Origin of the sequence: Rathayibacter sp. AY2B9 (assembly GCF_002931595.1) — a bacterium.
Taxonomy (GTDB): Bacteria; Actinomycetota; Actinomycetes; order Actinomycetales; family Microbacteriaceae; genus Rathayibacter.
The window spans coordinates 6,037-53,329 of the sequence record NZ_PSUB01000019.1 but is presented as its reverse complement, the minus strand read 5'-3'; the positions used below and the strand labels follow the sequence as shown (position 1 = coordinate 53,329).

Here is a 47,293-nt window from a genome sequence, read left to right as displayed (position 1 = left end):
GACCGGGCGCCACCGCCCCGGCCGCCGCGCCCGCCGCCCGCCCGGCGGCCCCGGCCCGGCCCGCCTCCGTGCCGGCCGCCGCCGCGCTCCCCGTCATCGCGAAGCCGCCGATCCGCAAGCTCGCGAAGGACCTCGACGTCGACCTCCTCGAGGTGCAGGCCACCGGCCTCGCCGGCGAGGTCACCCGCGACGACGTCATCCGCCACGCCTCCCAGGCCAGCGTCTTCCGCAACATCCAGACCCCCGCCTGGGGCGACGACCGCGAGGAGCGCATCCCCGTGCGCGGCGTCCGCAAGGCGATCGCCGCCGCGATGTCGACGAGCGCGTTCACCGCGCCCCACGTCAGCGTCTTCGTCGACGTCGACGCGACCCGCACCATGGAGTTCGTCAAGCGCCTCAAGAACTCGCCCGACTTCGCCGGCGTCAAGGTCTCGCCGCTGCTCATCATGGCCAAGGCCATCATCTGGGCCGTCCGCCGCAACCCCACCGTCAACTCCGCCTGGACCGACACCGAGATCGTCGTCCGCCACTACGTCAACCTCGGCATCGCCGCGGCCACCCCGCGCGGACTGCTCGTCCCCAACGTCAAGGACGCCCAGTCGATGAGCCTCCTCGAACTGGCCCAGGCCCTCGAGAAGCTCACCCTCGACGCCCGCGACGGCAAGACCACCGCCGCCGACATGCAGAACGGCACCATCACCATCACCAACATCGGCGTGTTCGGGATGGACACGGGCACCCCGATCCTGAACCCCGGCGAAGTCGCGATCATCGCCCTCGGCACGATCAAGCAGAAGCCCTGGGTCGTCGACGGCGAGGTCCGCCCCCGCTTCGTCACCACGGTCGGCGGCTCCTTCGACCACCGCGTCGTCGACGGCGACGTCGTCAGCCGCTTCGTCGCCGACGTCGCCAGCGTGCTGGAGGAACCGGCGCTGCTGCTCGACTGAGCGGATTCCTCCTTCGTCGTCATCCTCTCCGCGGTCGGCTTTCCGAGGTGGGGGCGTGTCGTGGAGCGGGGGAGCGTACCGCTACGGCGAATCGCTGGAACGCGATTCGGCGGTGAGCTCGGCGGTGCTCGATTGAGCGGATTCCTCCTTCGTCGTCATGCGCTCCGCGGTCGGCTGTACGAGGTGGGGGCGTTTCGTGGAGCGGGGAGAGCGGGGGAACGGCAGCGGTCAGCGGGGGGAGACGGCGAAGGAGTGCAGGGCGAGGGCGTCGCTCAGGCGGGCGGCGACGCGGGCGCCGCGGACGCTGGTGCCCTGGGGGTCCAGCGGCGGGCTGACGACGGCGGCGCCGAGGCGGCCGGGAGCGGAGAGGACGAGGGCGCCCGAGACGCTCGACTTGGCGGGGACGCCGACCGCGCGCATCCAGCGGCCCGAGCCGTCGTAGACGCCGCACGTCGCCATGACCGCGATCACGTCGCGCGCGACCGAGGCCGGCACGACCCGCTCGCCGGTCCCCGGGTGCACGCCGCCGAACGCGAGCGTCGCGCCCATCGCGGCCAGGTCGCGGACGTCGACCAGCACGGCGCACGCCCGGGCGTACGCGGAGACGGCGTCGTCGGCGCTGCGGTGCAGGGTGCCCTCCGCGCGCATCAGGTGCGCGAGGGCGTGATTCCGGTCGCCGAGGAGGTGCTCGTCGGCGGCGACGCTCTCGTCGACGGAGAGCGGGCGGCCGGCGAAGGCGGAGAGGCCGCGGAGGATCCGCTCGCTCCGGCCGTCGGCGTCGCCGCCGTCGACCAGGGCGGCGGTCAGCAGCGCTCCCGCGTTGACCATCGGGTTCGGCGGGCGCCCGGTGCCGCTCTCGAGCTTGAGGGCGTCGAAGGCCTCGCCGGTGGGCTCGATGCCGACGCGGTCGAGCGCGTCACCGCCGGTGTCGAGGAGCGCGAGCGCGAACAGGAACGGCTTGACGGCCGACTGGATGCTGAACCGCGCCTCCGCGTCGGCGCTCGCGCGGACGGACCCGTCGGGCAGGACGAGCGCGATCGCGCAGAGTCCCGGGTCGGCGTCCGCGAGCGCGGGGACGCTGTCGTCGACCTCGCCCCCGTCGTCCGGCAGCACCTCCCGGCGCAGCGCCTCGAGGTCGAAGGCCAGGGGATCGGGGAGGGGGCTCATCCGTCCACTCTGTCAGGGCGGGGAGCCCGTCGCGTCCCGGGCCTCAGACGAGCCCGAACTCCGCGTCCAGCGCGTCCAGCTCCGAGGCGAACGACGCGCGCAGACTCTCCTTCTCGTCGGCGGGCAGCCAGGAGGCCTCCGCTCCGGTGAGCGCCATCGCGCGCAGCTGCGCGGCGGTCGCGCCGATCGGGCCGGCGGCGAGGCGGTACTCGTCGGCGAGCGTGGTCGGGAACATCCCGGGATCGTCGGAGCACGGCACGACCTGCAGTCCCGCGTCGAGCATCGCCCGGATGGACGCGCGCCGCCAGGGCCGCCAGGAGCGGCGCGAGGTCGTCGAGGCGACGGTGAACACGACGCCCTGCTCGCGGACGCGCTCGACGACGGCGGGGTCCTCGAGGACGAAGTAGCCGTGGTCGATCCGGTCGCAGCCCAGCAGATCGAGGCAGGTCGTCGTGTCGGCCGCGGTCGGGGCGTGCTCGGAGGAGTGGGCGGTCCGGCCCAGGCCGGCCTCCCCGGCGAGGCGGTAGGCGTCGGCGAAGCGCTCGGGCGGACCCGCCGTCTCGAGGTTGTCGAGCCCGATCCCCGCCACGTACTGGTGGGGGTGGCGGACGACCTCGCGGACCAGCTCGAGCGCCTCCTCCCCGCTGTGGCCCGCGGCCTGAGCCGGGACGGTTCGCGACGGGGCCCGCGGGACCGCGCGGCTCCGGGAAGCCGGACGCGGTCCCGCGGGTCGGACGCCGCTACGCCGTGAGCGCGACCGCCGTCCACGAGACGGGCGGGAGGGTCAGCGTCAGCACGCCGTCCTCGAGCGATGCCGGGGCCTCGCGCAGGCGCACGCGGTCCTGGTCGTCGCGGGTGTTCTTCGCGTAGGGGTCCTCGTCGAACAGGGCCACCGCCTCCGCGATGCTCGAGACTCCGAGGCCGCTGACGTCGACGGTGACCTCGATCGGCTCCGTCTGCGAGCGGTTCACCAGGAAGACGGCCGCGCGGCCCTTGTCGACGGTGGCGACGGAGTCGATGAGCGGAGCGTCGCCGTGGCGGGCGGTCGAGTAGGTCCCCGCGTCGATCCGGGGGCGCAGCACCGAGCCGGAGGCCAGACGCGCGGTGGTCGAGAACGGGAAGAACGTGGTCTGGCGCCACGCGGCTCCGCCCGGCTCGGTCATGATCGGCGCGATCACGTTGACGAGCTGCGCGAGGGAGGCGGAGGTGACCCGGTCGGAGTTCTTCAGCAGCGTGATCATCAGGTTGCCGAGGACGACGGCGTCGGCGACGGAGTAGACGTCCTCGAGCAGGCGCGGGGCGTAGGCCCACTCGCGGGTGCTCTGGTCGCCCTCGGCGTCGGCCTTCTCCTTGGCCTGCCACTCCTCGAGGTACCAGACGTTCCACTCGTCGAAGGAGAGCTTGATGTCCTTCGTCTTCTTGAGCTTGAACTTCACGTGGTCCACGGTCGCCGCGACGGTCGCGATGAAGTACTCCATGTCGAGGGAGGAGGCGAGGAAGGAGCCGAGGTCTCCGTCGTACTCCTGGTAGTAGGCGTGGCACGAGACGTACTCGACGTCGTCGTACGCGTGCTCGAGGACCACGCGCTCCCACTCGCCGAAGGTCGGCATCGACGAGCTCGACGAGCCGCAGACGACCAGCTCGAGCGAGGGGTCGGCGATCTTGAGGGCCTTGGCGGTGCGGGAGGCGAGCTTGCCGTAGTCGTCGGCGCTCATGTGGCCGACCTGCCAGGGGCCGTCCATCTCGTTCCCGAGGCACCACATGCGGATGTCGTAGGGCTCGGTCCCGCCGTTGGCGATGCGCTGGTCGGCGAGAGCGGTGCCGGCCGGTCCGTTGGCGTACTCGAGGACGTCGAGCGCTTCGAGGACGCCGCGGGTGCCGAGGTTGACGGCGTACATGATCTCGCTGCCGGTCAGCTCCGCCCACTTCGCGAAGTCGTCCAGCCCGACCTCGTTGGTCTCGAGCGAGTGCCAGGCCAGGTCGCGGCGGCGGGGGCGCTCGGAGCGCGGGCCGACGCCGTCCTCCCAGCGGTAGCCCGAGACGAAGTTGCCGCCGGGGTAGCGGATCGTCGTGGTGCCCAGCTCCTTGACCAGCTCGACCACGTCGAGGCGGAACCCGTCCTCGTTCGAGGCGGGGTGGCCGGGCTCGTAGATGCCGTCGTACACGCAGCGGCCGAGGTGCTCGACGAACGAGCCGAAGAGGCGCGGAGTGACGGGGGCGACGACCGCGGCGGGGTCGAGGCTGATGCGCGCGGTGGCGGCGGGGGCGTCGGTCATGAGGGCCTTTCGGGCTTCGGGCTCCCGCAGCGGCTCGGCGGCGAGTGGTCTTTCTAACGTTGTACACGATGGTCCGCCCCGGCTCGGCCGCTGTCAAGAGCGGCACCGGCCCCCTCCTGCCTCGCTGCTCGCCGCTGCCGACTGCGGCAGACCTCTTCGGGCGTCGCGTCTCCCCGCCGCCGCTCAGCGCACCTGTGCTCGACTGGGCGGGTGCCCTCCTCCGATGCCGTCACCGACGCCTGCTCCGAGCTCGCCGACCGCGCCGACGCCCTCGCGGCGTCGCATCCCCGCCCGCGGGCGTTCCTCGCGGCCGTCGCGAAGGACGTCGCCGGCATCCGCAGTGCCCCGCTCGGCGCCCTCGACCTGGCGCACGGCGGCCGCAACCGGGTCCGGGGGAAGGGCTTCCGCCGCCCCTACGACGACGGCACCCGCGGCCAGGCCCGCCACTTCGCCGGCGTCGCGGGCGCCACGCTGTACCTCGGCGGCCCGCTCGCGCACCTGTTCCTCCGGACCGTCGGCGGCGACGTCCGCGGCTCGGCCGACGACCGGCTGACGACGCGGGCCGTGGAGTGGAGTCGGCTCCTCCGCCGCGGCGAGCTGGCCGTCGCGGACGCGGGAGCGTGGATCCGCCGCGAGATCTGCGGCAGCGGGACCTGCGCCTAGGCCCCGGCCGACGCCCGGCCGACCGGCGGGTCCTCCGCGATCGGCCGGCCCGCGGTCGACTCCCGGGCGACCACGGTGAACGCCGCCTCGTGGAGCGTCCCGGGGCCGGTGCGGGTGCCCTCGATCCGGGCCTGCAGCACCTCGACCGCGGTGCGCGCGATCTCGTCGCGCCCCGAGTCCACGGTGGAGAGGCTGGGGGAGGAGTAGCCCGCCTCGTCGATGTCGTCGAAGCCGATCACCGCCACCTCCTCGGGGACGCGGACCCCCGCCTCCTGGAGCGCGCGGACCGCGCCGAGCGCGAGGGTGTCGTTGAGTGCGAACACGGCGTCGAAGTCGAGCCCGGAGGCGAGCACGCGGCGCATCGCCTCGGCGCCGCCGGAGCGCCGCCACGGGCCCGAGACGCCGATCATCCGCTCGTCGTAGGCGATGCCGGCCTCGGCGAGCGCGGCGCGGTAGCCCTCGAGGCGGAGCGACGCCGAGCTGACGGCGGCGTCGGGGTGGGTCCCGAGCGCCACGATCCGGCGCCTTCCGGAGGCGAGCAGGTGCGCGGTGGCCGCGTGCGCCGCCGCGGTGTTCTGCATGGTGACGTGGTCGACCAGCCCGGTGAAGATCCGCTCGCCGAGCAGCACCAGGGGGAAGCCGACCGCGAGCGCGTCCTCGTCGGCGAGGCCCAGCGGGCTGAAGAGCAGGCCGTCGGTGAGCTGCCGGCGCTCGCTCGCCAGGACGCTCCGCTCGCGCTCGGGGTCGCCGCCGGTCTGCTCGATCAGCACCGTCAGGCCGCGCTCGTCGGCGGCGCGCATCACGCTGTCGGCGAGCTCGGCGAAGTAGGGGAGGCTCAGCTCCGGCAGGGCGAGGCCGATCACGCCGGTGCGGCCGCGGCGCAGGCTCCGCGCGGAGAGGTTGGGGCGGTAGCCCAGTTGCGCGATGGCCGCCTGCACCCGGGAGCGGGTGGCCGGGCGCACGTGCGGATAATCGTTGATCACGTTCGAGACGGTCTTGATCGAGACGTCGGCGGCGCGGGCGACGTCGTGCAGCGTGACGGCCACGGTCCTCCCTCCGCTCGGCCCTCACGCTACCCCGGGGCTCCGCTCCGGCCTGTCGCGGATCGACGCCGGGGCGGCGTGCGGGCGGGGCGCGCCGCCGGAGCAGGACGCGCCCCGCGGCCGATCAGGTGTACCAGCTGGGCTCGGGGACGGTGTCGAGCAGGGCGAAGACGCCGACCTCGCGGCGCTTGTAGGGCAGCGGATCGTGCAGGGAGTGGGTGCGGAGGTTCCGCCAGTAGAGGTCGAGTCCGACCGAGCTCGCGGAGGCGCGGGCGCCGGTCAGCTCGAAGACGCGGGTCGCCGTCGCGAGGCCGTCCTCCACGATCCGCGCCTTGGCCGCGGCGATCCGCACGGCGATCTCGCCGCGGCGCCGAGGCGTCAGCTCCTCGCGCGGAGCGTGCAGCGCGGCCGAGAGCGCGGCCCCCGTCGCGTCGATCAGCGCCTCGTCGGCCCAGAGCCGGGACTGCAGGTCGCCGTATCCCTCGAGCACGTACCACTCGTCGCCGGCGCGCTCCTTGTCGTCGCCGCCGTACGGCCAGGCCCGGGTGCGCTCGCGGGTGTACTGCGCCGCGCGCTCGAGCGCTCCCTGCGCGATGCCGAGGTAGAACTCGGCGAAGACCTGCTGGATGACGGGCACGTTGAGGGTGTTGTAGACGAGCGGACGGTAGACCTTGTCGACGAAGCCGGCCGCCGCCGCCCACGGCACGCGGACGCCGCGGATCTCGACGGAGCCGGACTCGGTGAGCCGCTGGCCGAGGCTGTCCCAGTCGCGGCCGAAGACGATCCCCTCCTGAGCGGTGGGGACGATCGCGAAGAGGTGGGTGTCCGTCCCCTCGAGCACCCCCTCGAGCACGGTCAGGTCGCTGACCACGCCGCCGGTCGAGAACGACTTGCGGCCGGTGAAGACCAGCTCGTCGCCCTCCTCCCGCACGGTGAGGTCGGAGTCGCGCGGGTTCACCGCGCCTCCGTAGAGGAGGTCCCCCTCGGTCGCGAGCTGCTCGACCGCGATGATCTGCTCGGGGGTCCCCACGAGGCGGGCCGCCCAGGCCCAGAGGTAGTGGTAGCCGAGCAGCTGGCCGATCGAGCCGTCGCCGCGCGCGACGGTGCGGACGACGCGGAGGGCGGTGGTCCACTCCTGGGCACCGCCGCCGTGCTCGGCGGGCCCGAGCAGCGTGACGAGGCCGGCCGCCTTGAGCAGGGCGACCTCGGCGAAGGGGGCGGCGCCGGCGCGGTCGCGCTCGAGGGCGTCGGTCGCGAGCACGGCGGCGACCTCCTCGGCGCGGACGAGCCAGGCGTCAGGGGAGTCGGGCCGGGGTGCGGCCGACCAGTGCTCGGCGGCGGCGCCGATCGTCGTCGCGGCGTCGGCGCCGGCGGTCGTGGGTGCGGTGGTGGTCACGGTGTCCTCGTCTCGTCGGGGGGCGGTGTGCAGCGACTGTGCCAGGGGCTAGGTGTCCGGAGCGAGGCGCGTGTCGCCCCGTGTCCGCGTGTGTCCGCGGATGACCGGCGGGCGCCTCTGCACGATTTTGACAATCGTTATCAATAGCCGTTAGCGTGGGGGCACCCGCCCGGCCCCTGACCCAGATCGGCTCACCGTGAAGACCCGCCTCCTCGCCCTCACCGCCCTCCTCGGCGGCACCGCGCTCCTCCTGAGCGGCTGCTCCGGAGCGGGCAGCGCCTCCGACAGCTCCTCCGCCGCCGCCGCGGGCGGGCCCGTGAAGGTCGTCGCGTCGACGAACGTCTACGGCGACCTCGTCTCGAGCATCGGCGGCGACCTGGTCGAGGTGACCAGCATCATCGACAGCCCGGACAAGGACCCGCACGAGTACGAGGCCACCGCCCGCGACCAGCTCGCCGTGTCCGGCGCGACCCTCGTGATCGAGAACGGCGGCGGCTACGACCACTTCCTCGACACCATGATCAGCGCGGCCGGCACCGAGGCCCCCGTCATCACGGCCACCGTGATCGCCGGCCTGGAGGACGTCCACGACCACGCGGAGGAGGAGGAGGAGGAGTCGGAGGGCGGGCACGAGCACGCGGAGTTCAACGAGCACGTCTGGTACGACCTCTCGGTGATGAAGGAGGTCGCGGGGCGGATCGGCGACGAGCTCGCCGCGCTCGACCCCGACAACGCCTCCGCCTACTCCGCCAATCTCGCCACCCTCGACGAGGGGCTCGACGCCCTGATCGCCCGCGAGGGCGAGCTGAAGGGCACGCTCTCCGGCCGCTCCATCGCGATCACCGAGCCCGTCCCGCTGTACATGACCGATGCGCTCGGCCTGACCGACGCGACTCCCGAGGCCTTCAGCGAGGCGGTCGAGGAGGGCACCGACGTCCCCGCGACCACGCTCCAGGAGACGCTGGCGCTGTTCTCCGGCGAGGCCGTCGACGCGTTGATCTACAACGAGCAGACCGAGGGCGCGCAGACGGACGCGGTGCTCGACGCCGCGAAAGCCGCCGGGATCCCGGCCGTCCCCGTCACCGAGACGCTGCCCGAGGGCGACGACTACACCGGCTGGATGACCGCCAACCTCGACGCGATCGAGGGAGCCCTCTCCCAGTGAGCCACGACTCCCCGACCAGGCCCGTCTCCCCGGAGGCGGGCCCTTCGGCGTCCGTGCTGCGGCTGCGCGGCGCCGGCCTCCGCTTCGGCGACCGCGAGCTGTGGAGCGGCGTCGACCTCGACGTGCGCGCCGGCGAGTTCGTCGCGGTGCTCGGCGCGAACGGCTCCGGCAAGACGAGCCTCCTGCGCGCGGTGCTCGGCCAGCAGCAGCTGAGCGCGGGGGAGCTGCAGGTGCTCGGCGAGCCCGTGCACCGCGGCAACCGGCGCATCGGCTACATCCCGCAGCAGAAGCTCGCCGACGAGGGCACTCCGCTGCGCGCCCGCGATCTGCTCGGGCTCGGGATCGACGGCCACCGGTTCGGCCTGCCCCTGCCCTCCCGCTCCCGGCGCGCGGCCGTCGACGCGCTGCTCGAGGCCGTCGGCGCCACCGCCTTCGCCGACGCCCCCATCGGCAGCCTGTCCGGCGGCGAGCAGCAGCGCGTCCGCGTCGGCCAGGCGCTCGCGGGCGACCCGGCGCTCCTGCTCTGCGACGAGCCGCTGATCGCGCTCGACCTCGCCCACCAGCGAGCGGTCAGCGAGCTGATCGACCGGCACCGCCGCGAGCGGAACCTCGGCGTCCTCTTCGTCACGCACGACGTGAATCCGGTGCTCGGCATGGTGGACCGCGTGCTCTACCTCGCCGGCGGGCGGTTCCGGATCGGCACCCCCGACGAGGTCCTGCGCTCGGAGGTGCTCAGCGAGCTCTACGACGCACCCGTCGACGTGATCCGCGCCCGGGGCCGGGTCATCGTGGTCGGCGCCCCCGACCACTCGCACGTGCACGAGCAGGAGGAGGGGCAGTCGTGACGGACGTCTGGTCGCAGATCTTCGACTTCTCGGACTACGGAGCGCTGCTGTCGCTCCTGATGAACTCGGTGATCGCCGGCGCGGTCCTCGGAGTGGTCGGCGGGCTCATCGGCGTCTTCGTGATGTCGCGCGACATGGCCTTCGCGGTCCACGGCATCAGCGAGCTCTCGTTCGCGGGGGCGTCCGCGGGGCTGCTGCTGGGCGTCGGCGTCGTCGAGGGATCGATCGTCGGCTCGCTGATCGCGGCGGTCCTGATCGGCGTGCTCGGCTCGCGCGCCCGCGACCGCAACTCGATCATCGCGGTGCTGATGCCCTTCGGACTCGGCATCGGCATCCTCTGCCTGGCCCTCTACCCGGGCCGCAGCGCGAACAAGTTCGGCCTGCTCACCGGGCAGATCGTCGCGGTCGACGACCCGCAGCTCGGGTGGCTGATCGGCATCTCGGTGGTCGTCCTCGCCGGTCTCGCGCTGATCTGGCGCCCCCTCACCTTCGCGAGCGTCGACGCCGACGTGGCGGCCGCGCGCGGCATCCCCACCCGGGCGCTCTCGATCGCGTTCATGCTCCTGCTCGGCCTCGCGGTCGCCGTCTCGGTGCAGATCGTCGGCTCGCTGCTCGTGCTCGCGATCCTGGTGACGCCGGCGGCCGCGGCACTGCGCCTCTCCGCCTCGCCGGTGGTCGTGCCGCTGCTGAGCGTGCTCTTCGCCGTCGGCGCGCTGGTGGGCGGCATCCTGCTCGCGCTGGGCGGATCGATCCCGATCAGCCCCTACGTGACGACGATCTCGTTCGCGATCTACGCGGTCTGCCGGATCATCGGCCGCAAGGGCGTCCGGCGCTCCCGGCTGGCCGTCGGCGGGGGGCGGTAGCGTGGCCCGGGTCGTGCGGAGTGGAGGTGGTCCAGTGGTCAAGCGCAACACGTGGCAGCGCGAGGCGGTGCGCGAGGCCCTCGGGCGTCGCGAGGACTTCGTCAGCGCCCAGGGCCTGCACAGTGCGCTGCACGCCTCCGGCTCGCCGATCGGGCTCGCGACGGTCTACCGTGCGCTCTCGGACCTGGCCGTGGAGGGCGAGGCCGATTCGCTGCAGTCGCCCGAGGGCGAGAGCCTCTACCGCGCCTGCACGCCGGGGACGCACCACCACCATCTGATCTGCCGCCGCTGCGGGCTGACGGTCGAGATCGCGGCCGACGAGGTCGAGGAGTGGGCGCGCTCGGTCGCGTCGCAGAACGGATTCACGGACGCGCACCACGTCGTGGACGTCTTCGGGCTCTGCGCGGCCTGCACCGCGGGGCTCGCCGAGGCCTGAGGGTGGTCCGGCCGGGAGCCCGTCCGTGGGCGACCCTGGCCCGGCGTTCGGCTCAGGCCGGAAGGAACACGCCGATCGACCGGTCCTTCACCACGGAGCCGGCGGGCAGCACCCGCCCGCTCATCGCGAGGTAGACGCCCGGCGGCAGCAGCTGCACGGCGGCCACCGCGGTGCCGAGGTTGAACGCGGCATCGCTGTCGAGCATCCGTGCGGGCTGCATCGCGCCGGTGAGGACGACCACCCGATCGCGGACGACGCCGAGGGCCTCGGCCGTCGCGGTCATCGTGTCGGTGCCGTGGGTGAGGACGATCCGGTCCTCCTCGGCGGCGAGCACCCGCTCGCGGATGAGGGCCCGATCGGCGTCGTCGAGCTCGAGGCTGTCCTTGGCGAGGACCTCCTCGACGCGGAACTCGAGCGTGGTGAGCACCGGGGCGAGCAGGCGCGGCACCATCGGGGCGCCGATCTCGAGCTCGCCCGCGAGCGAGTACTCCTTGTCGACGGTGCCACCGGTGGTGAGGACGAGGATGCGGTCAGTCACGCGATCAGACTAGGCGCCGCCTCCGACACCGGCACGTTCGTGCGCAGTGGCCGCGCCACGTCGGCGGCGGCGGCCCGCATCGGGAACGATGGAGCGCATGACATCCTCCTCCCCCTCCCTCCTCCGCACCGGCGCCAAGGTGCTCCTCGGCTCCGCCCTCCTCTTCGCGGGGGTGAGCCACCTCACCCGCAAGCGGGAGGAGTTCCAGGCGCAGGTGCCCGAGTGGGTGCCGCTGGACAAGGACGCGGTCGTGCTCGCCTCGGGCGTGGTCGAGATCGGCCTGGGCGCCTCGCTGGTGCTCGCGCGCCGACGGGCGCCGCTGGTCGGAGCCGCGGCCGCCGCCTTCTTCACCGCGATCTTCCCGGGCAACGTCTCGCAGTGGGTGACGCGGACGAGCGCCTTCGGCCTCGACACCGACCGCAAGCGCGCCGTGCGCCTCGCGTTCCAGCCGCTGCTGGTGGCGTGGGCGCTCTGGTCGACCCGTCGTCCGCGGGGCTGATCCCACTCATCGGATCCCGCTCGCCGGGCGGCACGACGCCGGCCGTGAGCGCGTGCCGCCCGCCGCCCGCCTCGGAGCATCCCCCTCAGCCGCCGCCCTGCTGCGCCTCGGCCAGCAGCGGCGCGAGCAGCTCCTCGATCCGGCGCCGCGCCCCCTCGGCGTCGCCTGCGGCGATCGCCTCGACCAGCTCGGCGTGCTGCCGGGCGTGCACGTCCTCCTCGCCGACGACGTCCTCCTCCAGCACCGACTCGAACATGCCGGTGAGGCCGTCGTAGAGCTCGACGAACAGGTCGTTGTGGGTCGCGACGACGACGGCCCGGTGCAGCGCGGTGTCCGCGGCGATCCGCTCGGCGAGCTCCGGCGCCTCCCACGAGCGGGCCCGGCGGGCCAGCAGGGCGCGGAGGGAGGCGACGTCCTCCCCGGTGCGGCGCTCGGCCGCCAGCGCGGCCGTCGCCCCGTCGATCGCGAACCGCAGCTCGAGGCCCTCCCGGCGGGCGGCGCTCGGGATGCGGCGGCGCAGCGATTCGGCGAGCTGCGAGCGCGCGGTGACGAACGTGCCGCGCCCCTGCTCCCGCCGCACGAGGCCCGCCTGCACGAGGGCCTGGACGGCCTCGCGGACGGAGTTGCGTCCGGCGCCGGTCCAGCGGGCGAGCTCGGCCTCCACCGGGATCCGCTCGCCGACGGCCCAGCGGCCGGAGCGGATCTCCTCGTGGAACAGCGCCGTGACGTGGTCGATCACGCTCTCGCGCTGGAACGGCGCCGCGGGGCTAGACTCGCCAGGATTCATCCCATCATCCTATCTCTCGGGGACTCCATGACCGCAGCACCGACGCTCCGCGCCACCGCCCTCCTGGCCCTCGCCGCCATCGCGATCACCGCGCTGAACCTCCGCACCGCCGTCACTGGCTTCAGCCCGCTGCTCGACACGATCGGCGCCGATCTCGGCTTCGGGCCCTCGCTCTACGGGGCGCTGGGGACGATCGTCACCGCCTCCTTCGCCGTCTTCGGCTTCGTCGCCGCGGCCGTCTCGCGCCGGATCGGCCTGGAGCGCACGCTCGCGATCGCGACGCTGGTGACCACACTGGGCATCGCCCTCCGCGCGCTCAGCCCGAGCCCGGTCGCTCTGGTGCTCTCGACCGTCGTCGCCTTCGCGGGCGTGGGCACCACGAACGTGCTCATCGTGCCGATCGTGAAGCGGTACTTCGCCGAGCGGATCAAGACGGTCAGCTCGCTCTACCTGGCGCTGCTGCAGGTGGGCCAGTTCGTCGCTCCGCTGGTCGCGGTGCCGCTGGCCTCGACGGCGGGGTGGCGCTGGGCGATCGGGATCTGGGCCGTGATGACGGCCGCGGCCTGCCTGCTCTGGGCGGCGCTCGCGGCCCGCGGAGGAGGCGGGGCGGCTCCGGCCGCCGCCGGCGGCCGCGTGGACGGGGCGTGGCGCACGCCGCTGCTCTGGGCGATGGTGCTGATGCTCGGGATGACCGGTCTGCACACCTACGGGATCATCACCTGGCTGCCGACGATCCTCGTCGACGCGGGCGCGGATCCGGCGCAGGGCGGGGCGCTGCTGGCGCTGTTCTCGGTGTTCGGCCTCGCCGCCGCCTTCGTGGTGCCGCCGCTGACTCTGGGGATGCGCAACCCGGTCGTGGTCGTGGTGGTGTGCTGCGTGCTGCTCGCCGTCGGCTACGCGGGCCTCGTCGTCGCTCCGCTGGAGGGTGCCGTGGCGTGGGTGGTCTGCCTCGGGCTCGGCGTCAGCACGTTCCCGATGACGCTGACGCTCGTGAACGCGCGGACGCGGACGACCACCGGCTCCTCGACCCTCTCCGGCGCCACGCAGGGGCTCGGCTACGGGCTCGCCTGCCTCGGTCCGCTGCTGATCGGCGTGCTCTACGAGGCGCAGGGGGACTGGAGCGGCGCGTACGCGCTGCTGTTCGCCGGAGTGGCGGTGCTGCTGGTCAGCGGGATCGTCGCGTGCCGTCCGCGGTTCCTCGAGGACGAGGCGGCGCTCCGCCGGGCCTGAGCGGCGGCGCTCAGCGCGACGCGGCCGGAGCGAGCGCGGAGACGATCCGCCCCAGCCCGAAGCGCCAGGCGCTCTCCACGTCGCCGCCGAGGGTGAAGGCGCCGGTGATCTCCATCCCGATGAACCCCGTCGCCCAGGCGGTCAGCGTGCGCGCCGCCTCGAGGGCGTCCTCCTCGCCCGCCAGCTGCGCGGTGAGGTCCAGCAGGCGGGCGCTCGCCGCGTCGCGGTACTCCTGGGCGGCGACGGGCGTGCCGGGAGCGGGGGCCATCACGAGGAGGAACGCGGCCGGCCGCTCGTGGCCGAAGACGCGGAGGCGGTCGGCGAGCGCGGCGGCGTCCGGGGCGTCGGCGAGGCGGTCGGCGAGCACGGTCAGGGCGTCCGCGGCGACGAGGCGGATCAGCGTCTCGCGCCCCTCGACGCGCTTGTAGAGGGAGGGGGCGCGGACTCCGACGCTCTGCGCGACGGCCTGCATCGTGACCCCGGCGAGCCCGTCGCGCTCGAGGAGCTCGCCGGCGGCGCGCACGATCGCCTCGAGGGAGGTGCGGTCGGGAGTGGGCATGGGCTGAGTATAGCTATTGACAGTAGCCATGATGGCTAACTAGCGTAGCCATCATGGAACTCGGACCCCACCTGCGACGCATCGGCACCGACATCGTCGCCGTCCACCTCGTCCACACCGACGAGGGCGTCACGCTCATCGACGCCGGCCTGCCCGGTCTCTGGCCGGAGCTCCTGGCCGAGCTGCGCGCGATGGGCCGCACCCTCGACGACGTGCGCGGCGTCGTGCTGACCCACGGCGACTCCGACCACGTGGGCTTCGCCGAGCGCCTGCGCCGCGATCACGGCGTGCCGGTCCACGTGCACGCCGCCGACGCCGAGCGGGCGAAGGGCGGGGCGAAGCCGAGGACCGCGACACCGCGGCTGCGCGTCCTGCCGCTCCTCGGCTTCGCGGCCTACGCGCTGCGGAAGGGCATCGCGACGGTCCCGCCGCTCACCGAGGTCGTCGAGGTGCACGACGGGCAGACGCTCGACCTGCCGGGCGCTCCTCGCGTGATCGCGCTCCCGGGTCACTCCCCGGGGAGCATCGCCGTGCACGTGCCGCTGGCCGACGCGGTCTTCGTCGGCGACGGGCTGACCACCCGCCACGTGCTCACCGGCCGCACGGGTCCGCAGCCCGCGCCCTTCACCGACGAGCCGGAGCAGGCGCTCGCGTCGCTCCGGGCGCTCCTGCCCACCGGGGCGCGCTGGGTGGTGCCGGGCCACGGAGCGCCGTGGAGCGGCGGGATCGAGGCGGCGGTCCGGCTGGTCGAGAGCGCCTGAGGCCCGGAGCCGCTCAGGAGGCGGGGACGAGCTTCCAGCGGTCGGCGAGGATCTCGAGGCCCTTGTCGAAGGTCGCCGACCACGCCGTGACGTCGTGGGCGCTGTCCGGCACCTCGAGGTAGGTGGCGCTCATGCCGGCGGCGACGGCCGCGGCGTAGACGGTCTTCGCTCCGGGGAGGAACGAGGTGTCCTCGGCGCCGACTCCGAAGATCGCGACGGTGCCGGTGTAGGGGGCGTTCGCCGCGAGGACGTTCACCGGCTTCGCGGCCTCGTAGGCGGCCTGGTCGCCGCCGAACCCCTGCGCGACCGTCGCCGCCTCGCTGCCGAGGGTCGGCGCGAGCTCGCCCGAGGCGTCGACGATGTTGCCGAAGAGCGACGGGTGGCCGGCGCCGAGCTGGATCGAGCAGGTCCCGCCCTGCGAGAGGCCGCCGATCGCCCAGTGCTGCGCGTCGCCGAGCACCGGCAGGTTGGCGCGGATCCAGTTCGGGACGTCGACGGTGAGGTAGGTGGCCGACTTCCCGAGCGGCGAGTCGACGCACATCGGGTTCTTGTCCGGATCGCCCAGCTGGTCGGGCGACACGACGATCGGCGCGAGGCCGGCGTGCGCGGCGGCGTAGGCGTCGAGGGTCTGCTGGAACTTCTCGGTCGAGAGCGGATCGGAGGGCGACCCCGGCTGCCCCGAGAGCATGATCATCACCGGCAGCAGCGGCGGGGTCGCGGTGAGGGCCGCGGGCGGGAGGTAGACCACGGCGTCGCGGGCCGGGAAGCCCGACGCGGTGGCGGGGATGGCGACCGTCGAGACCGAGCCGACGGCGGGCATCCCGGCCGGGGCCGTCCAGGTCGCGAGGTCCGAGTGCGGTCCGTCCGCGGCGGCGACCGGCACGGAGGAGTCGGAGTACGCGCTGATCCCGAGCGCGCTGCGCACCGTGGGGTACTGGCCGAAGTCGATGTTGACGGTCATCGCGGCCGCCGCGACGACGAGCACTCCGGCCGCGAGCGATGCGAGAACCCCCCGCGCGCGGCGGCGGGCGATCGCGTGCCCGAGGACGACCAGGGCGACGCCCAATCCGCCGATCCCGAGGCCGATCGCGACCCGGGTGACCGGCGTGAAGTCGACGCCGAACGGGCCGTCGGGCCCGTCGACGAGGGCGGCCAGGGCGGCGCCGCCGATCAGGCCCAGGAGGAGGACCGCGACGGCGATCCCGCCGCGTCGGGAGCGCCCGCGGCGGGGAGCGCGGACGTGGGCGGCGAGCAGGAGGAGGAGCGCTCCGATCGCGAGCACGTAGACGGCGACGACGAGGGGGCCGGAGACGAGGCTCAGGTCGAGGAGAGAGGTCATGCGTCGATCCGGTCGGAGGGTGCTCGGGCGGGCGTCAGTCTGGCGGCGGTCTCTGGAGGAGAGCCGGGAGCTGTCGGGAGCGATTCTCCTCCCCGGGCGCGGATCCACCGAGCTCTCCACCGATCGGGCGCAACCCCGCGCGCCGCGCCGCCGCTCCCGCCTAGCGTGGGACTCCCGACGCACACCGCGCCCTCACGAAGGAGCCCGCACCATGACGCAGCAACCCCGCCTCGAGATCTCCTCCCGCGAGGCCCGCGCATGAGCCGCGGAGTCGCCGTCGTCACGGGCGGCACGGCGGGGCTCGGACGCGCCACGGTCCGCGAGCTCGCCTCCCGCGGCTGGGACGTCGCCGTGCTGGCGCGCGGCGAGGACGGACTGGCGGCCACGGTGGCCGAGATCGAGCAGAAGGGCCGGCGCGGGCTGGGCATCCCGACCGACGTGGCCGACCGCGAGGCCGTCGAGTCGGCGGCCGACCGGGTCGAGGCCGAGCTCGGCCCGATCGAGCTGTGGGTCAACGACGCGATGGTCGGCGTCTTCGGCGAGTTCCTCTCGACCGAGCCCGCCGACTTCGAGCGCGCCGTGGGCGTCAACTTCTTCGGCTTCGTCAACGGCACCCGCGCAGCCCTCTCCCGGATGACCCCGCGCGACCGCGGGCACGTCATCCAGGTCGGCTCCGCCCTCGCGCACCGGGGCATCCCGCTGCAGGCCGCGTACTGCGCCTCCAAGTTCGGCGCCCGAGGCTTCACCGAGGCCGTCACCGCGGAGCTGCTGCACGCGAAGAGCCGCGTGCGCCTGTCCGAGGTCGACATGCCGGCGCTCAACACCATCCAGTTCAACTGGGTGAAGTCGCAGCTGCCGCACCACCCGCAGCCCGTGCCGCCGATCTACGAGCCCGAGGTGGGCGCGATCGCGATCGCCGACGTGGCCGACAAGCCGCGCCGCCGCACCTGGGTCGGCGAGCCGACCGCGGGCACCATCCTCGGCGACCGCTTCGCCGGGCGCTTCATGGACTGGTACCTCGCCCGCAACGCCTTCGACGGTCAGCAGGCCCCCGACAAGACGGAGCCGATGCTCCCGAACAACGTGTATGAGCCGGTCCCCGGCGATCACGGCGCCCGCGGCCTCTTCAGCGACCGCGCGCACACCATGACGCCCCAGATCTGGATGATCCGCCACCGCGCCCTGAGCTACGCGGGGGCCGCCGCGGCCCTCGCCGCCGGCGCCGCGGGCGTCGTCTCGGCCCTGCGGAGGAAGTGACCGTGGTCGACGCCGTCGTCATCGGGGCGGGGCCCAACGGCCTCGCCGCCGCGGTCACGCTCGCGCGGGCCGGGCTCTCGGTCACCGTGCTCGAGCGCAACGAGACGATCGGCGGCGGCGCGCGCACGGCGGAGCTGACGCTGCCCGGCTTCCACCACGACGTCTGCTCGGCGGTGCACCCGATGGCCCTCGCGTCCGGCTTCTTCCGCGCCTTCGGGCTCGACCGGCGCATCGAGCTGGTCGTCCCCGAGATCTCGTACGCGCATCCGCTCGACGGCGGCCGCGCGGGCATCGCCTACCGCGACCTCGACCGCACGGTCGAGGCGCTGGGGCGCGACGGAGCGGCGTGGCGCGCCCTGATGGGACCTCTCTCCGAGCGGGCCGACCGCGTCGCGGGCTTCACCAACGACGCGCTGCTGCGGATCCCGACGGACCCGAGCGTGCTGATCCGCTTCGGACTGCGGGTGCTCGAGCAGGGCACCCCGGTGTGGAACCTGCGCTTCCGCGAGGACGTCGCACCGGCGATGTTCTCCGGGGTCGCCGCGCACTCGATCCGCCCGATGCCGAGCCCGTCGACGGCCGCGGCCGCCCTGGCGCTCGGCGCCTACGCCCACGCGCGCGGCTGGCCGGTGCCGATCGGAGGCAGCCAGTCGATCGTCGACGCGCTCGCCGACGACCTCCGGGCGCACGGCGGCACCATCGAGACCGGCGTCGAGGTGACCTCGCTCTCGGAGCTGCCCCCGGCCCGCGCCGTGCTCGTCGACGGCACGCCGACGGCGCTGCTCGCGATGGCGGGGGACCGGCTGCCCCCGGCGTACGCGGCGGCACTTCAGCGCTTCCGCTACGGCAACGGCGTGGCCAAGGTCGACTTCGCCCTCGACGGGCCGGTGCCGTGGACGAACCCGGAGCTCGCCGGCGCGGGCACGCTGCACGTCGGAGGCAGCCGCGCCGAGATCGCGGCCGCCGAGCGCGACGTGAAGCGCGGCCGGCACAGCCGCAGCCCCTACGTGCTGGTGGCGCAGCCCTCGATCGTCGATCCGACCCGGGCGCCCGAGGGCAAGCACGTCCTCTGGGCGTACACGCACGTCCCCCGGTACTCGCCCGCCGACCAGCAGGAGGCGATCACCGCCCAGATCGAGCGCTTCGCCCCCGGGTTCCGCGACCGCGTGATCGGCGCCTCCTCGATGACCGCCCGCGACATGCAGGCCTACAACCCGAACTACCTGGGCGGGGACATCGCCGCCGGAGCCGCGAGCGTCGCGCAGCTGCTCTCGCGCCCGGTCCCCACGACCGACCCGTGGCGGACGCCCGCGAAGGGGCTCTACCTCTGCTCCTCGTCCACCCCGCCCGGGCCGGGCGTGCACGGCATGGCCGGCTGGCACGCCGCCCGCAGCGCGCTGCGGCACGAGTTCGGGGTGCGCGAGTCGCCCGACCTGTCGCCGGAGGCGCACCCGGCCTGAGCCGCCGCCGATGCGCTGCGCCCGTCGCCGCCCCCGGCCTGCCAGGCTGAGGGACGGCGCCGCCACGCGCCCCACCACCACTCGAAGGAGTCCGCGATGTCCCGCACCACCCGCGTCGTCCACTGCCCGCCCGAGTCCGTCTTCGCGGTGCTCGCCTCCGGCTGGCTGTTCCCGAGCTGGGTCGTAGGCGCGTCGCGGATGCGGAAGGTCGACGCCGACTTCCCGCACGTGGGCTCGCAGCTGCACCACTCCTTCGGCCTCTGGCCGCTCGTGATCGACGACCGCACCACGGTCCTCGAGTGGGACCCGCCGCGCCGGATGGTCATCCAGGCCGCCGGCTGGCCGCTCGGCGAGGCCCGGGTGCGCGTCGAGGTCGAACCGCACGCGCGCGGCGCGAAGGTGCGGATGCACGAGGCGCCCGTGAAGGGCCCGGGCACGCTCGTCCCGAAGCCGCTGATGCACTCGTTCCTCTGGATCCGCAACCGCGAGGCCGTGCGCCGGCTCGCCCACATGGCCGAGGCGGGAGCCGCGGGCCGCACGCTTGCGCCCGCCTCGCTCCCCTCGCCCGCCGACCGTGCCGGGATCGACCGGCCGAAGCACGTCTGGGCGCGCCTGACCGGAGCGATCGGGTCGATCGCGGTCGGGACGCTCGTGGTCCGCGGCGTCCTCGCGGCCGTGCGGCGCGCCCGGAGCTGACGGGCCCGGACCCGACGGCGCCCGGAGTCGGCGGCGCCCCGGAGACGACGGCGCCCGGGTCGGACGCCGCTCGGCTCGGACGCCGCCCGAGTCAGACGATCCGCTCGACCAGCCGCACGTGCTGCACCGCGACGCGCTTCGGCTCGCCCGCGAAGGCGGCGTCGCGCTCGGGCGAGGCCAGGTACGCCCGCTCGACCTCGGCGAACGCGTCGGCGTCGCCGGCCGTGCTGACCGCCCAGACGAACTCGTTCACCTCGCGGTCGGCGTAGGCGAACTCGATCCGGAAGCCGTGGGCCTCGCGCGCCGGCACGATCCGCTCGGGGAACCAGGCGAGGAAGTCGTCCATCACCCCGTCCATCAGCTCGTAGCGTCGGAGTTGGATCGTCCTGGTCTCGGCTGCAGCGCTCATGCTGCGACGGTACCCGCCCGGCGGCCGCGCCGTCGCCGCGCTACGCTCGCCGCCGACAGCCCCACGACGAGGAGGACAGCACGGACCCCCGCCACCGCTCCCTCGCGCTGCTCGTCGCCGGCTGCTTCTTCATGGAGAACCTCGATGCCACGATCGTGACGACCGCCGCGCCCGCGATCGCCGCCGACCTGGGCGTCGACTCCGCCGCGGTCTCGATCACCGTCACCGCGTTCCTCCTCACCGTCGCCGTCCTCATCCCGGCCTCGGGCTGGCTCAGCGAGCGCTTCGGCGTGCGCCGCGTCTTCACCAGCGCGATCGCCGTCTTCACCCTCGCCTCCCTGCTCTGCGCGCTCAGCCCCACGCTGCCGCTTCTGGTCGGCGCCCGGGTCCTGCAGGGCGTCGGCGGCGCGCTGATGGTGCCGGTCGGCCGGCTCGCGGTGCTGCGGGCGACTCCGCGGGAGGGGATCATCCACGCCATCGCGATCCTGGTCTGGCCGGGACTGGTCGCCCCCGTGATCGCGCCGTTCCTCGGCGGGCTGCTCACGACCGTCGCCTCCTGGCACTGGATCTTCCTGATCAACCTGCCCCTCGGGGTCGTCGCGTTCGCCATCGCGCGCCGGATCGTCCCCGCCACCGCCGAGAGCGCGCCGCCCCCGCTCGACGTCACGGGGCTGGTGCTCGTCGCGGTCGGGCTCGGCGCGCTGGTCGGAGCGGCGGGGCTCCTCACCGGCTCCGAGCTCGACGGGCGGGCGGTGGCGCCGCTGCTCGTCGGCGCGGTCGTGACGGCGCTCGCCGTGCGGCACCTGCGCCGCGCCGAGCATCCGCTCGTGCGGCTCGACGCCTTCCGCTTCCGCACCTTCCGGGTCGCCAACGCGAGCGGATCGCTCTACCGGGCGACCGTGAACGCGGTGCCGTTCCTGCTCCCGCTGCTGTTCCAGGACGCGTTCGGCTGGAGCCCGGTGCAGGCCGGCTCCGTGGTGCTGGCGCTCTTCGCCGGCAACCTGGCGATCAAGCCGGCCACGACTCCGCTGCTGCGGCGCCTCGGCTTCCGCGGGGTGCTGGTCGCGGCGAGCGCGGTCGGGGCGGCGTGCATGGCGGCGATGGCGTTCCTCGAGCCGGCGACTCCGGTGGCGCTCGTGGTCGCGCTGCTGGTGCTGAGCGGAGTGGCCCGCTCGGCGGGCTTCACGGCCTACAACACCGTCACGTTCGCCGAGGTCCCGCAGGAGGGGATGTCGGGCGCGAACACCCTCAACGCCACCACGCAGCAGATCGCGGCCGGCCTCGGAGTCGCGGTGGGCGCGGTGGCGCTCGCCGTCGGCACCGCGATCGGGCCCGGCCTCGTCCCGTACCGCGTCGCCTTCCTCGCCCTCGCGGTGCTGACCCTCGTGCCGCTCGCCGCCGCCGCCCGGCTCCCGCGCGACTCCGGGAGCGCCCTCACCGCCTGACCCGCGCGGGCGTCAGGCGAGGCCGAGCGCGATGCCGTCGAGGATGTCGTGCGCGGTCGAGTGGACCCGGTCGACGCCCGGCGACGCCTCGTGGACCGCGCGGAGGACCTCGCCCCAGACCAGCGCGCCGGCCGCCAGCACGTCCTCGCGCCCCGGGCGGACCCAGGGGAGGGCCGCCGTCCCCTCCGGAGACAGCGCGGCGAGCTCGTCGCAGGCGGCGAGGACGTCGGAGAGGGGGAGGGACGTCTCGAGCGCGGCGCGGTCGGTGGTGCGGAGGACGTGCGCGGTGATCGTGAGCACGGTCGCGGCGACGCCGACGACGCTCCGGGCCTGCGAGAGGTCGACGGAGGAGGCGGCCAGCGCGGCGCCCACGTCCGCCCGCATCGCCGCGCGCTCGCCCTCCGTCGGTGCGGCGGCCCGGCGGTGGCGCTCGGTCAGGCGGACGCTGCCGACGTCCATCGAGTGCGCCTGCTCCGGCTCCGCTCCGCCGAGCACGAGCTCGGTCGAGCCGCCGCCGAGGTCGACGACCAGCACGGGCCGGGCGGAGTCGACGGCCGAGACCGCGCCGCGGAAGGAGAGCCGCGCCTCCTCCTCGCCGGAGATCGTCTCCGGGGTGACGCCGAGGATCCGCTCGACGGCGGCGAGGAAGTCCTCGCGGTCGGCCGCGTCGCGGGTGGCCGAGGTGGCGACGAAGCGGAGGTGCTCGGCGCCGGCCTCCTGCGCGGCGGCCGCGTACTCGCGGGTGACGGCGAGGGTCCGCTCGAGCGCGGCCGGGTCGAAGCGGCCGGTGCGGTCGACCCCGCGGCCCAGCCGCACGAGCTCGGTGCGGCGCTGGATGTCCCGGAGGCGGCCGCCCTCCACGTCGGCGATCAGCAGGCGGAGGGAGTTGGTGCCGCAGTCGAGCGCCGCGACGCGCGTGGGGGAGGACATCCGCCCATTCTGCCCGCGAGGCCCGGGCCGGAGGCGGGCGATAGCCTGGGGGAAAGACGAAGGAGCCGCCCGTGCACGAACACCACGTCCGCGTCCACCGCAGCGACGAGGAGCTCCCGCGACACGGGCAGCTCGCCCACGCGCTCGCCGAGGTCGCCGCCGATCCGGTCGAGATCGACGACGAGGTCGCCGAGATGGTGGTCAACCGGGTCATCGACAACGCCGCCGTCGCCACCGCGTCGCTCCTGCGCCGCCCGGTCGTCGCCGCCCGCGCGCAGGCTCTCGCGCACCCCGCCTCCATCGGCGGCCAGGGCTCGGTCGTCCTCGGCGTCGACCCGGCCCGCCGGGTCTCGCCCGAGTGGGCGGCCTGGGCCAACGGAGTCGCCGTGCGCGAGCTCGACTACCACGACACGTTCCTGGCGGCCGAGTACTCGCACCCGGGCGACAACATCCCTCCGCTGATCGCCGTCGCCCAGCACGCGGGCATCGGCGGGGCGCAGCTCGTCCGCGGCATCGTCACCGGCTACGAGGTCCAGGTCGACCTGGTGCGCGCGATCAGCCTGCACCGGCACAAGATCGACCACGTCGCGCATCTCGGCCCCTCGGCCGCGGCCGGGATCGGCACGCTGCTCGGCCTCGACGTCGCGACGATCGAGCAGGCCGTCGCGCAGGCCCTGCACACGACGACCGCCACGCGGCAGTCGCGCAAGGGCGAGATCTCGAGCTGGAAGGCGTACGCGCCGGCCTTCGCGGGGAAGATGGCGATCGAGGCGGTCGACCGGGCTATGCGCGGCGAGACCAGCCCGTCGCCGATCTACGAGGGCGAGGACGGCGTCATCGCCTGGATGCTCGACGGCGCCGACGCGAGCTACGACGTCCCGCTGCCCGACCGCGGCGAGGCCAAGCGCGCGATCCTCGACACGTACACGAAGGAGCACTCGGCCGAGTACCAGGCGCAGGCGCTGATCGACCTCGCCCGCCGCCTGCACCGCACGCACCCCGAGGCCGCCGATCCCGAGCGCGTCGAGCGGATCGTCCTGCACACCTCGCACCACACGCACTTCGTGATCGGCTCGGGCGCGAACGACCCGCAGAAGTACGACCCGGCCGCGTCCCGCGAGACGCTGGACCACTCCGTGCCGTACATCTTCACGGTGGCGCTGCAGGACGGCGCCTGGCACCACGTGCACAGCTACGCCCCCGAGCGGGCCGCCCGCGCCGACACCATCGCGCTCTGGCACCGGGTCACGACGCAGGAGGACGCGGAGTGGACGCGCCGCTACCACTCCACCGATCCGGGCGAGAAGGCGTTCGGCGCGCGCGTCGAGATCCTGATGACGGACGGCACGACGATCGTCGACGAGATCGCGGTGGCGGACGCGCATCCGCTGGGCGCGCATCCGTTCAGCCGCGAGCAGTACGTGTCGAAGTTCCGCACGCTCGCCGCCGACGTGCTCGAGGAGTCCGAGATCGAGCGCTTCCTCGACCTCGCGCAGCGCCTGCCCGAGCTGACCCCGGAGGAGGTCGGCCGCCTCAGCGTGATCGCCGCTCCCGGCGTCCTCGCCTCGATCGAGCCCCCGCGCGGCCTGTTCTGATCCCTCCGCGGGAGGGTCGTCCGCACGCACGGTGACGCGCGCACGGACGGCCTCCCGCGGCGGGGAGCGCCGTCGTCAGGCGGTCTGCTCGGCGACCCAGTCCTGGATCTCGGCGATGAAGCGCCGGCGCGAGAAGACCCGGGTGCGAGCCCGGAAGGCGTCGACGTCGAGCGCGAGCGCACGCCGCAGCAGGTCGCTCCAGTCGGGATCGCCCTCGAGGTCGGCGATGACGCCCCCGCCGGCGAGGGACACGCTCTCGCGCACTCCGCCGATGTCGGTCCCGATGACCGGCGTCCCGCAGGCCATCGCCTCGACGGGCATGATCCCGAAGTCCTCGACGGCGGGGAAGACGTACACGAGCGCCTGCGCGTAGAGCGCGCGGATCAGCTGGTCGGAGGGCGAGATGACGAAGGTCACGTCGGCCCGGATCTCCTCGGCGTAGGCGCGGAGCCGCGCCTCCCAGGGGCCGTGCCCGGCGATGACGACCGGGAGCCCGGTGCGGGCTCCGGCGTCCATGACCTTCTCGAGGCGCTTGTAGGGGACGAACCGCGAGGCGCCCAGGATGAACGGCCGGGCGAGCGAGTCGAGGAGGCGCAGCTCGTCGTCGTCGAGCGGGGAGCGCCAGTCGGTGATCGTCGAGAGCAGCTCGGTGTTCACCGGCGGGTAGATGACCCGCGACGGCTGGTGCCACGCGTCGCGCACCCGCTGCCCGGTGAAGAGGCTGTTCACGGCGATGGAGGAGGCCTCGGCGGCGCGGAGGCGGTCGATCGGCTTGAGGAGCAGGCTCGCGGTGCGGGCGGCGAGGCTGCTGCCGCGGCCGTCGCGGTCGGGCTCCCAGATGTAGCGGGCCGGGGTGTGCGCGTAGACGAGCTTGCGGGTCGGTCCGCTGGTGCGGACGTGGTGGGCGAAGAGGTGCGAGCTGACCAGCACCCACTCGCGGGAGGCGCCGACCGGGAGCCGCCACGTGGGCAGCATCGCCGGCAGGGCGAGGACCTTGTGGCGGCGCAGCGGCGTGCGCGCCAGCCAGGACTCCGAGACGGGCCTGCCGACGACCTCGGCGCAGTCGCTCCAGAGGACGCGGACGTCGGCGTCGGCGAAGGCCTCGGTCATAGCCTCGAGCACGCGCTCGGCGCCTCCGCGGCGCTCGACCCACTCGTGCACGATCAGGCCGGAACCGACCGGCGGGACGGATCGGGAACGGGTGGTCGCGTCGATGACGGCAGTGATGATGGGCCCCTTCCCCCGGGCGTGCGGTGAGGATCGGGCGGCCATCCGGAGACGGGAGCGGCTCCGAATGCTTATCCGTCGTCGGTGACCGATCAGCAGTGCAGTAGAAGCTAACCGGCTCGTGGAGAAGGAATCGAAAGGCGAGTACGAGTCGTCGCAGAACGACGGGGAAAGGAGAGTCCGATAATCCGGATAAGCCGCGAGCGGAATGGCGAGGATCGTCTGGAATGCGTCGCGGAGGCGCTATTCCCTCGGAGATCACAACGATGGAGGAGAGTCGCGGAGAAGAAGAAGTCACTCTTTCAGTGACTCCGTGCCGGAAGGATCAGGAGACGCCGATGCGCTGCAGGGTCTGCCACCGCCACTGGTCGCGGACGCCCTCGCGGACGGTGCGCACCGCCCGCCAGCCCAGCTCCCGCTCGGCGCGCGCCGGGTCGGCCCAGCTCGCGGCGAGGTCGCCCGGCCGGCGCCCCACGGCCCGCCACCGGACCGTCTCCCCGCTCGCCCGCTCGACCTCGTCGATCAGCTCGAGGACGCTCGTCGGCGAGCCCGTGCCGAGGTTGTAGACCCGGTGCCCGGGCCGCGCGCGCTCGAGCGCCGCGACGTGCCCGGCCGCGAGATCGCAGACGTGGATGTAGTCGCGCAGCCCCGTGCCGTCGGGGGTCGGGTAGTCGTCGCCGAGGACGTCGACGCACCGGGAGGGGTCGCCCGCGGCCCGCGTCAGCACGGGCAGGAGGCTCCCCGGCGCCGTGGCCGGATCCTCGCCGATCCGCCCCGACGGGTGCGCGCCGATGGGATTGAAGTAGCGGAGGCTGACCCCGCGCAGGAGGGGATCGGCGCGCGCGGCGTCGCCGAGGATCTCCTCGATCACGCGCTTGGTCGCGCCGTAGGGGCTCGCCGCGCTGAGCCCGGCGGGGGAGTCCTCCCCGACCGGCATCGCGCCGCCCGGGCTGTAGACGGCCGCCGAGCTCGAGAACACGACGGTGCGGATCCCCGCCTCCGCTGCGACCGAGAACGCCGCGGTGGCGAGCCCGACGTTGACCGTCCAGTACTCGAGGGGCCGCCGCACCGAGTCGCCGACCGACTTGAGCCCGGCGAGCAGGACCAGGGCGTCGACCGGGCCGTGGGCGGCGAGGAAGCGGGTCAGTGCGGCCGTGTCGCGCGCGTCGGCGATCAGGCGGGGGACCACCGAGCCGGTCAGCTCCTCCACCGTGTCGAGGGTCCGCTCGCTCGCGTGCGAGAGGTCGTCCACGACCAGCACCTCGTGGCCGCTCTCGAGGAGCGCGACGGCGGTGTGGCTCCCGATGTAGCCCGCTCCGCCCACCAGAAGGACCCGCATGCGGGGGAGCCTAGATCGGCTCCCGCACGGCGTCGGCGCCGCTGCCGGGCCCGCGGGTCCGTCGATCCGCGCCGCCGTCACCCGTGCGCGGGACGCCCTCTGCCGCGGTCGTAGCCCGCGATCGCTGCGGACTCGACGGCGAGCGCGACCAGCTTCTCGCCGACCGGGCGGGGCACCACTCCGAGCGCGGCGTCCGCGAATCCCGCGACCAGTGCCGTCCGCCGCTCGCTCCCGCCGCGGGCCAGGAGGCGCACGGCCGCGTCCCACGCGCCGGCTGCGGGCACCGCCTCCCGCACCTGCTCGGGGTGCAGCCGCTCGAAGGTGCGGCGGGCCGCCCCCGAGAGGAACGCGCGCCGGCTGCGGACCGCCGCCGAGACGGAGGCGCCGTGGTGCAGGGCCTCGGCGCCGGGCTCGATCCGCACCGGCACTCCCAGGCGGTGCAGCCGGTAGCCCCAGTCGACGTCCTCCCAGCCGTACTCGCGGTAGTCGGTGCTGTAGCCGCCGACCCGGTCGTACGTCGCCCGCGTCACCGAGACGTTGCCGCCCCAGTAGCGCCAGGAGGCGTCGGGGCCCGCCGCGTAGGCGCCGCGGCGGAAGCGCTCGCCGGCGGGCCGGCCGTAGGCGCGGGAGTAGGCGGTGCCCGGATCGACGTCGGGGCAGAGGCCGACGACGCCGACGACCGCGTCCCGGTGGGCCCCGACGTGCGCGGCGGCCCAGCCCGGGCCGGGCTCGAGGTCGTCGTCGCAGCGGATCAGCACGTCGCCCCGCGCGGCGTCGAAGCCGGCGGTGAGCGCGGCGGAGCGCCCCCGGTTCTCGGGGAGCACGACGCGGCGCACGGGCACGGGGGAGGCGTCGAGGGCGCGCTCGCTGGCATCGACGACGCCGTCGAGGACCACGACCACGTCGAGGTCGCGGTGGGTCTGAGCCGCGAGGGCGGCGAGGAGGCGGGGCAGGCGGGCCGCACCCGCGTAGCTGGGGACGACGACGCTCGCGACGCTCATCGGGACTCCTCGCCGCGCGGGCTGCTCTCGACCAGGAGCAGCTCCTCCAGCCCGCTCAGCACGCGCGCCAGGTCGTCGGCGATGGCGCCGGGATCGGTGGCGTGGAGGCGGGCGAGCCGGTCGGCCAGGCCGGAGAAGTCCTGCGGCTCGTCGTCGAGCGCCCGCCAGGTCGCGGCCACGCTCTCGCGCAGCGCGTAGGGGCTGCCCATCGGGGAGACGTCCAGCGGGAGCACCAGGATGCGCCCGTTCAGATCGACGGAGGCCGTGTCCGGGCGGCGCCGCCAGAGAAGGAGCCGGGGGTCCTCTGCCATCTTCTCCGCGTCCTCTCCGCTGATCACCGCCAGTGCGAGTAGAAATCCGCCAGCGCCTCTTATCGCGACGCCTCTCTCGCTATGTTTGCCGCCGACGCGCCAAGGGGTGTACGTCGAGCGACAGCACCGGAGGGCCGCCAATGTCGGAGTCTAATCCGCTCGCATCCAGCGATATCAGCGATAAGAGCGAGAAGAAGAGCGCGAATTCCGCGGGCGTCTTCGCACGGCGGACGGTCGTGGCCGGAGCGGTCTGGTCGGTGCCCGCGGTGATGCTGGCGCAGTCCGCCTCCGCTGTCTCGATCAGCTGCTTCCCGGTGGGGACGGTCTTCCAGGCGGTCGCCCGCGGACGCCTCCTCAGCGGCTTCCTCGGCGGCGTGAACCTCGACACCGTCGCCGGCGTCGCGGGCGTGACGGCGGTCGCTCCCGACCAGGGCAATCCGGCCGTCGTGACCGGCGGCGTCGACGCCACGGTGCTGAACACGATCGCCGTGAACGCGACCGGGCTGACCGGCACGCTCTCCTCCCTCCTCACGCTGGCGGCTCCCGCCGGCGTCGGCACCCTCAACCAGTACGCGTCGGCGAACACGAACGGCACCGTCCGCGGCGCCTCCGGCGCGATCACGGACGCGGGCCAGCTGGCGCTCGACTCGACGGCGGGGAGCTTCCCCGACTTCGGGACGGTGAACCTCCGGGCGATCCTCGCGGCGTCCGGCGGCGCGGGAGTGGCCGCTCTGCTCACCAACGTGACGGACCTGACCCTGCGGATCGGCGCCCTGACCGGTCGCGCGTCCCTCCAGTCGGCCTGCGTGCCCGGGTCGGACAACCTGCAGCGCGACTACCAGGTCGGCCGCCTGGACCTGGTGCTGACCTCGCCGACGCTGACCGCGATCACGAGCGCGATCAACACCTTGCTGAGCGACGTGCTCGATCTCTCGGTCTTCGGGCTCACCGTGACGGTTGACGGAGCCGCGGTCCTAGCGGGAAGCCTGCCGGGTGGAACGCAGCCGATCCAGGCTCAGCTGTCGGCGAGCCCGGCGACGATCACGATCGACCTCTTCTCCCTGCTCGGTGGAGCACCGGGTCAGGGGACGACCTCGCCCTACGTCAACGGCCTTCCGCCGAACTCGACCCTCTTCGTCGACAACAGCCTCCGGGTTCCAGGGACGGCGGCGTCGTCCTTCACGAGTGCTCTTCTCGCTTCGCTGAGGACGCGTCTCGGGAATCTCATCCTCATCAACGGTACGCCGCTGGTCTCGAGTGCTCTCGGGGGGGCTGTTCAAACCGTGGTGAACCTCGCTCTCACGGCCCTGACGCCGCTGCTCGCGACGCTGCAGAACGCGGTCCTCACCCCGGTCTTCACCGCGCTGCGGGACGTCATCCAGATCGACGTCAACGCGCAGAACCGCTCGACCAACCCGACCGGGCCCGCCGCCCTCGAGGCGCTCCCCGTCGGCCGCTACGACGTCGCGGCGCTCTACATCCGCGCGGTGGGGCTCGTGAACCTGCTCGACCTGTTCATCGCCCGCGGCTCCGTCGGGCCGAACGTCCGCACGGGCTAGCCGCGCGCTCGGCGGCGTCAGGCGCCGCGGACCACGAGGCCGTGCTCGACCATCGCGTCGAGCACGGCCTCGACGTGCGCCCGGGGGTCGCCCGCGGGCGGGGCGCCGTGCTCGGCGACGACGGCCCCGGTCAGCGCGTCGACCGTCGCGGGCGTCCCGAGAGCGCGCCACAGCACCGGGCCGATCCCGGTCAGCGTCTCGACCCGCTCGTCGAGGAGGCAGCTGACCACTCCGTCGCGCTCGACCCACTCGACGCCGGCGGCGCGCGCGAGCAGCCCCGGGCCGGGCGCCGCCGCATCGGCCTCGGGCGCGTCGGCGACGACCGGCGACGGCTCCCCGATCCGCTCGAGGAGGGGCAGCACCGTCTCCGCCTCGCGGTAGCGGAGCACCTGCGCCCCGCCGACGGAGTCGAGCAGCCCGGCGAGGTGGTGCAGCGCCGCGGGCAGCCGTGCGAAGTGGCTCAGCTCGGGCAGCAGCACCGAGAGCGCATCGTCGAAGGCGATCGGCTCGAGCCGGGGCTCCGCCGGGCCGGAGGGGTCGCGGGCGATCAGGAGCAGGGCGGCCAGGCGCAGCGGACCGTCCGGCAGCGGCTGCAGGCCCATCGCGGCGGGGGAGCGGTGCCGCTTCCAGTCGCCGCCGTCGAGGAGGGCGACGGGCTTCCGGAACGGCAGCACCCGCCCGTCGCGGCGGACGGCGAGCGTCTCGTCGGTCACGTACCCGTACCGCCGAGCGGCGAGGCTCACGAGGGTCGACTTCCCGGCACCGGGCCGGCCGACGAACGCGACGACGCGGCCGTCGGTCAGGGCGACCGCGGAGGCGTGCACGCTGAGCAGCCGGCCCTCGCAGGCGTCGGCCGCCGCGAGGGTGAGCGCGGCGCCGATGTGCTCGGCGAGGGCGTCCTCGGTCGGCTGCGCGATCACTCCCGGCTCCCCGACCGGCTCGGTCAGCGACACCCGGTACTCGGAGCCCGGGCGATCGGCGTCGTCGTCCACGTCGTTCCACGACTCCTCCACCTCCGTCACGAAGCGGTCGGGGACGGTGTCGTCGAAGGTGAAGCGCACGCCGAGCCCGAAGGGGGCGCGGATCAGCCGGCGGGTCATGTCAGGTCCTGTCCGTCCGTCGGAGGTGGTCCCACGCGAGCGGAGCCGTGCGGGCGCCGCGGCGCAGCCGCCGCCACCAGCCGGCCGCCACGTCGATCCGGCGCGGGCCGATGGCGGGGTCGGCGGCACGCAGGGCGTGGGGAGCGGGGAAGACGGCGCGGGCGAGGAGCAGCGGCCGCTGCCGCCAGCCGGCCGCGCGCACGGCCTGCACCCACCCCGCGGAGGCGTGGGGCGAGCTCGCGTTGATCCGCCACGCCCGCAGCTCGGCCACGGGCACCTCCCCGGCGCGCGCGCGGATGCCGAGCGCGTCGAGGAAGGGCTGCGCGGTCTGGACGGCGCCGAGCTCCTCCGCAGCCGCCCGGAGCGGAGCGTGCAGCTCCGCGCGGGCGGCCACCGCCTCGACGAGCAGGTCGTAGTCGGAGGGCCGCGTGAGGCGCGGGTCGGTGATCTGCCAGGCGTCGCGGAGCGCGTGCAGCGCCAGCACGAGCGCCGAGTCGGCGACGCTGGCGGTCGCGACCGGACGGCCGGCCAGCTCCACGATCCGGTGCCGGCTCCACAGCGCCTCGAAGGCGTCGCGCGGCGGCACGAGGAATCCCGGCCACCGCCAGTGCACGTCGATGTCGACCGGCCACGCGGCGTGCCGGTAGGAGCGCGAGTGCTTGGCCGCGAGCGTCGGTCCGTCCGGCCAGGGCCGCTCGGTCCAGCCGTCGGCGGCCAGGAGGGCCAGGATCCGGGGCAGGTCGTCGGGGGCGACCAGCAGGTCGACGTCGCCGGAGGTGCGGGGCGGCCGGAGCCGGTCGGCGGCGGCGGTCGGTCCCTTGAGCACGAGTGCGCGCAGGCCCGCCGCGTCGGCCCGCCGGTGGACGAACGCCGACACGAGCGGCACGGCCTCGTCGGCCCAGAGAACGCCCACGAGCTCCATCCGGTCAGTATTCCAGCGCTCCTGCGGCCCGCGGAGCCCGGCCGGGGGCGGTGGAGCGGAGCGCTCGTCTCGGTGAGGATGGGCCCGCGGGCCGCGGGGGCGCCGCACGGAGGCGGGCGGGGCGGCGGATGATCCACGGGGGAGCGGGCGGCGCCGGGCGGCCTCCGGTGGCGCTCGCGACCAACAACGGCGACATCGGCGGCGGCGAGGTGATGCTGCTGAGCATCGCGGAGGCGCTCGAGGCGCTCGAGGTCCCGGTCGTGGTCGTCGGCCCCTCGGAGCCGCGTGCGCTCGTCGCCGCCGCCCTCGCCGCCGGCCACCGGGTCGTCGAGCTCGAGGCCGCGGGCAGACCCGCCTGGATGCGCGCGCTGCGGCGCTGGGACGCCTCCTCCCGCGAGGGCGTGCTGTGGTGCAACGGGCTGGTGCCGGCCGTCGCGACCGCAGGGCGTCCGCGGCGGATCGTGCACCTGCACCAGCGCCCGTCCGGCCTGCAGCGGATACTCGCGCCCGTGGCCCGCCGCGGCGCGCTGGCGACCCTCGTCCCCTCTCGCTACCTCGCGGGGGTCGTCCCCGGGTCGACCGTGCTGCCGAACTGGAGCCGCCGCGTCGACCTGCCGGAGGCGCGGCCGCGGGAGGACGGGACGACCGTCCTCGGCTTCCTCGGGCGTCCCTCGCTCGCGAAGGGGGTGCGGGTCCTCACCGAGGCGCTGGCGCTGCTGGAGGCCGGGGAACCGGGCGCGTATCGCCTGGTGCTGGCGGGCGAGCCCCGGTTCGTGGCGGAGCGGGAGCGTCGCGAGGTGGAGGCGGCCCTCGCTCCGGTCGCCGCTCTGGTGGACCGGCCGGGGTGGATCGAGCCCGGCGACCTCTTCGCGCGGATCGACCTCCTGGTGGTGCCGTCGGTGCAGCCGGAGTCGTTCGGCCTGGTCGTGACGGAGGCGATGTCGGCCGGCGTCCCCGTGGTGGTGAGCGATGCCGGTGCGCTCCCCGAGGTCGTCGGCCCGTCGATCGACGCCACGTTCCGAGCCGGGGATCCGCGGGCTCTGGCCGAGCTGATCAGAGCCCGGAAGAAGAGAGGACTATCGGAGTCGCGGGAGAGGGATCGTGTCCGCTGGAACGATTCCTACTCGCCGTCCTCCGGGAAGTCGGCTATCGACGGACTTCTGGCGCGGATGGCCCTCTCCGATGATTCCTGATCCTCCCGCCAGGAGACCGATCCGCTTTCCGGGGAATGCCGCGGCGAGCCTCTCCTCCTCCCTCCGGAAAGGACGACGATGACCCGCGAACCGGAAGTCCTCAGAGTGCTCGGACTGTTCCTCAAGCACCCGTCCCTGCGCCTGGCTCCGGGCGAGCCCTTCGCCCGCGGGAGGCTGCCGTACCGGGCCGACCTCCTCCGGGACGACTCGACGCGGCTCCTCGTCCCCGGTCACGCGTCTCGGCCCGCGCACGTGAAGCTGCGCGACGTCGTGGAGCACCGCACGGGGCTGAACGTGGACACGCAGCTGCGCGCACTCCGGGCGGTCCGCTCGGCCGACGCGGTGCTCTGCGTCCTCGAGCCGGAGGCGGGCCTCCCCGCGCTGCTCCGGCGCGCGCGGCTCGGGCCGTACGGCCGCACGCCGCTCGTGGTCCTCTCCTGCTGGTGGGCGGAGGAGCTGCTCACCGGCTCGCCGGAGCGGCGGCTACAGGTGGTCCGGCTGCTCCAGGGGGTCGACCGGATCATCGTGCTCAGCGAGAACCAGCGCGAGGTCTTCGCCCGCCACGGCGTCGACGAGCGGCGGATCGCACCGGTGCTCTTCGGGGTCGACTCCGACTACTACCGGCCCGTTTCGCCGCGTCCGAAGCGGTTCGAGGTGCTCGCCGTCGGGGTCGACCGCGGGCGCGACTTCGACTCGCTGGTCGCCGCCGCCGAGCGCCTGCCGCACCGGCGGTTCGACATCGTGACCACTCCTGCGCGGCGGCCGTCCCGGGCGCTGCCGGCCAACGTCGTCCTGCACGATCCCGTCCCGGTCGGTCGGCACCGCGACAACCTGCGCGACGCCGAGCTCGTCGTCGTCACCAGCCACGACCTCGCCTACCCGACGGGCCAGAGCGTCCTGCTGGAGGCCTCCGGCTGCGGGACCTGCACGGCGGTCACCGCGAGCGCCGCGATGGCCGGCTACGTCCGCGACGGCGAGACGTCCTTCGCGCTGCCCCTGCACGATCCGGCGGGGATCGCGGCGGTGCTGGAGGCGGTGCTGAGCGACGACGGGAAGAGGGCCGAGGTCGCCCGCGCGGGCCGGGAGCGGGTGCTGGCCGAGCTGAACGCGCGGCACATGTGGGCGGGCGTGCGCGCCATCCTCCGCGACGCGGTCCGCGAGCGCGGCCGCGCCTGAGCGGCGGTCGGCCGGGGCCGCACCGGGCGAGCTCCGTCGCACAGGGAAGGGCCCGCCGACCGGGACCTCCGCGCCCCGGACCCGCGGATCCGCGCCGGATCGGGCGGACGCGGGAGGCGCTACTCCGGCGGCAGAGCGCGAGCGCGGGCGGACTGCTCCGCGAGCAGAGCGAGACCCGCGCCGATCACGACGAACGAGATCGGGGCGAAGAACACCTCGCCCAGCTGCGTCGCACACAGCAGCACCAGGATGCTCGCCGCGCCGACCGCGTGCCCCGGGCGGCTCCCGGCCCCGGCGGCCGTGGTCGCGAAGCCGGCCACGAGCACGGTGCCGATGACGCCGACGAGCAGCACGACGCCGCCCTCGGCCATCAGCGCCAGGTAGGAGTTGTGGAAGAACCAGTCGATCCCGTCGACCCGCGCGGTCGCCTGGCCGAGCCCGGAGCCGGTCCACGGCGAGAGCGCCGCCTTGTCGACCGAGGCGTCGAGGATGCGGGCGCGCAGGGCGTCGGAGCCGGCCCGCTCCACCCCGTAGTCGCCGGCCGTCGCCAGGTTCCGCTCGGCCCAGAGGAACAGCAGGACGAGGCCGCCGCCGAGGAGCGCGCGGAAGAGCAGGCGCAGGTGCGGCGCCGCGACGAGCCACACGAGCGCGCAGGCGTAGGCCGCCATGGACGTGCGGGAGTCGGTGGCGACGACCGCGGCGGCCCCGAGCGCGAGCACGCCGGCCCGCAGCCACAGCCGCGAGCTGAGCGCCGAGACCAGCAGTGCCGCCGCTCCGTAGACGAGACCGGCCACGTTCTTGTCCTGGAGGAAGCCGGTCAGGGCGCCCTGGTAGCTGTCCGGGGCGAGTCCCGCGACGAAAAGCACGGCGTTCAGCGACAGGGCCGCGGCGAGTCCTTTGAGCCCCGAGACCACGTCGATCCGCCCGCTCGCGAGGAAGCCCGCGGCGAGCATGACGAGCGCGATGTTCGCCGCCCGGCGCAGGGCGTCGAGGCCGTCGAAGGACGAGCCGGCGAGGACGAAGGCGAGCAGGGCGAGGCACAGCCACGGGTACCAGGCGGCCCGTCCGAGACGGCGGGTGGGCCGCCGGAAGAGGCTGACGAGGACCAGGGCGGCCAGCGCCGTCTGGGCCAGCGGGACGCTCCCCGGGAGGAAGGGGGTGGGGAGCCGGTAGACCAGGAGGCCCATCAGGACGGCATCGAGTATCCGAGCGGAATGTGCTATCGGAAAGGCCTCGTGAACGAGCGGGGAACGCCTCTCGACGACGATCTCTCCCCGTGGCGCGGACATGTCGTCATCCTCGCAGAAAGGGCCTCCCGAGGGGTCGGGGACCGCCTAGGGAAAGGCGCTCCGCATTGCTAGCGTGACCGACACCTCAGCATCGTCGTGCGGCGCATGCGCGGCACGCAGAAAGGTGCGCAGTGACTGTCGTCGATCTCATCGCATTCATCCGGCGGAACTGGCGGACCCTCGTGGTCGCCGTGCTCGTCGGAGCTCTGGCGATGGCCGCCTTCTCGTTCCTCACTCCGAAGGTCTACGAGTCGAGCTCGGCCGGATTCGTGATCGCCGCGAGCGACGGCAGCTCGGCCGATGCGATCAGCGGGTCGCAGACCGCGGTGACCCGGGCGAACGCCTACCTGCCGCTGATCTCGAGCAGCGCCGTCTCCGAGCGGATCGAGGCCGACCCGGAGGCGAACCCCGGCGGGGAGGCCCTGAGCGGCCGCCTCACCGCGAGGGTCGCTCCGGGCAGCACCCTGATCGAGGTCACCGCCGAGGCCGGGACCGCGCAGAACGCCGCAGCACTGGCCAACGGGGCGCTCGCGGCGCTGGCGGCCGTCATCACCGACATCGAGACGCAGTCCACCGCCGACCGCACACCGCAGATCACCGTCGTCCCGCTCGAGAACGCGGAGCCGCCCGCCGCTCCGACGAGCCCCGACTGGGTGCGGAACATCCTGCTCGGCGCCCTGGGCGGGCTCGTTCTCGGCTTCGGTCTCGCCTTCCTCCGCCGGGCCCTCGACATCCGCGTGCGGACCGTCGACGACCTCACCGAGCTCTTCGGCGTCGGCGTCCTCGGCCGCATCCCCAAGGCCGGACGCCCGGGCCGGACCGGCGGCCGCCGCGGCACCGACGCGCTCACCGCGGAGGCGTTCCGCTCGCTCCGGACGGGCCTGCGCTTCTCCAGCGTCGACGAGGAGACGCGCAGCGTCGTGATCACCAGCGCCAACCAGGCCGAGGGCAAGTCCACGATCGCCGCCGGACTGGCCCGCGTCACCGCGGAGTCCGGGCAGCGCACCCTCCTGGTCGACGCGGACCTCCGCCGGCCCTCCGTGGCGCGGATGCTGGACATCGACGGCGCCATCGGCCTCAGCGAGGTCCTCAGCCACCAGATCCCCGTGGACGACGCGATCCGCCCCACCGGCACGGCGGGCCTCTACGCCCTCCCGGCCGGCCACATCCCGCCCAACCCGTCCGAGATGCTCGGCTCCGAGGCGATGCGCGCCCTGGTCGCGCGCCTCTCGAAGGACTACTTCGTCATCATCGACGCCCCGCCCGTGCTGCCCGTCACCGACGCCTCCATCGTCGCGACCGTCGTCGACGGCGTCGTCTTCGTCGTCGCCTCGAACCAGACGCGCCGGCCCGAGGTGGTCGCCGCCCGGCGGATCGTCCAGCAGGTCCGCGCCCGCGTGCTCGGCACCGTGCTCAACATGGTCACCGCCCGCGACGGCGACACCGGGTACTACTACTACGACCGCAAGAACGCGTACTACGCCGAGCCGCAGCCGGCGACGGGGCGCAAGCGCGCGGCGGCGGCACCGCGCCGGTCCGAGCTCGCCCCGGTGGAGTCGCGGGCCCTGCCTCCGCAGACGTCCCGCCGGGCGGCTCGATGAGCGGGCGCCTGCTCCTGCTCTGCCATGCGAACGTGGCACGGTCGCCCTCGGCCGAGCTGATCGCGGCGCGCCTGCTCGGCGCCGGCTCCGACTGGCGGGTCGAGAGCGCGGGAACGCACGCGGAGGCCGGCCGCGGGCTCGACCCCGAGCTCAGCGATGCGCTGCGGGCCCGCGGACTCTCCACGGCCGGGCACCGCGCGCGCCAGGCCGACGGCCGGATGCTCGCCGGCACCGATCCCGTGCTGGTGTTCGAGGCGGGCCAGCGGGAGTGGGTCACCCGCCACTTCCCGGCCGCCGCGCGCCGCACCACCACGGTCCGCCGGGCGGCGCGGCTGGCGGGAGCCGCCCCCGGCGTCCCGCTCCTGCGGCTGCTCGCCGATGACACCGCCCCCTACGGAGCCGAGGACGACTTCGCCGACCCGTTCGGGCGCGGACCGGACGTCGCCGCGGCGGCCGTCGAGGACATCGACGCCCTGCTCCGGGTGATCCTCCCCGCTCTCGGCGCTCTGCCCGTCGGCGCGGAGCCCCCGGCCGCCACCGTCCGGAGCACCCGCCGCTCGCTCCGCCGGGACCGCGCCGCCGAGACGGTCGCGAGGTGACCGCCGAGGGGGTGAGCGTCGTGATCCCGCACTACGGCGACCCCGCGCCCGCGCTCGCCCTCGTCGAGCGGCTCCGCAGCCAGGAGTCGCCCCCCGCCCTCGAGATCGTCGTCGTCGACGACGCCTCCCCTATCCCGTTCCCGGCCGGGATCGACGGAGTGGAGGTCGTGCTGCGCGAGCGGAACGGCGGCTTCGGCGCCGCGGTGAACACGGGCGCCGCCCGGGCGCGCCACCCGCTGCTCCTGGTGCTCAACAGCGACCTCGTCGTCGGACCCTCCTTCCTCCGCGACCTGCTCGAGGCGGGACGGCCGTGGCTGCCCGCGGTCGTCGCTCCGGACCTCGTCGACGCGGGCGGGGAGCGGCAGTGGGTCGGCCGGCGCTTCCCGCGGCTGCACCACTACGTCGTGGAGTGGCTCACTCCGCTCGCGCGCTGGCGCCCGCGGCTGCACGCGGCCGTCGGCCACGACACCCGGTGCGCCCCGGGCGCGACGGTGCCGGTGGACTGGGTGGTGGGCGCCGTGATGCTGCTGCCGGTGGCCGAGTTCCGCGCGGTCGGCGGGTTCGACGAGTCCTTCCACATGAACTGCGAGGAGGTCGACCTCCAGCGTCGGCTGCGCGAGCGCGGCGTGCCCTCGGTCTTCGCCGGCTCCGTCGTCGCCGAGCACACGGGAGGCGGCTCCTCCGACCCCGCGCGCCGGCTGATCTGGCTGGTCGCCTCGCGCCTGCGCTACGCCCGCAAGTGGGGCGGACGCCCCGCCGCCCTCGCCGCGGCCCTGCGCGCCGCCTCCGCCGTGAACCTCGCCGCCAACGCGGTGCGCGCCGCCGCCGGCAGCGACGTGCGCCCGCTGGCCGTCCTCCAGCGCGAGCTCCGGCTCGTCGCCGCCGCCGAGGCGGCGTCCCGGTGAGCGGGCCCGTGCTCGTGGTGAGCCCGGTCTTCCACGGCTACTGGGAGGCGCTCGAGTCGGCGCTGGCCCACCTGGGCGACGACGTGGTCGTCCACCGCTACGACGCCGCGACCGGGCTGGCCCACGTGCGCGACGCGCTCGGCCACCGGCTCCCCGGGGGCCGGCTCCGGCGCTCGTCGATGCGCGCCGAGACCGACCGCGCGATCGCGGCGCTGCGCACCGTCCGGCCCCGGGCCGTCCTCGTGGTGAAGGGCGACTCCCTCGGCGACGCCTGGTGGGAGGAGGTCGGCCGTGCCGGCGTCCCCGTGGTGCTCTGGCTCTACGACGAGCTCCGCAACATGGGACACCCCGTGGACCGCCTGCGCTCCCTCGCCGGGGAGGCGGTGTCGATCGTCAGCTACTCCGCCGCCGACGTCGCCGAGCTCGCCCGCGCGGGGGTTCCGGCCGGGCACCTGCCCGACGCCTTCGACTCCCTCCTCTCCTTCCGCCCCCGCCCCTCCGCCGCGGTGACCTTCGTCGGCGCCCGCTACCCCGAGCGCGAGCGCGTGCTGCGGGAGCTCGCGGCCGGCGGTGTCGCGGTCGAGGCGTACGGGCGGCAGTGGTCGCGGCACCCCTGGGACGTGGCGCGCACCGGCCGCTGGCGCTCGGCCGGCGTCCCCGCCCGCCGCGACGTCCCGCGGGCGGGCTACTACGGAGTGATGGCCGGCTCGACCGCGACCCTGGCGCTGCACGGCGCGGGCCACGGCGGGCTCTCGATGCGCGCCTTCGAGGCGCCGGGCGTCGGGGCGCTGACCCTGATCGACCGGCCCGAGGTGGCGGAGTTCTACGAGGTGGGCAGCGAGGTGCTCGTCTTCGAGGAGCGGGACCAGCTCGTCGAGCACGTGCGGCGGGCGGGCGCGGACCCCTCGTGGGCGCGGCGCATCCGCGAGGCGGGCGCGCGCCGCACGGGCGCCGAGCACACCTTCGTGCACCGGATGCGGGAGGTGAGGGCCCTGTGGCGCTGACGCACCCGACCGACCTGGAGGCCTGGCGTCGCTGGCAGCGCGGCCGCGACCCGCTGCGCACCGCCCGGGCGGCGCTGCGGCGCTCCGAGCCGACCCGCCTGGTGCTGCACGTGCGCGGCGACCGGCCCGCCGTCCTGCTCGCGGTGGAGGCGTCGACGGCGAGCGCCCTCGCCTCGACCGCGGCCTCGCTCGCTCCTCTCGGCGGGACTCCCGCGGCGGTCCTCGCTCCCTCCGGAGCCGGCGACGCGCTGTCCGGGCTGCTGCCGGGCCGCTGGAGGGCGCACCCGGTCGACCCGGAGGCGGACCCGCCCGCCGAGCTGCGGAGCCTCCGCGCCGTGATCGCCACCGGCCACTTCCTCGCGGCGGGAGCGGCCGCCCACCGCTGGTCCGCGATCCTCGGCGCCCGCTTCCTGGTCGTGCAGCACGGCCTGCTCACCCCCTCCGCCCCGCCGCTCCCGCCCGGAGCGACGCTGCTGGCGTTCTCGGAGGAGGACGCGGCCTTCTGGACCTCCGGCCGCAGCGACGTGGAGACCGAGGTCGTCGGCAGCCAGCTGCTCTGGACCGCGTCGCGCCGCCCGCGCCCCGAGCGGCTCGAGGAGCGGCCCCTGTTCCTCGGCCAGCTGCACGGCGCGGAGCTGCCCCGGCGGACGGCCGCGGCCACCGCCTCCCGCTTCTGCCGCGAGGCGGGCGCCGACTACCGCCCCCACCCCGCCGAGGTCGACCGCCGCTCGCGCTGGCAGCACGCGCGGTGGGAGCGCCGCGGCATCCGGGTGCTCCGCGGCGGCGACCTCGCCGCGCAGGCCCGGCCGGTCGCCTCGATCTTCTCGACCGGGGTCCTCGAGGCCGCGGCCGCCGGGATCCCCGCGTGGGTCGTCTGCGAGGACCCGCCCGCCTGGGTGCTCGAGTTCTGGAGCCGGTACCGGCTCGCGCGCTGGGGCGGGGAGACGCCGACCGCGGCTCCGCCCGTCCCGTCCGTCGAGCCGGCCGTCGCCGTCGCCCGCCGGGCACTCGCCATCGCCGAAGGAGGCACCCCGTGACCGTTCTCTGCGTCATCCCCGTGCGCGGGGGCTCGAAGGGCATACCGCGCAAGAACGCCCGCCCCGTCGCGGGCCGCCCGCTGGTGGTCTGGAGCATCGAGCAGGCGCTCGCCGCCGGTCTCGACGTGCTCGTGTCGACCGACGACCCCGAGCTGGCCGCGATCGCGGAGGGGGCGGGAGCGGACGTGCCGTTCCTCCGGCCCGCCGAGCTGGCGCGCGACGAGACGGCGACCGAGCCCGTCGTGCTCCACGCGATCGAGCACCGGGCCGCACTGGGCCGCCGCCCGGACGCGGTGATGCTCCTCCAGGCGACCTCGCCGATCCGGCTCCCGGGCACCCTCGCCCGCGCGCTCGAGCAGTTCGCCTCGACGGGGGTCGACTCGCTGGTGGGCGTCGTCCCGCAGACGCCGTTCCTCTGGCGCCTGCAGGAGGGCGCCTCCGTGCCGCAGTACGACGTCACGGCCCGGCCGCGGCGCCAGGACCTCGCCGAGGCCGACTTCTTCTACCGGGAGACCGGGTCCCTCTACCTCACCCGCACCGAGGTCTACGAGCGCGAGCGCAACCGGATCGGCGGCCGGGTCGGCCTGTTCGTCATGGACGAGGCGGAGGGCGGGGACATCGACACCGAGGCGGACCTCGCGGTGGTCGAGCAGACCCTCCTCGGCCTCGCGGCGGGAGGCGGCGCATGATCATCGACCGGCACCTCGCCCCGTTCATCGTCTTCGCCGAGGACCCGGTGCTCACCGCGCTGGCCAAGATCAACGCGAACAAGCAGCGGATCGTCTTCTGCGTCGACGGGCACGGGATCCTCCGCGGGTCGGTGTCCGACGGCGACTTCCGCCGCTGGATCATCGCGAACCCGACGGCCTCCCTCGACGTCCCGGCCCTCGCCGTCGCGAACACCGCCGTCCGCACGGCGGGAGCGGACGAGCCGGCCACCGCGATCGCCGCCCGGCTCGGCCGCGACGGGATCAGCCACCTCCCGCTCGTCGACGACCGCGGGCACCTCGTCGCGATCGCGGTCGAGGGCGATCGGGCGCTGCGGATCGGCCGCCACGAGGTGGGCGACGGCCACCCGGCCTTCCTGATCGCGGAGATCGGCAACAACCACAACGGCTCGGTCGATCTGGCGCGGCGGCTGGTCGACCTCGCGGTCGAGGCGGGAGCCGACGCGGTGAAGTTCCAGCTGCGCGACCTCGACTCCCTCTACCGGCGCGCCGGCGGGGCCACCGCGGGGGAGGACCTCGGCGCCCAGTACACGATCGACCTCCTGCGCCGCTTCTCGCTGCCCGCCGAGCCGCTCCTCCGGGTCTTCGACCACGCGGCCGAGGCCGGGATCGACGTCCTCTGCACCCCGTGGGACGCCCCGAGCGTGCAGGCGCTCGTCGACTACGGGATCCCGGGTCTCAAGATCGCCTCGGCGGACCTCACCAACCACGGCCTGATCGAGGACGCCGGCACCCGGGGGCTGCCCCTGCTGCTCAGCACCGGGATGTCCCGCGAGTCCGAGATCCTCGAGTCGGTCGCGCTGCTGCGCTCGCTCGGCACCTCCTTCGCCCTGCTGCACACCCAGTCGACGTACCCGGCGCCCTACCGCGACCTCAACCTCGCCTACCTCGACCGGCTCGCCGAGATCGGCGGCGGCGTCGTCGGCTACTCCGGCCACGAGCGGGGCTGGCACGTCCCCGTCGCCGCCGTCGCCCGCGGGGCCCGCATCGTCGAGAAGCACTTCACGGTCGACCGGGGGATGGAGGGCAACGACCACACGGTGTCCCTGCTCCCGGACGAGTTCCGCCGCATGGTCGGCGAGATCCGCGACATCGAGGACTCGCTCGGCACGCGCGACGCCCGATCGGTCTCGACGGGGGAGTCGATGAACCGCGTCTCGCTCGCGAAGTCGCTGGTCGCCTCCCGCGACCTCTCGATCGGGGACGTGGTGCGCGCCGCCGACGTCGTCGTCCGCAGCCCCGGCCGGGGCCTCCAGCCCAACGAGCTGCCGCAGCTGCTCGGCCGCGCGCTCCACCGCGACGTCGAGGAGGGCGGGTTCTTCTTCGCCGGCGACCTGCGCGAGAGCACGCCGTCCGGCCGGCCGTTCCGGTTCCGCCGCCCCTGGGGCCTGCCGGTGCGGTACCACGACCACGCGGCGCTCGCCGCGGAGTCGAACGCCGACTTCCTCGAGTTCCACTTCTCGTACCGCGACCTGGAGATCGAGCCGGACGACGTGTTCACCCGCCGCCTCGACTCCGGCTTCACCACCCACCTGCCGGACCTGTTCGCGGGCGACTTCCTCGTCGACCTCGCCTCCTTCGACGACGACGTGTGGGAGCGCTCGATCGCGGAGGTGCAGCGCACCGTCGAGACCACCCGGAGCCTCGCGCGCTGGTTCCGCCAGGAGGAGGACCCGATGATGGTCGTCACGATGGGCGGCTTCACCCGCCACGCGCACGTGGCTCCGGATCAGCGCGCTCCCCTCTACGAGCGCGTCGCCGACGCCCTCGAGCGCATCGACACGAGCGGCGTCCGCGTGCTGGCGCAGACCCTCCCGCCCTACCCGTGGCTCATGGGCGGGCAGCAGTTCCACAACCTCTTCGTGGACCCGCGCGACACCGCGGAGTTCGCGGCCGCGACCGGCACGCCGCTCTGCCTCGACGCCTCGCACACCAAGCTCGCGGCGAACCACCTCGGGCTCGCCTTCTCGGAGGCGGTGGCGCTGCTCGCTCCGCTCAGCGCGCACCTGCACCTCGTCGACGCGACGGGTGTCGACGGCGAGGGGGTGCAGATCGGCGAGGGCGAGATCGACTGGCCGGACTTCGCGGCGTCGCTCGACGAGCTGGCGCCCGGGGTGCCGTTCATCCCCGAGATCTGGCAGGGGCACGTCAACAGCGGCGAGGGCTTCTGGACCGCGCTCGAGCGGCTGGAGAAGTGGCTGTGACCCCGCTCGCGCTCTGGGCGGTGCCGGTCGGCGAGTTCGGCGGGGTGGCCCGCCACGTCCTCGACGCCGCCCGGCACGGGATCCCCGGCCACCGGCTCGTCGTGCTCTGCCCGGAGGGAGCGCTCGCCGAGCGGCTGCGGGAGCAGGGCTCGGCCGTGACGACCGGGCGCTTCGGAGTGTCCGCCGGTGCCGCCGCCTCCGTGGCGACCCTGCGCGCGACCGCGGCGGCTCTCCGCCCGGCGGTCGTCCACTCCCACCTCGCCCACGCCGACCTCGTGACCGCGGCGACCCCGCTGCCCCGCGGGGTCCGCCGCGTCACGACGGAGCACGGCATCGCCGGGCCCGACGTCTACCACCGCACCGCACTGCGGGCGCGGACGACCGCGGTGGCGCACCACGCGCGGCTGCGGTCCTTCGACGGCGCGATCGCCGTCTCGGAGGCCACCCGCCGCACCATGATCGAGAAGTGGCGGCCGAGCCTGCCGGTGCAGGTCGTGCTCAACGGAGTCGACGCCGCGCCCCGCGACCGCGAGCCGGGGGAGCCGGGCTCCCTCCGGGTCCTCTCGCTCGCGCGCCTGGCGCCGGAGAAGCGCCTCGACGCGCTGCTCGAGGCCTTCGCGGTGCTGCACCGGCGCGTCCCCGGCGCCACGCTGACCGTCGCCGGCGAGGGTCCGCTCGACGGCGCCCTGCGCGCCCGGGCCGAGCGGCTCGGCCTCGGCGACGCCGTGTCGTTCCCCGGCTTCGCCGATCCGGAGGCGGCGCTCGCCGCGGCGGACGTCGTCGCCCAGCTCTCGGTCTGGGAGAACTGCTCCTACACGCTGCTCGACGCGGCCGCCCGCGGGATCGGCGTGGTCGCCTCCGCGGTGGGCGGGAACCCCGAGATCGTCGAGCGGGACTCGCTGGTCGACGCCGACGACCCGGAGGCGGTGGCCGCGGCGCTGGAGCGGCAGGCGTCGAGAGCCGCGGCTCCTCGCGCCGTGCGGGACGTCGCCGCCATGTGCGGCGGGATCGCCGCCGTGTACGAGGGGGTGGCGGCGTGAGCGGCGGGTCCCTGCGACCGGGACTGCGCACCCTCCTCTCGCTGGCCGGTGCCGCCTCTCCGGGCTGGATCACCGCCGCCGTCGCGGGCTCCCTCGCGCTCGCGGTCCTCGACACCCTGGGCGTCGCCGCGATGGTGCCGCTCATGGCGCTGCTCACCGGGACCGACACCACCACGGGCGCGCTCGGCGTCCTCTCCGGCGTCCTCGGCTCGACGGACGTCCAGACCCTCCTCCCGATCATCGCCGGCTTCGTCGCGGTCGTCTTCGTGCTCAAGAGCGCCGGGACGATCGTCTTCCGGTGGTGGCTGCTCGGCCGCACCACGCGGATATCGGCCGACGCTGCGACGGAGCTGCTCCGGCGGTACGTCCTCGCGCCCTACGCCGTCCACCGCTCCCGGCGCCTCGCCGAGGTGTACCGGACCATCAACGACGCCAGCGCGCAGGCGGCCGGCGTGCTCCTCGGCGTGATCGGCATCGCCTCCGACCTGCTGGTGCTCGTCGCGATCGTGGCGATCCTGCTGGTCGCCTCGCCGGTCGCGACCCTGTTCGCGGCCGTCTTCTTCGCGGTGCTGCTCGGCGGCGTCCAGGCGCTCCTGCGGCGGCGGCAGGGCCGGATCGGCGAGGAGATGGCGGAGGCCGCGCTGGAGTCGTGGCAGTTCCTGCTCCCCTCGCTCGACGGGTTCCGCGAGGCGCGCCTGACCTCGAGCGCGGCGAGCCTGGTCGCCGGCTTCAGCGGGGCCAAGCGCCGCAGCGCCCAGGCTCTGCGCTCCCTCTCGCTCGTCTCGGAGCTGCCGAAGTACCTGCTCGAGATCGGCTTCGTCGTCGCCGTCGTGGGCGTCTCGGGGATCCTCGTCGCCACCGGCTCCGGCGCCGAGGCGCTCTCCGTCCTGGGCGTCTTCGCGGCCGCCTCCCTCCGCGCCCTGCCGACGCTCAACCGCGTCTCGGCCACGTTCGCGATCGTGCGCAGCGGGCAGGCGGGGCTGCGGATCGTCTCCGAGGCGGCCGAGGAGCTCGCCTCCGAGGGGGCGCACGACGAGACGCCCGGGCCGGGCGGCCGCTACTCCGGCGACATCGCGCTCGAGCACGTCACGTACCGCTACGCCGACTCCGACGTGGACGTGGTGCGGGACGTCTCGCTGGTGATCCAGCGGAACGCCACGACCGCCTTCGTCGGATCCAGCGGCGCCGGCAAGAGCACCCTCCTCGACCTGGTCCTCGGCCTGCTCCCGCCCACGAGCGGCCGGATCCTCTGCGGCGGGCGGCCGATCGACGAGGACCCCGCGGCCTGGTACGCGGGGCTCGGCGTGGTGCCGCAGGACGTGTTCCTCCTGGACGCGACCGTCGCCGCGAACGTCGCCTTCGGGGTCCCGGCGGCCGAGGTCGATCACGAGCGCGTGCGCGAGGTGCTGCGGACGGCGCAGCTCGAGGAGTTCGTCGGCGGGCTGCCGCAGGGTCTGGACACCCGCGTGGGCGAGCGCGGCGTCCGCCTCTCCGGCGGCCAGCGCCAGCGGCTCGGCCTCGCCCGGGCGCTGTACCGGCGCCCCTCCGTCCTCGTCCTCGACGAGGCGACCTCGGCGCTCGACAACCGCACGGAGCACGAGATCTCGCGTGCCGTCGCCGAGCTGCACGGCAGCATGACCGTCCTCGTGGTCGCCCACCGGCTCTCGACCGTGCGCGGCGCCGACCGGCTGCTCTTCCTCGACGGCGGCCGGATCGAGGGGGCCGGCACCTTCGAGGAGGTGCGGGCCGCGCACCCCGGCTTCGCCCAGCTCGTAGCGCTCGGAGAGCTCTCGTGAGCGGGGGAGGCCCGCGGTGGTGACGCTCGGCGACGTCCGCTCGGCGCTGCTGGCGCCCCTCCGCCGACGGGGCACGACGGTGCTGCTGCCCGGCGAGTCGTTCGGGGTCGGGAACCTCGCCTACTTCTGGCTGCAGGCCCACGCCCGCCGGGGCCGCGGGGTGCCGACCGCGGTGCGCGCGACGCGGAGGACCGCGGAGTGGGCGGAGGTCTTCCCGCGGGTCCTCGAGGAGCTCGTGGTGCCCCCGGCGGAGATGTCGTTCTTCAGCCCCCGCGAGCTCGGGAGCGTCCACCAGGAGCTCGGCGTGGAGTTCACGACGGATGAGCTGGCGGACTTCGTCGCGACGATGCTGCTCCCGCCCGGCGGCCCGTTCACCGCTCTCGCGGCGGCGGCGCGATCGGAGGCGGACCTCACCGTGAACATCCGGCGCGGCGACTACTACAGCGTCCCGGCCTTCCGCGGCCGCTACTCCTTCGACGTGGTCGAGTACGTCGACGCGGCGCTCGCCCTGGCCCGCGAGCGGGAGCCCGTGCGCAGCGTCCTGATCGTGTCGGACGACCTCGACTGGTGCCGGGTGAAGCTGGCCCGCGTCCTCGAGGGCGTCGAGGTGCGCTTCCCGGGGGCGGGGACGCCGGTGCCGCAGCAGCTCGCCCTGCTGGCCGCGTCCCGCCGCCTGGTGCTGACGAACTCGACCTTCTCGTACTGGGGCGCGCATCTCGGCGACCACGTGCACGGCGGCGCCGACGTGATCGCGCCGTGGTTCCACAGCCGCGCGTGGAACGGAGGGGCGGCGACGCAGCTCGACCCGCGCTGGCGGGTGGTCCGCGACCTCCCCGGCGGCTGGGACGGCTGACGCGGCGAGTCGGAGTCCGGCGGCTGCGCGGGGCTCGCGGGTACCGGCGGGGAGCTCGCGGGCCCCCCGCCAGGGCGGGTCGAGCTGCGTCGCCGCCCCTCCG

Annotated in this window: 44 protein-coding genes and 1 pseudogene; 27 read left to right on the top strand and 18 right to left on the bottom strand. The window is 74.8% G+C overall.

All coding sequences use genetic code 11. The annotated features are described in order from the left end of the window. On the top strand, positions 1–947 hold a 947-nt coding region (locus C5C25_RS14805), incomplete at its 5' end, for a dihydrolipoamide acetyltransferase family protein (RefSeq protein WP_104251051.1). Positions 948–1,175: 228 nt separating this feature from the next. On the opposite strand, the gene glsA is transcribed toward C5C25_RS14805, so the two are convergent. From glsA to C5C25_RS14790, 3 genes and pseudogenes are all read right to left on the bottom strand, one after another. Continuing rightward, positions 1,176–2,114, bottom strand: coding sequence for a glutaminase A (glsA, locus tag C5C25_RS14800; RefSeq protein WP_104251050.1), 939 nt, complete (start codon positions 2,112–2,114; stop codon positions 1,176–1,178). A 43-nt stretch (positions 2,115–2,157) separates the two neighbouring features. Continuing rightward, a pseudogene (locus tag C5C25_RS14795) lies at positions 2,158–2,745 on the bottom strand (adenosine deaminase); the annotation flags it as partial. A gap of 109 nt (positions 2,746–2,854) precedes the next feature. Then, on the bottom strand, positions 2,855–4,390 hold the full coding sequence (locus C5C25_RS14790) for an alpha-N-arabinofuranosidase (protein ID WP_104251048.1): 1,536 nt from the start codon (positions 4,388–4,390) through the stop codon (positions 2,855–2,857). Between the two features lie 210 nt (positions 4,391–4,600). Between C5C25_RS14790 and C5C25_RS14785 the strand changes: the two genes are divergently transcribed. Continuing rightward, positions 4,601–5,053, top strand: coding sequence for a hypothetical protein (locus C5C25_RS14785; protein WP_104224546.1), 453 nt, complete (start codon positions 4,601–4,603; stop codon positions 5,051–5,053). Here C5C25_RS14785 and C5C25_RS14780 read toward each other — a convergent pair. Both C5C25_RS14780 and C5C25_RS14775 read right to left on the bottom strand, forming a co-directional pair. Then, positions 5,050–6,099, bottom strand: a complete 1,050-nt coding sequence (locus C5C25_RS14780; RefSeq protein ID WP_104233558.1) for a LacI family DNA-binding transcriptional regulator — start codon at positions 6,097–6,099, stop codon at positions 5,050–5,052. The two genes, C5C25_RS14785 and C5C25_RS14780, sit on opposite strands and share 4 nt — an antisense overlap. A gap of 121 nt (positions 6,100–6,220) precedes the next feature. Beyond that, positions 6,221–7,492 (bottom strand): acyl-CoA dehydrogenase family protein, encoded by a 1,272-nt coding sequence (locus C5C25_RS14775; protein WP_258069429.1) that lies wholly within the window; start codon positions 7,490–7,492, stop codon positions 6,221–6,223. Between the two features lie 196 nt (positions 7,493–7,688). Here C5C25_RS14775 and C5C25_RS14770 point away from each other — a divergent pair, with 196 nt between their 5' ends. Genes C5C25_RS14770 through C5C25_RS14755 form a run of 4 tightly spaced genes read left to right on the top strand, consistent with a single transcriptional unit; the run spans position 7,689 to position 10,801 of the window. Then, positions 7,689–8,657, top strand: a complete 969-nt coding sequence (locus tag C5C25_RS14770) for a metal ABC transporter solute-binding protein, Zn/Mn family (protein ID WP_104251047.1) — start codon at positions 7,689–7,691, stop codon at positions 8,655–8,657. Next, positions 8,654–9,502, top strand: coding sequence for a metal ABC transporter ATP-binding protein (locus tag C5C25_RS14765; protein WP_104251046.1), 849 nt, complete (start codon positions 8,654–8,656; stop codon positions 9,500–9,502). The genes C5C25_RS14770 and C5C25_RS14765 overlap by 4 nt, the downstream gene beginning before the upstream one ends. Before the next feature lie 59 nt (positions 9,503–9,561). Continuing rightward, positions 9,562–10,365 carry a metal ABC transporter permease gene (locus C5C25_RS14760; protein WP_104251052.1) on the top strand — a complete coding sequence of 268 codons (804 nt, stop codon included), beginning with the start codon at positions 9,562–9,564 and terminating at the stop codon, positions 10,363–10,365. 34 nt (positions 10,366–10,399) lie between these two features. Next, positions 10,400–10,801 (top strand): Fur family transcriptional regulator, encoded by a 402-nt coding sequence (locus C5C25_RS14755; protein ID WP_104224542.1) that lies wholly within the window; start codon positions 10,400–10,402, stop codon positions 10,799–10,801. Between the two features lie 52 nt (positions 10,802–10,853). On the opposite strand, the gene C5C25_RS14750 is transcribed toward C5C25_RS14755, so the two are convergent. Further along, positions 10,854–11,339: an asparaginase domain-containing protein gene (locus tag C5C25_RS14750; RefSeq protein ID WP_104224541.1), complete on the bottom strand. Its 486-nt coding sequence runs from the start codon at positions 11,337–11,339 to the stop codon at positions 10,854–10,856. Between the two features lie 88 nt (positions 11,340–11,427). Here C5C25_RS14750 and C5C25_RS14745 point away from each other — a divergent pair, with 88 nt between their 5' ends. Continuing rightward, complete coding sequence (locus tag C5C25_RS14745; RefSeq protein WP_181027249.1) at positions 11,428–11,838, top strand: hypothetical protein; 411 nt, start codon at positions 11,428–11,430, stop codon at positions 11,836–11,838. A gap of 85 nt (positions 11,839–11,923) precedes the next feature. Here the strand turns inward: C5C25_RS14745 and C5C25_RS14740 are convergent, their stop codons facing one another. Beyond that, positions 11,924–12,625, bottom strand: coding sequence for a FadR/GntR family transcriptional regulator (locus C5C25_RS14740; protein ID WP_104227223.1), 702 nt, complete (start codon positions 12,623–12,625; stop codon positions 11,924–11,926). A 27-nt stretch (positions 12,626–12,652) separates the two neighbouring features. Here C5C25_RS14740 and C5C25_RS14735 point away from each other — a divergent pair, with 27 nt between their 5' ends. Further along, a complete protein-coding gene (locus tag C5C25_RS14735) occupies positions 12,653–13,855 on the top strand; it encodes an MFS transporter (RefSeq protein ID WP_104251045.1) in 1,203 nt (400 codons plus the stop codon). Positions 13,856–13,865: 10 nt separating this feature from the next. Here the strand turns inward: C5C25_RS14735 and C5C25_RS14730 are convergent, their stop codons facing one another. After that, the gene (locus C5C25_RS14730) at positions 13,866–14,414 is read right to left on the bottom strand and encodes a TetR/AcrR family transcriptional regulator (protein WP_104251044.1); all 549 of its coding nucleotides are present in this window, start codon (positions 14,412–14,414) and stop codon (positions 13,866–13,868) included. A gap of 53 nt (positions 14,415–14,467) precedes the next feature. On the opposite strand from C5C25_RS14730, the gene C5C25_RS14725 reads away from it, so the two are divergent. Next, entirely contained in the window at positions 14,468–15,175 is a 708-nt protein-coding gene (locus C5C25_RS14725; protein ID WP_104251043.1) for an MBL fold metallo-hydrolase, read from the top strand. Between the two features lie 13 nt (positions 15,176–15,188). Here the strand turns inward: C5C25_RS14725 and C5C25_RS14720 are convergent, their stop codons facing one another. Continuing rightward, entirely contained in the window at positions 15,189–16,514 is a 1,326-nt protein-coding gene (locus tag C5C25_RS14720) for an esterase family protein (RefSeq protein ID WP_104251042.1), read from the bottom strand. Positions 16,515–16,772: 258 nt separating this feature from the next. On the opposite strand from C5C25_RS14720, the gene C5C25_RS14715 reads away from it, so the two are divergent. The 3 genes from C5C25_RS14715 to C5C25_RS14705 all read left to right on the top strand — a co-directional run bounded on the left by C5C25_RS14715 (position 16,773) and on the right by C5C25_RS14705 (position 19,927). Further along, positions 16,773–17,771: an SDR family oxidoreductase gene (locus C5C25_RS14715; protein WP_104251041.1), complete on the top strand. Its 999-nt coding sequence runs from the start codon at positions 16,773–16,775 to the stop codon at positions 17,769–17,771. Between the two features lie 2 nt (positions 17,772–17,773). Continuing rightward, positions 17,774–19,231: a phytoene desaturase family protein gene (locus C5C25_RS14710; protein WP_374953782.1), complete on the top strand. Its 1,458-nt coding sequence runs from the start codon at positions 17,774–17,776 to the stop codon at positions 19,229–19,231. Positions 19,232–19,327: 96 nt separating this feature from the next. Then, positions 19,328–19,927: an SRPBCC domain-containing protein gene (locus tag C5C25_RS14705; protein WP_104233566.1), complete on the top strand. Its 600-nt coding sequence runs from the start codon at positions 19,328–19,330 to the stop codon at positions 19,925–19,927. Positions 19,928–20,018: 91 nt separating this feature from the next. Here the strand turns inward: C5C25_RS14705 and C5C25_RS14700 are convergent, their stop codons facing one another. Further along, on the bottom strand, positions 20,019–20,336 hold the full coding sequence (locus tag C5C25_RS14700; RefSeq protein ID WP_104224531.1) for an NIPSNAP family protein: 318 nt from the start codon (positions 20,334–20,336) through the stop codon (positions 20,019–20,021). A gap of 131 nt (positions 20,337–20,467) precedes the next feature. Here C5C25_RS14700 and C5C25_RS14695 point away from each other — a divergent pair, with 131 nt between their 5' ends. Beyond that, a complete protein-coding gene (locus C5C25_RS14695; RefSeq protein WP_104251039.1) occupies positions 20,468–21,781 on the top strand; it encodes an MFS transporter in 1,314 nt (437 codons plus the stop codon). Positions 21,782–21,793: 12 nt separating this feature from the next. On the opposite strand, the gene C5C25_RS14690 is transcribed toward C5C25_RS14695, so the two are convergent. Continuing rightward, positions 21,794–22,711 (bottom strand): exopolyphosphatase, encoded by a 918-nt coding sequence (locus C5C25_RS14690; RefSeq protein WP_104251038.1) that lies wholly within the window; start codon positions 22,709–22,711, stop codon positions 21,794–21,796. A 71-nt stretch (positions 22,712–22,782) separates the two neighbouring features. On the opposite strand from C5C25_RS14690, the gene C5C25_RS14685 reads away from it, so the two are divergent. Then, positions 22,783–24,306: an MmgE/PrpD family protein gene (locus C5C25_RS14685; protein ID WP_104251037.1), complete on the top strand. Its 1,524-nt coding sequence runs from the start codon at positions 22,783–22,785 to the stop codon at positions 24,304–24,306. Positions 24,307–24,381: 75 nt separating this feature from the next. On the opposite strand, the gene C5C25_RS14680 is transcribed toward C5C25_RS14685, so the two are convergent. The 4 genes from C5C25_RS14680 to C5C25_RS14665 form a co-directional block, all read right to left on the bottom strand. Further along, the gene (locus tag C5C25_RS14680; protein WP_104251036.1) at positions 24,382–25,578 is read right to left on the bottom strand and encodes a glycosyltransferase; all 1,197 of its coding nucleotides are present in this window, start codon (positions 25,576–25,578) and stop codon (positions 24,382–24,384) included. Between the two features lie 280 nt (positions 25,579–25,858). Further along, complete coding sequence (gene galE, locus C5C25_RS14675; protein WP_104251035.1) at positions 25,859–26,872, bottom strand: UDP-glucose 4-epimerase GalE; 1,014 nt, start codon at positions 26,870–26,872, stop codon at positions 25,859–25,861. 77 nt (positions 26,873–26,949) lie between these two features. Beyond that, positions 26,950–27,873: a glycosyltransferase family 2 protein gene (locus tag C5C25_RS14670; protein WP_104251034.1), complete on the bottom strand. Its 924-nt coding sequence runs from the start codon at positions 27,871–27,873 to the stop codon at positions 26,950–26,952. Next, complete coding sequence (locus C5C25_RS14665; protein ID WP_146079486.1) at positions 27,870–28,184, bottom strand: hypothetical protein; 315 nt, start codon at positions 28,182–28,184, stop codon at positions 27,870–27,872. Before C5C25_RS14665 ends, C5C25_RS14670 begins: the two co-directional genes overlap by 4 nt. 140 nt (positions 28,185–28,324) lie before the next feature. Between C5C25_RS14665 and C5C25_RS14660 the strand changes: the two genes are divergently transcribed. After that, positions 28,325–29,743, top strand: a complete 1,419-nt coding sequence (locus C5C25_RS14660) for a choice-of-anchor G family protein (protein WP_146079485.1) — start codon at positions 28,325–28,327, stop codon at positions 29,741–29,743. A 17-nt stretch (positions 29,744–29,760) separates the two neighbouring features. Here C5C25_RS14660 and C5C25_RS14655 read toward each other — a convergent pair whose 3' ends face one another. Together C5C25_RS14655 and C5C25_RS14650 are read right to left on the bottom strand one after the other, a co-directional pair. Continuing rightward, positions 29,761–30,843, bottom strand: a complete 1,083-nt coding sequence (locus C5C25_RS14655; protein ID WP_104251031.1) for a PqqD family protein — start codon at positions 30,841–30,843, stop codon at positions 29,761–29,763. A 1-nt stretch (position 30,844) separates the two neighbouring features. Then, positions 30,845–31,765, bottom strand: coding sequence for a nucleotidyltransferase family protein (locus tag C5C25_RS14650; protein ID WP_104251030.1), 921 nt, complete (start codon positions 31,763–31,765; stop codon positions 30,845–30,847). Between the two features lie 128 nt (positions 31,766–31,893). Here C5C25_RS14650 and C5C25_RS14645 point away from each other — a divergent pair, with 128 nt between their 5' ends. Both C5C25_RS14645 and C5C25_RS14640 read left to right on the top strand, forming a co-directional pair. Further along, a complete protein-coding gene (locus C5C25_RS14645; RefSeq protein ID WP_104251029.1) occupies positions 31,894–32,958 on the top strand; it encodes a glycosyltransferase family 4 protein in 1,065 nt (354 codons plus the stop codon). A 78-nt stretch (positions 32,959–33,036) separates the two neighbouring features. After that, entirely contained in the window at positions 33,037–34,134 is a 1,098-nt protein-coding gene (locus tag C5C25_RS14640) for a glycosyltransferase family 4 protein (protein WP_104251028.1), read from the top strand. A 119-nt stretch (positions 34,135–34,253) separates the two neighbouring features. Here C5C25_RS14640 and C5C25_RS14635 read toward each other — a convergent pair whose 3' ends face one another. After that, entirely contained in the window at positions 34,254–35,321 is a 1,068-nt protein-coding gene (locus tag C5C25_RS14635; protein ID WP_104251027.1) for an O-antigen ligase family protein, read from the bottom strand. 233 nt (positions 35,322–35,554) lie between these two features. Here C5C25_RS14635 and C5C25_RS14630 point away from each other — a divergent pair, with 233 nt between their 5' ends. The 10 genes from C5C25_RS14630 to C5C25_RS14585 are packed head-to-tail and all read left to right on the top strand — an operon-like array spanning position 35,555 to position 47,190. Then, entirely contained in the window at positions 35,555–37,024 is a 1,470-nt protein-coding gene (locus C5C25_RS14630; protein WP_104233579.1) for a polysaccharide biosynthesis tyrosine autokinase, read from the top strand. Next, positions 37,021–37,623 (top strand): hypothetical protein, encoded by a 603-nt coding sequence (locus tag C5C25_RS14625; protein ID WP_104227202.1) that lies wholly within the window; start codon positions 37,021–37,023, stop codon positions 37,621–37,623. Before C5C25_RS14630 ends, C5C25_RS14625 begins: the two co-directional genes overlap by 4 nt. Continuing rightward, entirely contained in the window at positions 37,620–38,528 is a 909-nt protein-coding gene (locus C5C25_RS14620) for a glycosyltransferase family 2 protein (protein ID WP_104251026.1), read from the top strand. The genes C5C25_RS14625 and C5C25_RS14620 overlap by 4 nt, the downstream gene beginning before the upstream one ends. Next, the gene (locus tag C5C25_RS14615) at positions 38,525–39,532 is read left to right on the top strand and encodes a glycosyltransferase (RefSeq protein ID WP_104251025.1); all 1,008 of its coding nucleotides are present in this window, start codon (positions 38,525–38,527) and stop codon (positions 39,530–39,532) included. Before C5C25_RS14620 ends, C5C25_RS14615 begins: the two co-directional genes overlap by 4 nt. Continuing rightward, on the top strand, positions 39,523–40,569 hold the full coding sequence (locus C5C25_RS14610) for a hypothetical protein (protein ID WP_104251024.1): 1,047 nt from the start codon (positions 39,523–39,525) through the stop codon (positions 40,567–40,569). Before C5C25_RS14615 ends, C5C25_RS14610 begins: the two co-directional genes overlap by 10 nt. Next, the gene (locus C5C25_RS14605; RefSeq protein WP_104251023.1) at positions 40,566–41,258 is read left to right on the top strand and encodes a cytidylyltransferase domain-containing protein; all 693 of its coding nucleotides are present in this window, start codon (positions 40,566–40,568) and stop codon (positions 41,256–41,258) included. The genes C5C25_RS14610 and C5C25_RS14605 overlap by 4 nt, the downstream gene beginning before the upstream one ends. Further along, complete coding sequence (locus C5C25_RS14600; protein ID WP_104251022.1) at positions 41,255–43,501, top strand: N-acetylneuraminate synthase family protein; 2,247 nt, start codon at positions 41,255–41,257, stop codon at positions 43,499–43,501. The genes C5C25_RS14605 and C5C25_RS14600 overlap by 4 nt, the downstream gene beginning before the upstream one ends. Continuing rightward, positions 43,498–44,541 carry a glycosyltransferase family 4 protein gene (locus C5C25_RS14595; protein ID WP_104251021.1) on the top strand — a complete coding sequence of 348 codons (1,044 nt, stop codon included), beginning with the start codon at positions 43,498–43,500 and terminating at the stop codon, positions 44,539–44,541. Before C5C25_RS14600 ends, C5C25_RS14595 begins: the two co-directional genes overlap by 4 nt. After that, positions 44,538–46,337 carry an ABC transporter ATP-binding protein gene (locus tag C5C25_RS14590; protein ID WP_104224510.1) on the top strand — a complete coding sequence of 600 codons (1,800 nt, stop codon included), beginning with the start codon at positions 44,538–44,540 and terminating at the stop codon, positions 46,335–46,337. Before C5C25_RS14595 ends, C5C25_RS14590 begins: the two co-directional genes overlap by 4 nt. Positions 46,338–46,356: 19 nt before the next feature. Further along, on the top strand, positions 46,357–47,190 hold the full coding sequence (locus C5C25_RS14585; RefSeq protein WP_146079484.1) for an alpha-1,2-fucosyltransferase: 834 nt from the start codon (positions 46,357–46,359) through the stop codon (positions 47,188–47,190). Positions 47,191–47,293 lie beyond the last annotated feature (103 nt).

Bases quoted from the DNA above. Each gene is read 5' to 3' on its own strand.
- glsA (WP_104251050.1), bottom strand. From the start codon at position 2,114: ATGAGCCCCCTCCCCGATCCCCTGGCCTTCGACCTCGAGGCGCTGCGC.
- C5C25_RS14790 (WP_104251048.1), bottom strand. From the start codon at position 4,390: ATGACCGACGCCCCCGCCGCCACCGCGCGCATCAGCCTCGACCCCGCC.
- C5C25_RS14760 (WP_104251052.1), top strand. From the start codon at position 9,562: ATGAACTCGGTGATCGCCGGCGCGGTCCTCGGAGTGGTCGGCGGGCTC.
- C5C25_RS14745 (WP_181027249.1), top strand. From the start codon at position 11,428: ATGGAGCGCATGACATCCTCCTCCCCCTCCCTCCTCCGCACCGGCGCC.
- C5C25_RS14740 (WP_104227223.1), bottom strand. From the start codon at position 12,625: ATGAATCCTGGCGAGTCTAGCCCCGCGGCGCCGTTCCAGCGCGAGAGC.
- C5C25_RS14735 (WP_104251045.1), top strand. From the start codon at position 12,653: ATGACCGCAGCACCGACGCTCCGCGCCACCGCCCTCCTGGCCCTCGCC.
- C5C25_RS14730 (WP_104251044.1), bottom strand. From the start codon at position 14,414: ATGCCCACTCCCGACCGCACCTCCCTCGAGGCGATCGTGCGCGCCGCC.
- C5C25_RS14725 (WP_104251043.1), top strand. From the start codon at position 14,468: ATGGAACTCGGACCCCACCTGCGACGCATCGGCACCGACATCGTCGCC.
- C5C25_RS14720 (WP_104251042.1), bottom strand. From the start codon at position 16,514: ATGACCTCTCTCCTCGACCTGAGCCTCGTCTCCGGCCCCCTCGTCGTC.
- C5C25_RS14715 (WP_104251041.1), top strand. From the start codon at position 16,773: ATGAGCCGCGGAGTCGCCGTCGTCACGGGCGGCACGGCGGGGCTCGGA.
- C5C25_RS14705 (WP_104233566.1), top strand. From the start codon at position 19,328: ATGTCCCGCACCACCCGCGTCGTCCACTGCCCGCCCGAGTCCGTCTTC.
- C5C25_RS14700 (WP_104224531.1), bottom strand. From the start codon at position 20,336: ATGAGCGCTGCAGCCGAGACCAGGACGATCCAACTCCGACGCTACGAG.
- C5C25_RS14695 (WP_104251039.1), top strand. From the start codon at position 20,468: ATGGAGAACCTCGATGCCACGATCGTGACGACCGCCGCGCCCGCGATC.
- C5C25_RS14690 (WP_104251038.1), bottom strand. From the start codon at position 22,711: ATGTCCTCCCCCACGCGCGTCGCGGCGCTCGACTGCGGCACCAACTCC.
- C5C25_RS14680 (WP_104251036.1), bottom strand. From the start codon at position 25,578: ATGGCCGCCCGATCCTCACCGCACGCCCGGGGGAAGGGGCCCATCATC.
- galE (WP_104251035.1), bottom strand. From the start codon at position 26,872: ATGCGGGTCCTTCTGGTGGGCGGAGCGGGCTACATCGGGAGCCACACC.
- C5C25_RS14670 (WP_104251034.1), bottom strand. From the start codon at position 27,873: ATGAGCGTCGCGAGCGTCGTCGTCCCCAGCTACGCGGGTGCGGCCCGC.
- C5C25_RS14665 (WP_146079486.1), bottom strand. From the start codon at position 28,184: ATGGCAGAGGACCCCCGGCTCCTTCTCTGGCGGCGCCGCCCGGACACG.
- C5C25_RS14660 (WP_146079485.1), top strand. From the start codon at position 28,325: ATGTCGGAGTCTAATCCGCTCGCATCCAGCGATATCAGCGATAAGAGC.
- C5C25_RS14655 (WP_104251031.1), bottom strand. From the start codon at position 30,843: ATGACCCGCCGGCTGATCCGCGCCCCCTTCGGGCTCGGCGTGCGCTTC.
- C5C25_RS14650 (WP_104251030.1), bottom strand. From the start codon at position 31,765: ATGGAGCTCGTGGGCGTTCTCTGGGCCGACGAGGCCGTGCCGCTCGTG.
- C5C25_RS14645 (WP_104251029.1), top strand. From the start codon at position 31,894: ATGATCCACGGGGGAGCGGGCGGCGCCGGGCGGCCTCCGGTGGCGCTC.
- C5C25_RS14640 (WP_104251028.1), top strand. From the start codon at position 33,037: ATGACCCGCGAACCGGAAGTCCTCAGAGTGCTCGGACTGTTCCTCAAG.
- C5C25_RS14635 (WP_104251027.1), bottom strand. From the start codon at position 35,321: ATGGGCCTCCTGGTCTACCGGCTCCCCACCCCCTTCCTCCCGGGGAGC.
- C5C25_RS14625 (WP_104227202.1), top strand. From the start codon at position 37,021: ATGAGCGGGCGCCTGCTCCTGCTCTGCCATGCGAACGTGGCACGGTCG.
- C5C25_RS14600 (WP_104251022.1), top strand. From the start codon at position 41,255: ATGATCATCGACCGGCACCTCGCCCCGTTCATCGTCTTCGCCGAGGAC.